51 protein-coding genes (2 of these 51 cut by a window edge) are annotated in these 57,671 nt (G+C 42.2%); 19 read left to right on the top strand and 32 right to left on the bottom strand.

What is annotated here, in order from left to right; all coding sequences use genetic code 11:
* Positions 1–428, bottom strand: the 5' portion of a protein-coding gene (exuR, locus tag PSF42_RS13880; RefSeq protein ID WP_004259169.1) for a transcriptional regulator ExuR. Its footprint begins 334 nt before the window's first position; the window shows 428 of its 762 coding nt (coding positions 1–428); it begins with the start codon at positions 426–428; its stop codon lies off the left edge, out of view.
* Between the two features lie 240 nt (positions 429–668).
* On the opposite strand from exuR, the gene PSF42_RS13875 reads away from it, so the two are divergent.
* Positions 669–2,162, top strand: a complete 1,494-nt coding sequence (locus PSF42_RS13875; RefSeq protein WP_125890564.1) for a UxaA family hydrolase — start codon at positions 669–671, stop codon at positions 2,160–2,162.
* Between the two features lie 164 nt (positions 2,163–2,326).
* Here PSF42_RS13875 and araD read toward each other — a convergent pair whose 3' ends face one another.
* Entirely contained in the window at positions 2,327–3,025 is a 699-nt protein-coding gene (gene araD / locus PSF42_RS13870; RefSeq protein ID WP_272680231.1) for an L-ribulose-5-phosphate 4-epimerase, read from the bottom strand.
* 455 nt (positions 3,026–3,480) lie between these two features.
* Here araD and PSF42_RS13865 point away from each other — a divergent pair, with 455 nt between their 5' ends.
* From PSF42_RS13865 to PSF42_RS13815, 11 genes are all read left to right on the top strand, one after another.
* Positions 3,481–4,293 (top strand): DeoR/GlpR family DNA-binding transcription regulator, encoded by an 813-nt coding sequence (locus PSF42_RS13865; RefSeq protein WP_125890566.1) that lies wholly within the window; start codon positions 3,481–3,483, stop codon positions 4,291–4,293.
* A gap of 211 nt (positions 4,294–4,504) precedes the next feature.
* Positions 4,505–5,497: a substrate-binding domain-containing protein gene (locus PSF42_RS13860; RefSeq protein WP_272680238.1), complete on the top strand. Its 993-nt coding sequence runs from the start codon at positions 4,505–4,507 to the stop codon at positions 5,495–5,497.
* Positions 5,498–5,654: 157 nt separating this feature from the next.
* The gene (locus PSF42_RS13855; protein ID WP_272680230.1) at positions 5,655–7,172 is read left to right on the top strand and encodes a sugar ABC transporter ATP-binding protein; all 1,518 of its coding nucleotides are present in this window, start codon (positions 5,655–5,657) and stop codon (positions 7,170–7,172) included.
* The gene (locus PSF42_RS13850; RefSeq protein WP_125890568.1) at positions 7,165–8,154 is read left to right on the top strand and encodes an ABC transporter permease; all 990 of its coding nucleotides are present in this window, start codon (positions 7,165–7,167) and stop codon (positions 8,152–8,154) included. The genes PSF42_RS13855 and PSF42_RS13850 overlap by 8 nt, the downstream gene beginning before the upstream one ends.
* Positions 8,155–8,167: 13 nt before the next feature.
* Positions 8,168–9,202, top strand: coding sequence for an ABC transporter permease (locus PSF42_RS13845; RefSeq protein WP_125890569.1), 1,035 nt, complete (start codon positions 8,168–8,170; stop codon positions 9,200–9,202).
* An 18-nt stretch (positions 9,203–9,220) separates the two neighbouring features.
* Positions 9,221–10,084: an L-ribulose-5-phosphate 3-epimerase gene (locus PSF42_RS13840; RefSeq protein ID WP_125890570.1), complete on the top strand. Its 864-nt coding sequence runs from the start codon at positions 9,221–9,223 to the stop codon at positions 10,082–10,084.
* 11 nt (positions 10,085–10,095) lie between these two features.
* Positions 10,096–11,568: an FGGY-family carbohydrate kinase gene (locus PSF42_RS13835; protein ID WP_125890571.1), complete on the top strand. Its 1,473-nt coding sequence runs from the start codon at positions 10,096–10,098 to the stop codon at positions 11,566–11,568.
* 391 nt (positions 11,569–11,959) lie between these two features.
* Positions 11,960–12,709 (top strand): sugar phosphate isomerase/epimerase family protein, encoded by a 750-nt coding sequence (locus tag PSF42_RS13830; protein WP_272680229.1) that lies wholly within the window; start codon positions 11,960–11,962, stop codon positions 12,707–12,709.
* A 4-nt stretch (positions 12,710–12,713) separates the two neighbouring features.
* On the top strand, positions 12,714–13,694 hold the full coding sequence (locus PSF42_RS13825) for a sugar kinase (RefSeq protein WP_272680228.1): 981 nt from the start codon (positions 12,714–12,716) through the stop codon (positions 13,692–13,694).
* Between the two features lie 13 nt (positions 13,695–13,707).
* Positions 13,708–14,988 (top strand): MFS transporter, encoded by a 1,281-nt coding sequence (locus PSF42_RS13820; RefSeq protein WP_272680227.1) that lies wholly within the window; start codon positions 13,708–13,710, stop codon positions 14,986–14,988.
* 10 nt (positions 14,989–14,998) lie between these two features.
* Positions 14,999–15,973, top strand: coding sequence for an NAD(P)-dependent oxidoreductase (locus PSF42_RS13815; protein WP_125890575.1), 975 nt, complete (start codon positions 14,999–15,001; stop codon positions 15,971–15,973).
* A gap of 43 nt (positions 15,974–16,016) precedes the next feature.
* Here PSF42_RS13815 and PSF42_RS13810 read toward each other — a convergent pair whose 3' ends face one another.
* From PSF42_RS13810 to dsdC, 3 genes are all read right to left on the bottom strand, one after another.
* The gene (locus tag PSF42_RS13810) at positions 16,017–16,484 is read right to left on the bottom strand and encodes a hypothetical protein (protein ID WP_125890576.1); all 468 of its coding nucleotides are present in this window, start codon (positions 16,482–16,484) and stop codon (positions 16,017–16,019) included.
* A 112-nt stretch (positions 16,485–16,596) separates the two neighbouring features.
* Positions 16,597–17,637, bottom strand: a complete 1,041-nt coding sequence (locus PSF42_RS13805; protein WP_125890577.1) for a LacI family DNA-binding transcriptional regulator — start codon at positions 17,635–17,637, stop codon at positions 16,597–16,599.
* Positions 17,638–17,680: 43 nt separating this feature from the next.
* On the bottom strand, positions 17,681–18,652 hold the full coding sequence (dsdC, locus tag PSF42_RS13800) for a DNA-binding transcriptional regulator DsdC (protein WP_102138076.1): 972 nt from the start codon (positions 18,650–18,652) through the stop codon (positions 17,681–17,683).
* A 216-nt stretch (positions 18,653–18,868) separates the two neighbouring features.
* Here dsdC and dsdX point away from each other — a divergent pair, with 216 nt between their 5' ends.
* Together dsdX and PSF42_RS13790 are read left to right on the top strand one after the other, a co-directional pair.
* Positions 18,869–20,206, top strand: coding sequence for a D-serine transporter DsdX (dsdX, locus tag PSF42_RS13795; protein ID WP_213913659.1), 1,338 nt, complete (start codon positions 18,869–18,871; stop codon positions 20,204–20,206).
* A 12-nt stretch (positions 20,207–20,218) separates the two neighbouring features.
* The gene (locus PSF42_RS13790; RefSeq protein ID WP_213913660.1) at positions 20,219–21,553 is read left to right on the top strand and encodes a D-serine ammonia-lyase; all 1,335 of its coding nucleotides are present in this window, start codon (positions 20,219–20,221) and stop codon (positions 21,551–21,553) included.
* A 75-nt stretch (positions 21,554–21,628) separates the two neighbouring features.
* Here the strand turns inward: PSF42_RS13790 and PSF42_RS13785 are convergent, their stop codons facing one another.
* The 8 genes from PSF42_RS13785 to PSF42_RS13750 form a co-directional block, all read right to left on the bottom strand.
* Positions 21,629–22,141 (bottom strand): GNAT family N-acetyltransferase, encoded by a 513-nt coding sequence (locus tag PSF42_RS13785; RefSeq protein WP_213913661.1) that lies wholly within the window; start codon positions 22,139–22,141, stop codon positions 21,629–21,631.
* The gene (locus PSF42_RS13780) at positions 22,138–22,425 is read right to left on the bottom strand and encodes a type II toxin-antitoxin system TacA family antitoxin (protein ID WP_102138080.1); all 288 of its coding nucleotides are present in this window, start codon (positions 22,423–22,425) and stop codon (positions 22,138–22,140) included. The genes PSF42_RS13785 and PSF42_RS13780 overlap by 4 nt, the downstream gene beginning before the upstream one ends.
* Positions 22,426–22,673: 248 nt before the next feature.
* Positions 22,674–23,729 (bottom strand): osmoprotectant NAGGN system M42 family peptidase, encoded by a 1,056-nt coding sequence (locus PSF42_RS13775; protein ID WP_213913662.1) that lies wholly within the window; start codon positions 23,727–23,729, stop codon positions 22,674–22,676.
* Between the two features lie 4 nt (positions 23,730–23,733).
* Positions 23,734–24,504: a FadR/GntR family transcriptional regulator gene (locus tag PSF42_RS13770; protein ID WP_125890582.1), complete on the bottom strand. Its 771-nt coding sequence runs from the start codon at positions 24,502–24,504 to the stop codon at positions 23,734–23,736.
* A gap of 30 nt (positions 24,505–24,534) precedes the next feature.
* On the bottom strand, positions 24,535–25,338 hold the full coding sequence (locus PSF42_RS13765; protein WP_272680226.1) for an ABC transporter ATP-binding protein: 804 nt from the start codon (positions 25,336–25,338) through the stop codon (positions 24,535–24,537).
* Entirely contained in the window at positions 25,338–27,152 is a 1,815-nt protein-coding gene (locus PSF42_RS13760) for a dipeptide/oligopeptide/nickel ABC transporter permease/ATP-binding protein (protein ID WP_272680225.1), read from the bottom strand. The genes PSF42_RS13765 and PSF42_RS13760 overlap by 1 nt, the downstream gene beginning before the upstream one ends.
* Positions 27,149–28,096: an ABC transporter permease gene (locus PSF42_RS13755; RefSeq protein WP_125890585.1), complete on the bottom strand. Its 948-nt coding sequence runs from the start codon at positions 28,094–28,096 to the stop codon at positions 27,149–27,151. Before PSF42_RS13755 ends, PSF42_RS13760 begins: the two co-directional genes overlap by 4 nt.
* A 51-nt stretch (positions 28,097–28,147) precedes the next feature.
* On the bottom strand, positions 28,148–29,707 hold the full coding sequence (locus tag PSF42_RS13750; RefSeq protein ID WP_272680224.1) for an ABC transporter substrate-binding protein: 1,560 nt from the start codon (positions 29,705–29,707) through the stop codon (positions 28,148–28,150).
* Between the two features lie 163 nt (positions 29,708–29,870).
* Between PSF42_RS13750 and PSF42_RS13745 the strand changes: the two genes are divergently transcribed.
* The 4 genes from PSF42_RS13745 (at position 29,871) to PSF42_RS13730 (ending at position 35,177) form a co-directional block, all read left to right on the top strand.
* Positions 29,871–30,533, top strand: coding sequence for a DUF1028 domain-containing protein (locus PSF42_RS13745; RefSeq protein WP_272680223.1), 663 nt, complete (start codon positions 29,871–29,873; stop codon positions 30,531–30,533).
* Positions 30,534–31,450: 917 nt separating this feature from the next.
* Positions 31,451–32,869: an NAD(P)/FAD-dependent oxidoreductase gene (locus PSF42_RS13740; RefSeq protein ID WP_125890588.1), complete on the top strand. Its 1,419-nt coding sequence runs from the start codon at positions 31,451–31,453 to the stop codon at positions 32,867–32,869.
* 124 nt (positions 32,870–32,993) lie between these two features.
* Entirely contained in the window at positions 32,994–33,497 is a 504-nt protein-coding gene (locus PSF42_RS13735; protein ID WP_102138089.1) for a RidA family protein, read from the top strand.
* Positions 33,498–33,710: 213 nt separating this feature from the next.
* The gene (locus tag PSF42_RS13730; RefSeq protein WP_272680222.1) at positions 33,711–35,177 is read left to right on the top strand and encodes a hypothetical protein; all 1,467 of its coding nucleotides are present in this window, start codon (positions 33,711–33,713) and stop codon (positions 35,175–35,177) included.
* A 163-nt stretch (positions 35,178–35,340) separates the two neighbouring features.
* Here the strand turns inward: PSF42_RS13730 and PSF42_RS13725 are convergent, their stop codons facing one another.
* From PSF42_RS13725 to PSF42_RS13635, 19 genes are all read right to left on the bottom strand, one after another.
* A complete protein-coding gene (locus PSF42_RS13725; RefSeq protein ID WP_102138091.1) occupies positions 35,341–36,099 on the bottom strand; it encodes an iron ABC transporter ATP-binding protein in 759 nt (252 codons plus the stop codon).
* 1 nt (position 36,100) lies between these two features.
* Complete coding sequence (locus PSF42_RS13720) at positions 36,101–37,084, bottom strand: iron chelate uptake ABC transporter family permease subunit (RefSeq protein ID WP_125890590.1); 984 nt, start codon at positions 37,082–37,084, stop codon at positions 36,101–36,103.
* Entirely contained in the window at positions 37,071–38,033 is a 963-nt protein-coding gene (locus tag PSF42_RS13715) for an ABC transporter permease (RefSeq protein WP_125890591.1), read from the bottom strand. The genes PSF42_RS13720 and PSF42_RS13715 overlap by 14 nt, the downstream gene beginning before the upstream one ends.
* Before the next feature lie 3 nt (positions 38,034–38,036).
* Positions 38,037–39,005, bottom strand: coding sequence for a siderophore ABC transporter substrate-binding protein (locus PSF42_RS13710; protein ID WP_125890592.1), 969 nt, complete (start codon positions 39,003–39,005; stop codon positions 38,037–38,039).
* 375 nt (positions 39,006–39,380) lie between these two features.
* Positions 39,381–39,653 (bottom strand): helix-turn-helix domain-containing protein, encoded by a 273-nt coding sequence (locus tag PSF42_RS13705; RefSeq protein ID WP_004259284.1) that lies wholly within the window; start codon positions 39,651–39,653, stop codon positions 39,381–39,383.
* 14 nt (positions 39,654–39,667) lie between these two features.
* Positions 39,668–40,510, bottom strand: a complete 843-nt coding sequence (locus PSF42_RS13700; RefSeq protein ID WP_272680221.1) for an MrpH family fimbial adhesin — start codon at positions 40,508–40,510, stop codon at positions 39,668–39,670.
* A 16-nt stretch (positions 40,511–40,526) separates the two neighbouring features.
* A complete protein-coding gene (locus PSF42_RS13695) occupies positions 40,527–41,057 on the bottom strand; it encodes a fimbrial protein (RefSeq protein ID WP_125890594.1) in 531 nt (176 codons plus the stop codon).
* Complete coding sequence (locus PSF42_RS13690) at positions 41,057–41,509, bottom strand: fimbrial protein (protein WP_254879850.1); 453 nt, start codon at positions 41,507–41,509, stop codon at positions 41,057–41,059. Before PSF42_RS13690 ends, PSF42_RS13695 begins: the two co-directional genes overlap by 1 nt.
* Before the next feature lie 43 nt (positions 41,510–41,552).
* A complete protein-coding gene (locus tag PSF42_RS13685) occupies positions 41,553–42,107 on the bottom strand; it encodes a fimbrial protein (RefSeq protein WP_125890595.1) in 555 nt (184 codons plus the stop codon).
* Entirely contained in the window at positions 42,100–42,681 is a 582-nt protein-coding gene (locus PSF42_RS13680; protein ID WP_272680220.1) for a fimbrial protein, read from the bottom strand. Before PSF42_RS13680 ends, PSF42_RS13685 begins: the two co-directional genes overlap by 8 nt.
* A 13-nt stretch (positions 42,682–42,694) precedes the next feature.
* Positions 42,695–43,447, bottom strand: coding sequence for a fimbria/pilus periplasmic chaperone (locus PSF42_RS13675; protein ID WP_125890597.1), 753 nt, complete (start codon positions 43,445–43,447; stop codon positions 42,695–42,697).
* 35 nt (positions 43,448–43,482) lie between these two features.
* Positions 43,483–46,173, bottom strand: a complete 2,691-nt coding sequence (locus tag PSF42_RS13670) for an outer membrane usher protein (RefSeq protein ID WP_125890598.1) — start codon at positions 46,171–46,173, stop codon at positions 43,483–43,485.
* 20 nt (positions 46,174–46,193) lie between these two features.
* The gene (locus PSF42_RS13665; protein ID WP_125890599.1) at positions 46,194–46,745 is read right to left on the bottom strand and encodes a fimbrial protein; all 552 of its coding nucleotides are present in this window, start codon (positions 46,743–46,745) and stop codon (positions 46,194–46,196) included.
* Between the two features lie 79 nt (positions 46,746–46,824).
* Positions 46,825–47,355 (bottom strand): fimbrial protein, encoded by a 531-nt coding sequence (locus tag PSF42_RS13660; protein WP_148099013.1) that lies wholly within the window; start codon positions 47,353–47,355, stop codon positions 46,825–46,827.
* Positions 47,356–48,586: 1,231 nt separating this feature from the next.
* A complete protein-coding gene (gene narI, locus PSF42_RS13655; RefSeq protein WP_004907792.1) occupies positions 48,587–49,264 on the bottom strand; it encodes a respiratory nitrate reductase subunit gamma in 678 nt (225 codons plus the stop codon).
* On the bottom strand, positions 49,261–49,983 hold the full coding sequence (gene narJ / locus PSF42_RS13650; protein WP_272680219.1) for a nitrate reductase molybdenum cofactor assembly chaperone: 723 nt from the start codon (positions 49,981–49,983) through the stop codon (positions 49,261–49,263). Before narJ ends, narI begins: the two co-directional genes overlap by 4 nt.
* Positions 49,980–51,521, bottom strand: a complete 1,542-nt coding sequence (gene narH / locus PSF42_RS13645; protein ID WP_125890602.1) for a nitrate reductase subunit beta — start codon at positions 51,519–51,521, stop codon at positions 49,980–49,982. The genes narJ and narH overlap by 4 nt, the downstream gene beginning before the upstream one ends.
* Entirely contained in the window at positions 51,521–55,282 is a 3,762-nt protein-coding gene (locus PSF42_RS13640) for a nitrate reductase subunit alpha (RefSeq protein WP_272680218.1), read from the bottom strand. The genes narH and PSF42_RS13640 overlap by 1 nt, the downstream gene beginning before the upstream one ends.
* Before the next feature lie 67 nt (positions 55,283–55,349).
* Entirely contained in the window at positions 55,350–56,750 is a 1,401-nt protein-coding gene (locus PSF42_RS13635) for a NarK family nitrate/nitrite MFS transporter (protein WP_272680217.1), read from the bottom strand.
* 331 nt (positions 56,751–57,081) lie between these two features.
* On the opposite strand from PSF42_RS13635, the gene narX reads away from it, so the two are divergent.
* A protein-coding gene (gene narX, locus PSF42_RS13630) for a nitrate/nitrite two-component system sensor histidine kinase NarX (protein ID WP_272680216.1) crosses the window boundary here: on the top strand, positions 57,082–57,671 show its 5' end (the start). Its footprint extends 1,153 nt past the window's final position; the window shows 590 of its 1,743 coding nt (coding positions 1–590); its start codon is at positions 57,082–57,084; its stop codon lies off the right edge, out of view.

Raw genomic sequence — 57,671 nt, 5'->3', positions numbered from 1 at the left:
CATGTTGAATCACGAAAACGATCCTCTTTGCGAGCATGCTTTTGAATATCAACCAGTTTTAGAATATCTTCTTTGGTGGCTTGGGTTGCTGCGAACTCAGCGATGTGACTTTCAATCAGTTGCCTTGCTTGTAATAGCTCAAATGGCCCACAACGGCTAAATTCTAATCCTGTTTCTGTATTGACTGAGTTATTGGACCGGTTACTAATAACATGTATACCAGATCCCTTGCGCACATCCACATAACCTTCGACTTCTAGCATAATGATGGCTTCACGGATCACCGTACGGCTCACCTTCATTTCGTCAGCAAGTAACCGTTCCGCAGGCAATTTGGTGCCAACTGGGTATTCGTCATTTTCGATACGTTCTTTGACCAGAGCTGCAACTTGTTGGTATAGGCGCGGTTCACTCTCTTGTGAGCTCATTATTTTCTCCTTTCACATAACCACCCGACTCGCTGACCATCAATGCCTACAGTATAACGAAATTTTTCGACGATGGGTGAAATAGAACTTCACGAATAAATAAATCACAATAAATTAGTATAACATCTTTTAAAGTTATAAACCAGACCGTATAATGAATGAAATTTAGACAACAAAAGATCATTCATACTTTTTATGGCTGATCACGCTTAATCCGATTTCCAATTCAGGGAACGCAATATGATAAAAGATATAATTAAAATACATCCCAATGACAATGTCGCCATTACTTTAGTTAACCGACAAGCAGGGGAAACCATTACTGTTGCAGAGCAATCAGTGACATTAAAACAAGATGTTGACCGAGGGCATAAAATTGCCCTAGCTCCGATTCAAACTGGCAAAAATATTGTTAAATATGGCGCTCCCATCGGCCATGCAACGACGACCATAACGGCTGGCGAGCATGTTCATACTCATAATATCGCCACCAATTTAAGTGCTTTAAACGAATATGAATACCGCCCTGAACACAACACAATTGCCGTTACACGACCAGATCCAGACGTGCAAATCTATCGCCGAGCAAACGGTGATGTGGCTATCCGTAATGAAATTTGGGTGATCCCAACAGTCGGCTGTGTTAATGCGCTGGCGAGAAAAATGATCGAACGCTTTAATAAACAACACAATGGTGCTTCTGATATTGATGGTGTATATCTTTATAACCATACTTTAGGCTGTTCCCAGCTCGGTGATGACCATTTAACAACCCGTACTATTTTACAAGATATGGTTAAGCACCCTAACGCAGGTGGCGTACTTGTCATCGGTTTAGGCTGTGAAAACAATCAAGTCGCCGCTTTTAAAGAAACACTAGGTGACTATGATGATGAACGCGTCAAATTTATGGTCTGCCAACAATTAGATGATGAAATTGAAGCCGGTGTAGAGCACCTTAATGCACTTTATCAATTCGTCCAACAGGACAAACGCGAGGCGGGTAAGCTGAGCGAAGTGAAATTTGGCCTTGAATGTGGTGGCTCTGATGGGCTTTCAGGGATCACAGCTAACCCATTGCTAGGCTGTTTTTCTGATTTTTTAGTCAGCCATAACGGAACCACGGTGTTAACCGAAGTCCCTGAAATGTTTGGCGCTGAACAAATTCTAATGAACCACTGCCATGATGAACAGACGTTTGAAAAAACGGTCAATATGATCAATGACTTTAAACAGTATTTTATTGCTCATGAGCAGCCAATTTATGAAAACCCATCTCCAGGCAATAAAGCTGGAGGAATTTCGACACTTGAAGAAAAATCCCTCGGCTGCACACAAAAAGCGGGTACTAGCCAAGTCATGGATGTTTTAAAATACGGAGAGCGCCTGACAACCCCAGGGTTCAATTTGTTAAGCGCACCGGGTAATGACGCCATTGCCACCAGTGCCTTAGGCGCAGCTGGCTGCCATATGGTGTTATTTACAACGGGTCGCGGCACACCATACGGTGGTTTTGTTCCCACCATGAAAATTGCGACCAATAATGAGTTAGCTGCTAAAAAACCCCATTGGATTGATTTTAATGCAGGCGCCTTATTAACAGGAAAATCCATGGATCAATTATTAGATGACTTCATTCAGCTTGTTGTCAAAACCGTTAATGGTGAACCTACAAAAAATGAAATCAATGATTTCCGTGAATTAGCAATTTTTAAAATGGGCGTCACACTTTAAAAACAAACTATTCCCTATTGCTTAGCTAATTATTAAGCAATAGGGATACAACTAACTATTTATATTCATTGTGGCTATTTTATAAACAAAGAAATCCGTTATTGATCATAGGATCAATAATTACTCTCGTTTGCCAATTCTATTTAATTAATTTTTTAACCGCTTTATTTTTGCCCGTAATACGCATTTTTACCATGCTTACGTAAATAGTGTTTATCTAATAATACTTGTTGCATTGAACCTATTTGTGAACTTAATTGACGGGTAAATAAATTCATATAGGCAATTTCTTCTAACACTACGGCGTTATGCACTGCATTATCGGGGCTTGTTCCCCAAGCAAATGGCCCATGGCTATTCACTAATACAGCAGGAATGTCTTTCGCTGAAATCCCTTTTTCTTTAAAAGTTTCAATGATCACATGGCCTGTTTCTCTTTCATAATCGCCTTCAATTTCATTTGCTGTCATTTTACGGGTACAAGGGATTTCACCATAGAAATAATCGGCATGGGTTGTCCCCAAGGCGCTCAGTGGTTGCCCTGCTTGAGCCCAAATAGTGGCGTGGCGAGAGTGAGTATGGACAATACCGCCAATTTCAGGGAATGCTTGGTACAGCGCCAAGTGCGTGTCGGTATCTGAAGAAGGTCGATATTTCCCTTCTACCACTTTTCCGCTTTCCAACGAGACCACCACCATGTCTTCTGTTTTCATGGTTTCATAGTCAACGCCAGAAGGTTTTATCACCATTAACCCAGCTTCGCGGTCAATACCACTCACATTCCCCCAAGTAAAGGTCACTAGGTTATGTTTGGGTAAGGCAAGGTTTGCTTCAAAGACTTGTTGTTTCAATTGTTCTAACATAACAACTCCCTAGCTTTTTAAAATATGCTTTAATATCAACAACAAAAATTTATTATGGTGATGTTTTTTGTGTGTTGATAACCTGTATCTACCTATTAAGGTAAACAGATTTAGGCCATTTAAAAAGCACCTCACTTTACAAATTCGCAACAAAACAGACCAACTCAGGCGTACTCGGGCACGTACGGTCATAAAAACACATAAATAGAATGTGGTTAACTGACCGAATTAGCCCAATGATTTTTGTTTAATACCATAAAAGTAAAAAGATCCCGCAAATATAGTGATGCAAGTCTAATTATCGTGTAACTGATTGGAATTAAATTCACAAAATACCGATCACAATCACTTTAATCGGCTTTGTTTTTTTCAAGAAGAGATAACTTGAATCCAATCACGACAAAAAAAAAGCAATACGGGCAGAATAAATATCGTGGAAAGAATAGGAGTTAAATATGTTACAAGCCGAACGCCATAAATTAATTTGTTCTCATGTTTCGCAGAATGGCTCGGCGCTAGTGCGTGATTTAGCTCAATTATGTCTCGTTTCTCAAGAAACTATCCGTCGTGATTTAACGGCTCTTGAACGTGAAAATAGGATCATCCGTAGCTTTGGGGGCGCGGTTGCCATCGACCAAGAAGAAATGCCGATGGTGAATGTGATGCCTTCTTCGGTCAAGCTCAGTCAAATGGTTGATGGTGCAGAGTCTTTTCGCAAAAGAACCGAAGAGCACCCTGATGCCAAGATGAAGATTTCGAAGGCTGCACTAAAATTAATTCAGCCTGGTGACTGTATTATGTTAGATAACAGCAGTACTTGCTGGTTTCTCGCACGGCAAATACCTGATATCGACATTACGGTAGTGACAAACTCGGTTAAAATTATTCAAGCGCTGGCCTGCCGTGACCGAGTACGTGTCATTGGTATAGGTGGGGAATATTCAGAACGTCATGATGATTTTCATGGCCCAATTGCAGAAAGCATTATTCGTAGCTTTCAGATAAAAACCTTATTTCTTTCATGCCAAGGGTTTAATATCGAAAATGGTATTCGTGATGGCAGTGAAATAAACTCAAAATTAAAAAATATTATGTTACAGGTTTCTGAAAATAAAGTTTTGCTCGCGGATAATAGTAAATTAGGAAAGTATGCATTTAGTCAGGTTTGTACATTTGATGATATTGACGTATTAATCACAAATAAACTCAATGATAATAATTTTCAAAAACAATTCTCTAATCTTAAAATTATCGAGTGCGACAAATAATTTATAAAAATAAAAATTATATAGCTGTAATGTAAGTAAAAATAATAAGTTCCATTTTATTTTCTGTATTAAATAAGTGCAGGGATATTATTTACCCATAATTCCTTGGCACTTAATTATAGGCATACCTAAATATGAGAAATTCATTATTTCTAAATAATGGAATTTCTTGATTTAGTATCCATCTACACTAAGGAATACAACTATGAACATGAAGAAGCTAGTTTTACCTTGTTTAATGAGCGTTGCACTATTTTCAAATGTCGCGATGGCTGAATCACAAAAAGCACAAAAGCCCTTTACTATGGGTGTCGTCGTTAAAGTCGGTGGTATTCCTTGGTTTAATGTCATGGAACAAGGTATTACTGAAGAAGGTAAAAAACTCGGGGTAAATGCCTTCCAAGTTGGCCCAACAACGGCTGATCCAGCAGAACAAGTTCGTGCTATCGAAGATTTAATCGCGAAGAAAGTGGATGTCATTGGCGTTGTTCCTAACGACGCTAAAGTGCTTGAGCCTGTATTAAAACGCGCCCAAGACGCTGGAATTAAAGTTATTACCCACGAATCACCAAATCAAAAAAATGCCGATTGGGACTTTGAATTACTTGATACCCAAAGCATGGGGGCTAACCATATGAAAGACATGGCGGCCTGTATGGGTGAAGAAGGCAAATACGCCATGTTTGTGGGAAGCCTGACAGTACCATTAGTGAACGAATGGGCCGACGCGGCAATTGCTTACCAAAAAGCGAACTACCCAAAAATGCAAATGGTCGATGACCGCTTTGGTGTTGCCGAATCCGTTGATGACTCAATGCGTACAGCTAATGACTTGTTATCTAAGCACAAAGACTTAAAAGGCATCATGTCATTTGGTTCACAAGGCCCTATCGGTGCAGGCCGAGCCATTGATAAACGCCGTAAAAATGACGAAACCTGTGTATTCGGGACATTCACACCTGGCCAAGGCATCAAATTACTGGAAAAAGGTGCAATTGATGGCGGCTATATCTCTAATCCAAAAGTCGCAGGACAAGTATTTGTACAGGTTGCAACTGCCATGATGAATGGCGAAGAAATCAAAGATGGCGTGTCTATTGGTGATATGGGTGAAATCAAAGTCAGTGGCAACACGATTTTGAGTGACAACCCTGTTAATTTGAATATTGAAAATACGAAAAAATTGGTCGAAGTCGGTCTGTAATTTTACCTTGTCAAAATAATGTTCAAAACAAAAATACAATATTTATCAATATATTAAATTTTATGTTCTTTGAGTTCGAGTCGCCTGCACTAACGCAGCGGCTCGAACGCATCACGAACAAGCCAACACCAATTTATTTGCAGTAGGAATTGTACTTATGACAAGCACCTCAAAAGCTGACAAATCCGATCCACTCATTACCTTGCGCGACCTTTCCAAAAGCTTCGGTGGTCACCGTGCATTACGCAATATCGATTTGACGCTCAACAAAGGTGAAGTGCACTGTTTAGCGGGCACCAATGGGTGTGGGAAAAGCACATTAATTAAAACCATCAGTGGTGTCTATGCCCCTGATGACGGTAGTAAAATTGAAATTGATGGGAAAAGTTATCACCGGTTGACGCCAGATAAAGCGCGTGAGCTAGGCGTGCAAGTTATCTACCAAGATTTGTCACTATTTCCAAACTTAACCGTTGCCGAAAATATCGCCTTTGAGCTGAACCTCAAAGGCTATTTTGGCTGGTTTCGCAAAAAACAACTGCGCGAAAAAGCCTTAGAAATCCTCAATGAACTGGCTTTCACCATTAACCCCGACACCCCTGTGCAATTTTTACCCATTGCTCAACGCCAACAGGTTGCTATCTGCCGAGCCCTAGTTGCCGATGCACGTCTGGTGATTATGGATGAACCAACGGCTTCATTGACCCGTACCGAAGTCAACCAACTACTCTCAACGGTTAATTACCTAAAAGATAAGGGTATTACTGTTGTTTTCGTAAGTCACCGACTAGAAGAAGTGAAAGAGATTTCTGACCGCATCACCGTGATCCGCGATGGTCAAAAAATTGGCACATGGCCTGCTGAAGGCTTAACTACCCGCAAAATTACAGAGTTAATGACTGGCTTAGATATTGTCCATGAACGTAAGCCCCCCAATAACGCGGAAGACCGACGCACGGTACTAGAGCTAAAAAACCTCAGTCGAGCTGGGCAATATCGCGATATCAACTTAAGTTTAAAACGCGGGGAAGTATTAGGCTTATGTGGTTTGCTAGGCTCAGGCCGCACCGAATTAGCGCTATCATTGTTTGGCATTACCCATCCCGATAGCGGCGAATTACTCATCGAAGGCAAACCGGTTAAGTTAAAAAACAACACCGACGCCATTAAGCGTGGCATTGGTTATGTCTCTGAAGACCGCCTGACTTTAGGTGCCATTTTACAGCAATCAATCGCAGACAATATGGTGATTTCGATTCTGGATCGCCTCAAAACGCCTTTGCATTTAATCGATGAAAAACAGTGCCAAGAAATCGTACAAGAGTGGATAGCCGACTTAGATATTAAAGTCACCGATCCCAATAATGCCCTCTCAACACTTTCAGGCGGTAACCAACAAAAAGTGGTACTTGCTAAATGGATTTTAACACGTCCTAAAGTACTGATTTTAGACTCACCGACCGTTGGTGTTGATATCGGCGCAAAAGACAGTATTTACAAACTGATTCACCGTTTGTCAGGTGTCGGTATCTCTATTCTATTAATTACCGATGAAGCCTCCGAAGCTTATTACAATTGCGACCGAATTTTACATATGAAACAAGGCTCTATCGTCAAAGAAATTGAGACAGATTCCATCAATGAACAACAATTGGAGGAAATCATCAATGGCTAATTGGCAAAAATTACGACCACAATCTGTCGAAGGCTGGCTGATTTGGGTCATTCTTATCATGGTGGTGTTCTTCACATTGATGAGCCCGCAATTTCTCACTATTCAAAATTTACTCGACCTCAGTGAAAGCTACGCCGTTACCGGTATTTTCGCCTTAGGCTTATTTGTGGTTCTCGTCACTGGGGGGATTGATATTTCGTTTGCCGCCGTGGCTTCCGTAGTGCAATACGTGATTGCCACTTGGTTATTGCAAGGTTTTATTGCAAGCCCTGCCGTCAGTATCACATTGGCGATTATCATTGGTATCGCTTTTGGCTTAATCAATGCCATTTTGATTTATTCGCTGAATGTTGTGTCAATTATCATCACCATCAGTATGCAATCACTGCTGTTCGGCATGCTGATGTGGCTAACCAACGGGCACAGTATTTATGACTTGCCTGATTGGTGGGTAGATCCTGTCACTATCCTGCCTTTTGAAGTGGATGGTGAATATTACCAAGTTGGCTTGCCGTTAATTGTGATGCTTGGCATTGCCTTCTTAACGTGGATTTTAATGAATAAAACCCACATCGGCCGTCAGTTATATGCCGTTGGTGGCAGCCAAGAATCTGCGTCTCGTATTGGTATCCGTGTTTCCGTGATTTACCTATTTGCTTATGGTTACCTTGGTGCGATGGCAGCGATTGGCGGCATGTTGCAAACCTACCGAATGAGTGAAGTGGTACCGAGTGCCCTTGTGGGTGGAGAGCTGGATGTGCTTGCCGCTGCTGTATTGGGTGGCGCCAGTTTATCCGGAGGGCGAGGTTCAGTGATAGGGACACTCATGGGGGTTTTCCTGATTGGTATCTTGAAAAACGGCCTTAACCTGATTGGTGTTTCAAACTACTTCGTCAATATCGTCATCGGGCTGGTTATTCTCATTGCGATTTGTATTACCCACTACAAAAAACGTAAAGAGACGGATGTCGGTTTTGTTTAACAGGAATATCACCATGAAAAAAAATACTTTTTTTAACATTGATGGCTCTGTTATCGGACTGCTTTCAATCTTTGTTTTGGCTATCGCTGCGTTTAGTATTGCCATGCCAGGGCACTTTTTTACTCAAAATACCTTTTTGAGTATCACTTTTCAGTTACCTGAATTGGGCTTACTCACCTTTGCCATGTTTGTTCCTATGTTAAGTGGTGGGTTGAACCTTGCCATTATTAGCACTGCTAACTTAACGGGGCTCTTTATGGCTTGGGTATTTATCAATTACCTCCCAGTGGATGCCAGTACTGGCACACAGCTAATGTGGTTGGTCTTCGCATTAATCGGCGCAACCGTGATTGCAGTCATTATCGGTAGCTTAACAGGGCTGATGATTTCCCATATCGGAGCCCACCCGATCCTAGTAACCCTCGGTACAATGACGATTATCAGCGGCATTGGTGTTTACCTCACCAAAGGTGCGGCATTAAGTGGGATGCCCCCCATTGTTCGTGCCATTGGTTCCGATACTGTGCTTGGGGTGCCAATTGCGATGATTATCTTCATTGTTACCGCAATTCTCTTAGCGCTGTTTCTAGGCTGTACGCGCTTAGGTAAAAATATCTATATGAGTGGCAGTAATATCAATGCAACGTGGTTCAGCGGTATTCGTACCGACCGAGTCATGATTGCGATATACACCATTTCTAGCCTGTTATGTGTATTAGCTGGGCTCATCATGATGGCTCGCTTTAACTCTGCACGTATGGGCTACGGGGATTCCTATTTACTGCTCACCATTCTTGCCATCGTATTAGGTGGAACTAACCCATTTGGGGGAGTTGGTAAGGTTAGCCGAGTGTTCTGTGCCTTATTGGTTTTACAGGTCATTGCGACAGGTTTAAGCCTGCTTGGTGTAAGCCTGCACTTTAACCTCGCAGTTTGGGGGATCACGCTCATCTTGGCATTAGCATTCAAATTCTTCAAAGAAAAATGGAGTGCTAAACGTGCGATGAACCGCAACCAACGCCTTAATAAAGCATCGACACAAAGTTAATTTTTCAAGGGGAAAACCATGCGCAAGCATCCAATTGGTATTTATGAAAAAGCATTACCAAAAAACAGCAGTTGGTTAGAAAAATTAGTCATCGCAAAATCTGCGGGTTATGATTTTGTGGAAATGTCAGTGGATGAAACTGACGAACGCCTAGCTCGGTTAGACTGGAGCCCCGCTGAACGTCTGGAAGTGGTTAGAGCCATTCAAGAAACAGGTATTCGCATTCCAAGTATGTGTTTATCGGGCCATCGCCGTTTTCCTTTTGGTAGCCATGATGAGGCCACTCGCATGATGGCCTATTCCTTAATGGAAAAAGCCATTAAGCTCGCTCAAGACTTAGGCATTCGCACTATTCAGCTCGCGGGTTATGACGTTTACTATGAAGAGCAAGATGCCGAAACGATTGCCAATTTCGAAAAAGGCATGCAGTGGGTCAGTGAAATTGCGGCTGCTTCTCAAGTCATGTGTGCGGTGGAAATCATGGATACGCCATTTATGAATTCCATTAGCAAATGGCAAACGCTTTCCGATAAAATTCGCTCGCCTTGGTTCAAGGTGTATCCTGATGTCGGTAACTTAACGGCATGGGGTAATGATGTCGAAAAAGAATTCACCCAAGGAATTGAACACGTTGCAGCCATTCACTTAAAAGATACATATGCGGTGACTGAAACCTGCAAAGGCCAATTTCGTGATGTGCCTTTCGGCGAAGGCTGCGTAGATTTTGTTAATTTATTCAAATTATTAAAACGTTTAAATTACCGCGGTTCCTTTCTGATTGAAATGTGGACAGAAAAAGCCGATGAACCACTGATTGAAATTATCAAAGCCCGTCATTGGATGGAAGACAAAATGCAACAAGCTGGCTGGTATAACGCCTAAAGGAGCCGATAATGAATGCATTTTTTATGGGTGTTGACCTGGGTGGTACCGTCATTAAAGCGGGGATCTACACCGCTGAAGGCCAAGAAATTACGGTTGCTGAGCACTCTTTTCCCACTGAAAGCCCACAGGCGGGTTTTAGTGAACGCAATATGGAAATGTTATGGGAAGCGGCTTGCAGCGTGATCCGCAAAGCCATTCAAAATAGCCAGCTCAGTGCCGCCCAAATTTCCGGTGTCAGTTTTTCATCCCACGGTAAAGGGCTTTATTTGCTCAACAGCCAAGGAAAACCAGTTAGAAATGGGATCGTATCATCTGATTCACGTGCTCAATCCATTGTTGATAAATGGCACCAAGACGGTACTGCGGATAAAGCTTATCCATTGAGTTTGCAGCAATTATGGGCTTCTCATCCCGTTGCACTACTGCATTGGCTAAAACAACACGAGCCTGATAACTATCGCGATACTCAGCATGTTTTGATGGTTCATGACTATATTCGCTATCGCTTAACCGACCAAATTGCCTGCGAAGAAACCAATATTTCGGGTAGCCAATTATTTAACCAAATCCAGTCGAGTTATGACCCTAAATTATGCCAACTGTTTGGTATTGATGAAGCAAATGACAAACTCGCACCTGTAATTAACTCAGCCCAATTAGCGGGTACCGTAACCCACAAAGCTGCCGCAGAATCTGGACTGGTAGAAGGAACCCCTGTATTTGGTGGTTTCTTTGATGTCGTGGGAGCCGCGTTGGCGTCAGGGGTGAGCCAAAAAGATAAACTCAGTGCAGTAGCAGGCACTTGGACCATTTCAACGCGTGTCTTTGATGAGATTGTACCTTCAGATTACCCATACGTATGGAGTAAATACTGCATTCCAGGAACCTATTTTGTCCACGAAGGCAGCCCGACTTCCGCCAGTAACCTCGCGTGGTTCACTCGTCACTTCTTCAATCAACGTTTGCAAGATTATGATGTACTGAATCACTGTGTGGCTGAAGGGGCAACGCGGCCAAACGATATTCTATTTTTCCCTTGGCTGTACGGTTCTAATTACCACAGTAATTTGCACGGTGGTCTACTCGGTTTAAGCTCACACCATACGGATGCTGATATTGTTTATGCTATCTATCAAGGGATTGTATTTTCACATTTGTTGCATCAAGACCGTATTGTTGGCCTTGATAATACAACCGAATCTATTCGTTTCACGGGTGGCCCAACACAGTCACCGTTGTGGATGCAAATGTTCTGTGATGCCAGTAACTTGCCGTTAGATGTCGTCAACGTGCAGCAATCAGGCTGCCAAGCCGCTGCACTTTGTGCTGCCGTTGGGACAGGTTATTATTCAGGTTTTGATGTCGCCATTGCGGCAAGTACCCCCAAAATCACTACTTACCAACCCAATGCGATTGGCCATCAACAGCTGCGTGACAAATTCGCTCGTTTTAAAACAGTTGCCGATGCATTAAGCCAATAACCTATTGAATAATAAGGCAGAACTTATAACCCAGTTCTGCCTTTGTTTTTCTAGACTAATAATTTATCGTTATTGATTGCAGTAAGAAATGAATTAGCGCCCTTTCTTTTAGCCCGTTAAAGCCAAAAACGCCCCCCTAAGCAAAACTATCAAAAATGATACTTTGACAAAATCACATACGCTATGAAAACCCTATCTGAACTTTTTATTGCACCCATTACATCAAAAGTTGTGATGGTGATCGGTAATTAAACATTTATCGCCGTTTGGTTAGTGATATAGCTCTGATTTTGATCTTTCGTCACTAGAAAGTGAAATGGAACCGGTTCCATAATGCATTATTCGCAATGACAAATGGGCTAAATCCCCTTTAATCAGACAGAGGAAAGTCATGAGCAAAGACATTATCGTTGTTACTGCCGCCTACGGTGCACAAACCGTAAAACAACTAGGGGGTCAACAAGCACTATTCGATATTATTCAAAACAGCCATGCGGATGGTGCTGAAATCCGCCAAGAACTGTTGTTACCCAGCGATAATTTTTCGGATATAGCCAAAGGACTGCAATCAAGACAGCTCACCGCGGTTTATTCCGTGCCAGACACGCTATTTCAGCAACAAGCTCCTATCGAAATTCATCAATTACGCCTCTATTTGGAACAAGCTCAGTCATTCAATGCGCAGATATTGAAGCTGTCATTGGGGGACTTACCTGAACAATATGATTTATCAGAAGTCATTAACCTTCTCAATCAATACACCACACAGTTAGTGATCGAGAATGACCAAACCGAGGTAGGCGGTCACATTGCACCTCTTGAACGTTTTTTTGCTGATGTTAAAGCCCAAAATCTGCCAATAAAAATGGCATTTGATATGGCGAATTGGCATTGGCAGCAAGAAGACCCGCTAAAAGCCGCCCATATTTTCGCTCCCCAAGTCGCTTATATTCACGTTAAAGCCTGCCAATTGCGTGGCAATAAACGCATTGCAGTCGCACTGGATGACAGTGATGGCACATGGAAAGAAGTGCTAAACGCGCTACCGAATAACGTCCCTCGTGGTATCGAGTTTCCACTCGAAGGCCATGATTTACGTGCAGTTACTGAATACTACGTTTCTCTGTTAAAGGAGATTTAACATCATGAAAAATCAATTAGATGTCATCACTCTTGGTGAAGCCATGATGATGTTTGTGGCAACACAAACAGGGGAATTACATGACGTCGAAAGTTTCGTCCGTCGCGCAGCCGGAGCTGAGCTGAATGTTGCTATCGGTCTGTCTCGCTTAGGGTTAAAAAGTGGCTGGATAAGCCGACTTGGCGATGACTCCTTCGGGCGTTTCATTAAAGCCACTTTGGATAAAGAACAACTGGATAGTCAATGCGTTACAGTGGACTCTCGTTACCCAACGGGCTTCCAACTTAAATCTAAAGCTGAAAATGGAACCGATCCCAACGTAGAGTATTTCCGTAAAGGATCAGCAGCCAGCCATTTAGATCTCACTGACTTTAATGAAGCGTATTTTCTGTCTGCCCGTCATTTACATTTAAGTGGCGTGGCAGCCGCACTTTCGCCCACCAGCTATCAACTTTCACTGTATGCAGCAAAATGGATGCGAAATGCAGGGAAAACACTGTCATTTGATCCTAATTTGCGTCCATCCCTATGGAAAAGTGAACAGGAAATGGTCGAACAGCTCAACCAACTCGCGTTCCAAGCTAATTGGGTCTTACCCGGTTTAAAAGAAGGCAAAATACTGACGGGCTTCGACCAACCCGAGTCTATTGCTGATTTTTATCTCGCTCAAGGTGTCGAAGTGGTTGTGATTAAAACCGGGGAACACGGAGCATATTATAAAACAGCCGGTAACCAACAGGGTATGGTTCCCGCTGTCCATGTGAAACACGTCATTGATACCGTCGGAGCTGGTGATGGCTTTGCTGTTGGCGTCATTAGCGCATTACTTGAAGGCTTAACATTACCGCAAGCTGTTGCAAGAGGTAATTTTGTTGGAGCAAGAGCCATTCAAGTTATTGGCGACAGTGAAGGTTTACCAACTCAGGCACAACTGCAGCATGAAATGGCATTACTGTCCGCGACCACCACTAAAGCTGTATGTTAAAAGGAAATCGATTATGACAATGAATACTCCTGCAGCGTCACGTTGGTGGCGCATCATGCCAATCGTGTTTATCACCTATAGCCTTGCCTACTTAGACAGAGCAAACTACAGTTTTGCCGCGGCTGCAGGGATCAACGCTGACTTAGGCATTACCAAAGGGATGTCATCCCTGCTCGGCTCATTATTTTTCCTTGGTTATTTCTTTTTCCAAATACCGGGGGCTATTTATGCAGAAAAGCGCAGTGTCCGTAAACTCATTTTTGCTTGTATCTTCCTATGGGGCTTATTCGCTAGTTTAACTGGCATGGTGAGCAATATCCCTATGTTAGTGATTATTCGTTTTAGCCTAGGGGTCGTCGAAGCCGCGGTCATGCCTGCGATGCTTATCTATATCAGTAACTGGTTTACGCAATCAGAGCGCTCTCGCGCCAATACTTTTCTAATTCTAGGTAACCCCGTTACGGTACTGTGGATGTCCGTGCTATCCGGTTATCTCATTCAAGCCTTCGGGTGGCGTGAAATGTTTATCATTGAAGGGGTTCCTGCGATTTTATGGGCCTTTTTCTGGTGGAGAACAGCACGAGACAAACCTAGCCAAGTCAATTGGTTAAGCCAATCAGAAAAAGAGACATTGGATAAGATCCTGAGTGACGAACAAAAAAATATCAAGCCCGTTCGTAATTACCGTGAAGCCTTTAAGTCTCGCAATGTGATTTTACTCTGCGCTCAATATTTCTGCTGGAGCATTGGGGTGTATGGCTTTGTGCTGTGGCTGCCATCTATTATTCGTGGTGCCTCCAACCTTGGGATGGTAGAAACAGGCTGGCTTTCCGCAGTCCCTTACCTTGCTGCGACTCTGGCCATGATCTTAGTTTCATGGGCATCTGACCGAATGCATAACCGCAAATTATTTGTCTGGCCAATGCTTTTACTCGGCGCGATATGTTTCCTCGGTTCCTACTTACTCGGTAGCAGCAATTTTTGGTTCTCTTATACCTTATTAGTGATTGCGGGTGCAGCTATGTACGCCCCGTATGGGCCCTTCTTCGCTATTATTCCTGAAATGTTGCCAAAGAACGTTGCCGGTGGTGCAATGGCATTAATCAATAGTATGGGCGCATTAGGTTCATTCTTCGGTTCATGGTTTGTAGGGTATTTAAATGGAGCAACAGGTAGCCCAAGTGCCTCATATATGTTTATGGGACTCGCATTGTTAGCTTCGGTTTTCTTTACCCTGATTGTTAAACCAAACCAAGAGCAAAAACGTGATGCCATCATCACAGAACATGCTTAAAAGGGATATCATGAAAAAGAATATTATTTTATATAAATCCATTCCCGCGGATCAACTTACGCGGCTACAGCAACACTTTAATGTCACTGAATTTGATAGCATTACCCCTGAAAATCTCGCCAGCTTTAAACAAGCCTTGACGAGAGCTGATGGCATTATTGGGGCTAGTTACCCTATCACTGCAGATGACATTGCCAATGCACCAAATTTGAAAGTCGCGTCAACCATTTCCGTTGGTGTCGACCAATTTGATATTGACGCAATGAATGCCAGAAAGATTGCATTGATGCATACCCCCAATGTATTAACCGAAACCACCGCGGATACCATTTTTACGTTGGTGCTGTGCAGTGCACGCCGCATTATCGAAATGGCTGAAATGGTCAAAAATGGCCAGTGGACTCAAAGTATTGGTGAAAATGCATACGGCAGCAATGTGCACGGTAAAACGATTGGTATACTTGGAATGGGGCGTATTGGCTATGCTGTCGCTAAACGTGCTCACTTAGGCTTCGGAATGCCAGTTCTCTATTACAATAACCATACCCATCCCGATGCAGAAACCCAGCTTAGTGCACGTCGTTGTGACCTCGATACATTGCTCACGGAATCGGATTTTGTCTGTGTCGTGCTGCCATTATCCGCTTCAACCGAAAAATTAATCGGCAAAAATGAGTTGGAAAAAATGAAACCCAGTGCATTTTTGATCAACGGTTCAAGGGGGCGAATTATTGATGAGGCCGCGTTAGTCGACGCATTAGAAAATGGCACAATTCGCGGAGCGGGTTTAGATGTGTTTGAGGTGGAGCCGCTTCCAAGCAACTCTAAGCTACTCACGTTACCAAATGTGGTGGCCTTGCCTCATATTGGCTCAGCCACCCATGAAACCCGTTATGCCATGGTCGAGTGTGCTGTTGACAACCTAATAGCGGCTTTAAAGGGTGACCTGAGCCAAAATTGTGTTAACCCTGAAATAGCCAAATAGATAAGTACCTAGAACGCCCTAATTTATTAGGGCTCTTTAAACATTAATGCTCATGGGCGTGTCCCTCACGAGCAACATGGCTTCGTTCACACTCCGTCAGAAACTGGATAGAATTCAGTTTACTGGTTGATGGTGCTAAATAATATAACCCCACTGTTTTTTGAGTTGGTGAGTAAATCTCTAACATGCCATTGACATCAGAATAAAAATCACCTTTATTGATCACGACATTAAAATCTTTGATTTTTTCAACACGTCGTTGCTCTGTGCTTTTCACTAGCGGATAACTCATATACTCATAGCCAACAAAATCAACAACATTAATTTGATCATTATTGAAAAAGATTTGAACTTTACTGGCACCGGTAGGGAAAAAAAACTTACCATTACGCTCTATTGTGATGTGATTATAGCTTTGGTCAACTTGGCAGGTATATTCTTTGATCTGACTTCTGGTGCTACATCCCGCTAAAACAAGGCTAGCTAGCAATAATATCCCTATTTTTTTCATATGTTCCCTATACTCTCAAAATGGTTATAATTTAGTCTACACACCAGTATACATGTAATAACCCTTAAGCTAAATTGGTAAATGGTAACCAAATTTTAAGAGCCGCTAAAGACTACAATGTCGTTGATTTGCGGATCAGTAATTCCCCATTAAATAAATATTGCATTGGGGGTTTATCTGGGTTTTCCAGTTTTTCTAACAAGCACTCCACCGCCTTATGCCCCATTTCCGCTGTCGGTTGAGACACCGAGGTTACCCCTTGCCCTGCTAATGCCGCCCATTCGAGGTTATCAAAACTGAGAAAACCAATATCCGTTCCCCACCGCAGCCCTTGTTTATTCATGACATACGCCAACTGCAAGGTCAGTACGCCATTGGCCGCGACAATCACTTTGCGCATACCCCGATGAGCCGTACAAAAATCAGCAACAATGGCTTCTAATTTCGCAGGATCAGGCAAGGCCACTTCATGAAATTCGCTTTGAATATGTTGATGGCTCTGTGATAACGCTTGGAATGTCTGTAAGCGCTCTTGCCGTGCGCTGTTATACACAATGGGTTCAGTAACAAAACAAATCGCTTCGAACCCTTGTTCCAATAGGTGATGAAACGCCATTTGTGCAGAAGCGGGGTTATCTAGACCAACCATATCGCTGGGGAAATTGTCGATTTTTCTATCTAATAAGACAAAAGGCAGCGTGGTTTCTTTCAGCACATCAATGAATTGTTCGTTAACACCTGCTGAATTGATAATAAGCCCATCAACGCGGTAACCTTTTAATAGCTGAATAAATTGGCATTCACGCTCAATGCTATTATCAGCATTGCATACGACGGTCATAAAACCTTGCTTAATGGACTCCGCTTCCACCCCTTTTAAGACTTCAACAGAAAATGGGTTACCGATATCGGCAATAATCAAGCCAATCAGGCCTGTCCGCCCATGTTTCAAGCTCCGTGCCATTTGGTTTGGGCGATAGTTTAATTCACGAATGGCGCTTTCAATACGTTGGCGCAAATTATCTGAAAGTAAATGGAATTCACCATTCAAATATCGCGAGATACTGGTTTTCCCAGCTTGGGCTTTGGCAGCAACATCTTTGATCGTGGCAACTTTTTGCGTTTTCGGGGCCATAGCGTCAGTTTTATCCATTCTATAAAAACATCACCAGCCTGTTATCTTACTCGAATAAGCGTCATTTTACTTGTGATATTGCGTTAACTTGCTGTTTTAACCATTGAATAAAAATATCTGCCTTCGGGTTACGTTTATCATTAAGCATCGCAAAATAGTGGCGTTGTTCGCACTTCAGCGAAATATCACCAAATGGCATTACCAGTTCTTGGCGCTTTAAACGTTTTTCAACCAATTGTTTACGCCCCATGGCTACACCAGCATGGTTCATGGCGGCAACAATCGCTAAATCAGAACGATCAAAACATAAGTTTCGGCGATGAGGAAACAACGTTAATTGGTAATACTCACTCCATGCCTTCCATTCATCATAGTCAGAGTTACTGCTCCATGCTTGCCTATCATGCAATAAAGTACAATTTTTCAATTGGTGCATATTATTAAGTAAATCATGCTGTTCTGCATATTGTGGGCTACAAACCGGGACAATTGATTCTGACATTAAATCTTCACAATATAAGTTTGGCCGAGTGATATCATCATAATAAATGGCAACATCAATACCATAACCACGAAAATTAACGTCATCGTTCCCTGTTAATAAATTCAATTGAATCGAGGGGTATTGATGAGCAAAATCCGCAATTTTGGGAATTAACCAGCACTGGGCGATGGATGGTCGCGAATATACCGTAAGTTCGCCCGAGATTTCTTGGTTCTTGATATCAATGATTTCTTGGTTAATATCATCCAAATTTTTGCGTAAAGCCCAGTAAATCCGCTCACCATCAACCGTCAATTCAATGCGCCGATGAAAACGTTCAAATAATTTAAACCCCAATTCCCCTTCTAACGTGTTAATTCGGTGGCTAACCGCACTAGGCGTTAACGCCAGTTCCTGAGCCGCCAATGCAAAAGAGCAGTGCCGTGCCGCAGCTTCAAAGGTATGTAGACGCGATAGCTGATAACTTGATAACCGTTTATTCCACTGAATAAATCCAGATTGCTCAAATTGATTGAAATGTGCTGACACAACGCCTCCGATAAAAACAATGACCCCCAATAATCTCTACAATACCCATTTTAAGATGAATTAGAGTGACTCAAATACACTAATATCCATTTTATATGACTAATATCACACCTTTGGGTTAATTTAGCTCACCTAAACCATATGTTTCATCGTTTGTCACCTTTGAATATTTATTATCCAATAGAAGAACAACAACAAGATGATCAGGGGTAGGATATGGACTCTACAATGTGGATGATTGGTACTTTAGTTATCAGTATTTTACTAATCATCGTTTCAATAATTAAATTTAAGTTTCATCCCTTTTTAGCACTTTTACTCGCCAGCTTCTTTGTCGGTATCTCCATGCAAATGAACCCATTAGAGATGGTCAGCGCCATCGAAAATGGCATTGGCGGTACGCTTGGTTTTTTAGCCGCCATTATTGGATTGGGTACCATACTCGGCAAAATGATGGAAATTTCAGGTGCCGCTGAACGCATCGGGGTCACTTTACAAAAAAGCCGCTGGTTGACGCCTGACGTTACCATGGTGCTAATTGGGTTAATCTGCGGTATTACGCTGTTTGTTGAGGTTGGTGTGGTGTTACTGATCCCACTCGCATTTTCCATTGCCAAAAGAACCAATACCTCGTTATTAAAACTCGCTATCCCATTATGTACCGCTCTGATGGCCGTCCATTGCATCGTACCGCCACACCCTGCTGCCCTATTTGTCACAAATGAATTGGGGGCTGACATTGGTACGGTGATTGTCGCAGGGTTAGCGGTAGGCTTAGTCGCCTCGTTAGTTGGTGGGCCACTGTTCCTCAAATTCTTAGGTGACCGCTTACCATTTAAAACTGTGCCAGAGGCCTTCTCTGACCTTGAAGTACGTGAAGAAAAAGACTTACCTTCTTTAGGTGCCACACTGTTCACGGTGTTACTGCCAATTGCTCTCATGTTAATCAAGACAGCCGCTGACTTGAACATGAGCAAAGATAACCAGTTATTTACCTTATTACAGTTTATTGGTAACCCAATAACCGCTATGTTTATTGCTGCTTTTGTCGCTTATTACATGTTAGGTATTCGACGTAATATGGGTATGAGCGTATTACTCAGCAAAACCGAAGAGAGTTTTAGCTCAATTGCTAATATCTTATTGATTATCGGGGCAGGTGGGGCATTTAACGGCATCTTAAAAGGCAGTGGACTGAGCGATTCCTTAGCGATGGTGTTATCGGGCATTGATATGCACCCCATCTTGCTGGCCTGGCTAGTCGCCATTATTCTTCATGCCGCTGTCGGTTCTGCCACCGTTGCGATGATGGGCGCAACCGCGATTGTGGCTCCATTAATGCCAATGTACCCACACATTAGCCCAGAAATCATGACATTAGCCATTGGCTCCGGCGCAATTGGCTGCACTATCGTCACTGATTCGTTGTTCTGGTTAGTTAAACAGTACTGTAATGCCACTTTAGCCGAAACTTTCCGTTTTTATAGTGTCGCCACGTTGATTGCGTCTTTCGTCGCGCTGGCAGGGACTTTTGCACTTTCATTTGTGATTTAAAAGAGAGTAATTATGACTCAGATAAATGTTGATAAGTTAATTGCTGACTACCCTTTAGTTCAGGACTTAATCGATTTAAAGCAAATTGCGTGGTTCAACCCAAATGTCACGACAACACAAGCGGGTTTGCCTTATGTCGGGCTAACCATTGAAGATGTGCAAGACGCAGAGGCGCGATTACACCGCTTTGCGCCTTATTTGATGAAAGCCTTTCCTGAAACCCAAGCCACACAAGGGATCATAGAATCCGAAGTGGTCACGATCCCACAGATGCAAGCCGCTCTTGCAGCTCGCTACCAAACGCCAATTACCGGGAAAATATTACTTAAAAAAGATAGCCACCTGCCCATTTCAGGGTCAATCAAAGCTCGGGGCGGCATCTATGAAGTCCTCACCCATGCGGAAAAACTCGCTTTAGCTGCCGGTATTTTATCGACAGACGATAATTACGAAATTTTATTTTCCGAACAGTTTCGCCAATTCTTTAGCCAATATCGTATTGCCGTGGGTTCAACCGGCAACCTGGGCATGTCTATCGGCATTATGAGCGCTAAACTCGGTTTTAGCGTCAGTGTGCATATGTCCGCAGATGCCAGACAGTGGAAAAAAGACAAATTGCGTTCACATGGTGTAAATGTGGTGGAATATGAGCAAGATTACAGCATTGCCGTCGAGCAAGGCCGTAAAGAAGCCGAAAAAGACCCAAACTGCTTTTTTATTGATGATGAAAACTCTACCACCTTATTTTTAGGTTACGCCGTGGCAGGCTTGCGTTTGAAAAAGCAATTTGCAGACCAAGGTGTTACTGTGGATAACGACCACCCGCTATTTGTCTATTTACCCTGCGGTGTCGGTGGTGGCCCCGGTGGTGTCGCTTTCGGGTTAAAACTCGCCTTTGGGGATGCCGTCCACTGCTTATTCGCTGAACCAACCCACTCACCTTGTATGCTATTAGGCGTACATACTGGCCTGCATGATGGAGTCTCTGTTCAAGAAATTGGTATCGATAATATCACCGCCGCAGACGGCCTTGCGGTTGGCCGTGCATCAGGCTTTGTAGGACGCGCAATGGAGCGGTTAATTGATGGTTATTACACTATCGAAGATAGCGAAATGTATAACCTGTTAGGCCTACTGAACCAGACCGAGTCTATTAAATTAGAACCGTCGGCCTTGGCGGGTATGACTGGCTGCGTGCATGTCACGCAAAACACCGATTATTTGCAATCAAAATCACTCACACCAACCAAACTAGCTAACGCAACACATCTGGTATGGGCAACGGGTGGTGGTATGGTTCCTGCAGATGAAATGCAAAAATATTTATCACAAGCCAATCTAAACTAATAATTAACATGTTCAAAGCCCTCTTACATTCAATGATATGAGGGCTTTGATAAAAACTCGGGATCCCAAGCTTGGTCAGTTCGAGTGAATACCCAATGCGAATTGTAGATCGGCAAGCGTTATCATCAACATCATAGAGTCAAGTGGTGAAGGGACGAAACCAATGTGCTCATAGAACCGTTTAGCATTGTCCGTTAATGCGTGAACCACAACCCCTCGAATGCCCACCAGCCCAGAAGCCTGAATAACACGATGACAGGCATCTTTAACTAACCCCCTACCAACTCCAAGACCTTTCGCCCTTGTATCTACTGCTAGCCTGCCGAGTAAGATGACGGGAATGTCAGAAGGCATGTTGCGGCGAAATCGCCCAACGGCTTGATTGGTGTTCACAACCCCGGTGGACAAAGCATAGTAACCCATTACTTGGTTATCCGAAGTGGTCACAAAAGTGCGCGAGGCCCCTGAGTTTTGATTACTCATTGCCCGGGTTTTTAGCCAGAGATCTAATGCCTCTTCACCAGAGGAAAACCCTTCCAGTAAATGGCCTGTTTTTAGTGGTTCTGGCGCTGTTAGCTTCAATGTCATTCCTCCCAAGGGGATTTAGACATCATCGTTTTCCTCAATGCCTCATTACTACTCGGCGCGGCATCAAGCTGGCTGATAAATTCTTGGTAAACCTCGGCGCTGACATTAATCACCCGCAGATCGGCCAGCGTTTCTTCAGCTGCACGCCGCGCCGCTTCCAGAACAAATTCGGTACGGTTTTTCCCCACAGCATTAGCAGCACGGTCGATCAGGATTTTGTCTTCCGGTTTTATTCTCAGGTTAAGAGATGAGCGAGTCACGGCAACATCATTTTGAGTCGACATATCGACCTCCCAATTGATTGCTTACTCAGCTAAGCATACAGAAGTGTAATGTCGTTGTCATTACATTGTAACTACAAGATTGTCGTACCATGTATTTATGACGTAAATATCACATTGATTTAACAGTGAAATTAATAAAAAAATCAAAACGCTGACATGAGTGAAATCCCCCAATAGCTGGGCAACCAATTATTAGGGGTCACTTAATGAGAAGAGGGCTTTTTACCATCAACCGCACATTATTCGCTTTATAATGATTGCCCCGGTAGTGGCACTAAATCACTTTCAATATAGCGTCTTACTAACGTCGCAAGCGCGACTAATGAGTCAAGATGCGTTCTTTCCCAGCCGTGGGAACTGTCTAGCGCGAAACAGGCTAAAGCCGCACGAATATCCCACCCGGCATCAATCGCGGCGGCACTATCCGAACGATAATGTTTAAACGTATCGCGGACGTGAGGAATGTCATACTGCTGACATAGCTGCAATAAATGCCGTGTAATGGCTAAATCAAACGGCCCGGTTCTGTCACGAAAAGCTAAAGTGAGTGCGTCATCCCGTGTAGTTTGGTCTGGGGCAGAAACAGAGTTATCAATCGCTAATAATTCTTGAACTTGCGGACCAAAACCGTGTGTTCCGCCAATACCGACCTCTTCTGAAATCGTGAACATCATCTGGCAAGGCACAGCAGGCACAACGCCATCATCCACCAATGATTTTAATGCCGCTAACATCACCGCGCAGCCAGCTTTGTCATCTAAATGACGAGAAACAATAAAACCGTTATCAATAAATTCGGGTTGTGCATCAACCGCAACAATATCCCCGACATTTAAGCCATGGGATTGCAAGTCAGCGAAGTTATAGCAGGGGGCATCAAGGCGAATTTCTAAATTATCCCAATCGGCTATTTGCGTATCCACTTCAGTATTAAAGCGATGCCCAGAGGCTTTTAATGGCAAAATCGTGCCGCGATATTGGTGATTGTCACTAAATACCGTCACCCTTGCACCTTCTGCAAAACGCGCTGCCCATGTGCCTGTATTACGCAGCGCCAAACGCCCATTCGGTTTGAGTTGTGTCACCATCGCCCCTAACGTATCAAGGTGAGCGGCTAACGCACGTTTAGGCTCTTCAGTGCCAAGCGTGATATATAACACCCCTCGGCGTGTGTATTTCGGCGTGAAACCCAACTCAGTCAACCATTGGTGAGTTTGCGCCACGGCTTGTTCAGTCATCCCTACCGGGCTAGGTGTACATAACAATGTTTTTAATACAGAGGTCAGATATACTTTATCTATCATTATATTACCTATCTTCACTTAAAAAACGTTCTTGCAATGTGGCTTGCAGCGCTAACATGGCTTGTTCTGCATAAGCCATATGTGCTTCCATCACCGATTGGACTTTTGCGGCATCTTTACGGCGTAATGCTTCGATTAATTGATATTGGTATTCAATGCCTTGGCGTCTATCGACAGGCTCAGGTTTTAAATAAATATCCTTACAAACCGCTAAATCTTTGAGTAAACGCTGTAAAAAATGGCAAATAAACACTAATAAAACGTTGTCGGAATAGCTGGCAACCACGGCATGAAAATCCAGTTCTGCCATCCGCTGCTGCCAACGTTCGTTTTCATCTGCGGGTTCATGGTCATAAATGGCGATGGTATCGTACAGTTTTTGAATACCGTCATTATCGATGTTGTCAATCGCACTAACGGCAACTACCGGTTCGAGTAATTTACGTAACGTATAAATATCTTTGATTGATATATCCCGCGTAAACAAATAGTTGGATAACAAACTCATTGCTCGGGATTCAGTCATCGAATCAATAAATGCGCCGCCACCCGGCCCAGTTTTTGTTTTAATTAATCCTTGAACTTCTAATGATTTCAGTGCTTCTCGCACCGTACTTTTGCTGGCGTTATAATGTTCAATCAGTTCTTTTTCTTGTGGCAAACGGTCACCGGGTATGAGGTTATCGGCCATGATAGTTTCTTTTATTGCATTGACGATTTCATCAGTCCGCTTAATACGTACTGGCTCTATTGTCGTCGGCTTATTGGTGCTCATATTAGGTTCTCAACTGGTTTAAATTATTTTCTAAACGACTGAATCAACACGAATACGTGGGGCACTCGCCAATAAATTTCGCGTATATTCATGCTCCGGCGCGGCAAATAAGCTGCGGGTATCTCGACATTCTAACAAATCTCCTAAATAGAGTACGGCAACCCTATCTGCTATCGATTCCACTACCGCTAAATCGTGGCTAATAAATAAATAGGATAACGAAAACTGTTGTTTAAGTTGTTCTAATAACAATAAAACTTGCGCTTGCACCGAAACATCCAACGCGCTAACTGGCTCATCAAGGACTAATATCCGCGCATCTGCGGCTAAGGCTCTCGCAATCGCTAGCCGCTGTGCCTGTCCTCCCGAAAACTCATGGGGATAGCAAGCTAAAGCATCCATTGGCATATTGACGGCCTCAAGTAATTCCGCCAGCCGAGTTGCTCTTTGCGATGAATTCATGTGTTTTAAATATTTCAAGGGAACCGTTAATGTCTCACCTATCGTTTTACGAGGGTTCAAAGATGCGACAGGGTCTTGAAAAACATACTGAATAGCTTGACCAAACGCACGAGCACCTTGTTGCAGCCATTCAGTACGAGTTTGCCCTAATACGGTAATTTCCCCCGAGGTCTCACGTTCCAACCCAACTAAAATGCGCGCGAGAGTACTTTTTCCTGAGCCACTCTCTCCAACAATCGCTAGAGTTTCACCTTCATAAAGCGACAGTGAAATATTTTTCAGTGCATGAACTTGCCGTCCACGGGGGTGAAATAGGCTTTTCGGCTGCCCGAAGGTTTTCACCAACTGATTAACCTCAATCACTTTTTTCATTAAGCCTCCTGCGTCGATGTCAAATCATTACCATTGGGCTGATAACCATAAAGTTGTTGGACTTGCTTTAAAAATTCGCGCCCTTCTCCTAACTTAGGTACACTGGCGATCAGACGTTGTGTATAAGGGTGTTGCGGATGCCGTAATACCGTTTGCGTATCCCCTGTTTCGACTATCTCACCTTGCTGCATCACCGCAACACGGTCGCAAATTTGATTAATGACCGCAAAATCATGGGTAATAAATAAGAGCGCAACACCACGTTCACGACGTAGTTGGTCCAGCAATTCTAGAATTCGCGCCTGTACGGTGACATCTAATGCGGTGGTCGGCTCGTCAGCAATAATCAATACGGGGTCATTGGCCAATTCCATTGCGATCCCTACCCGCTGGCGCTGCCCGCCCGAGAGCTCATGGGGATAGGCATCAAAACGTTCTTGCGCATCAGGGATCCCCACACTATCCAATAGTTCGATAGCTTTATTTTTCGCCTCATAGAGTGACAAAGACTGGTGAGCGGTGATGGCTTCACGCAATTGCACACCAATGGTAAATTGCGGATGGAGTGTCGTCAGTGGGTCTTGGAAGATATATGACACCTTCGCACCGCGACGGCGTTGCATAACGGATAGCGGCAATGACAGCATTTCTTCGTGTTCCACATAGATCCCTCCCGCGGTAATCAATGCAGGAGGCGATGCGAGCAGCCCCATCACAGACAAAGCAGTAACACTTTTACCTGAGCCGCTCTCCCCAATTAACCCTAAACACTCCCCCGCCCCAACGGTAAAACTGATCCCTTTTACAGTCGGACGTAATTGATTTCCTTGGCGAAAAGCGACAGATAAATTTTTGACTTCTAATACCGCTTGTTTATCCCCTGTTTTCGCAGGAATATTAACTCTATCAGTCTGTGTCATCGGTTGTGAGCGCTGTAAAGCCCCTGATTTTAAGCGGGGATCAAGAATGTCACGCACGCCATCCCCTAACAGGTTAAAGCTAATCACAATAAGAAAGATCATAATACCGGGTACCAATGCCACATGAGGTGCAACAAACATCTGTGCACGCCCTTGCCCTAACATTGAGCCTAAATCTGCATTCGGTGGCTGAGTCCCTAGCCCTAAAAATGACAAGCCCGCTGTCTCTAAGATCATCCAACCGATGGTTGCTGACATGGTCACCACAATGATTGGCAAGACATTCGGTAACACTTCCGTTAATAGCACTTGTAGGTGGTTTTTACCTGACAGCCTTGCTGCTTGAATAAAGTCCCTATCACGCAAACCCACCGTTAACCCACGAATATTTCTCGCAAAAAAGGGAATATTCACTAATGCGATAGCATATAACGCATTGAGTAACCCTGGCCCAAGGACGGCGACAATCGCTAATGCCAATAGTATGTATGGAAATGCCATTAGCATATCAATACAACGCATCAATACTGTATCAGTACGATGGCCTACATAGCCGGCCACCAAGCCAATCAAGGTACCGAATATGGCTGCAATGAGCGTTGCTGAAATACCGACCAATAGGGAGACTCGGGTTCCCCACAACAATCGAGACAAAATATCTCGCCCTAAATGGTCTGTCCCTAATAAATGATCAGGAGAAAAAGCGGGAAGTAGCCGATTCACTAAATCGGTTTTATCTGGATCAGCAAGGGGGAGCCAAGGGGCTAAAAATGCCAAGAGCATAATGATAACTAAAATAAATAGCCCCAACGTTGCTAGACGGTTCGCCAGTAATAACGAGCCGATCGATTGGCGATGACGATGCTGAATAACAGGGGTCACAGACTGGCTCATGATTTCAACCTCGGGTCTAACATGGCTTGCACAACATCCGCAAGCAAATTGATAAAGACATAGGACGCTGCTGCAATCAATACGCCCCCTTGGACTAAAAACAAGTCACGGGTTGCCACAGCCTTGACTAACATGGCACCTAGTCCCGGCCACTGAAAAACGGTTTCAATGTACACCGCGCCACCAAAAACAAAGCCCGCTTGGATACCAATCACTGGGATGACTGAAACCAGCGCCATACGAAATGCATGACGGAAAATCACTTTGCGTTCGCTCAGGCCTTTAGCTCTGGCGGTACGAATGAAATCAAGCCTTAATACTTCTAACATTGCGGTACGAGTCAAACGCGCTATCACCCCTGTCGCGACCAATGAAAGCGTTACCGCGGGTAAAACAAGGTGATGCAATAAATCGCTCAGGCCACCGCCTTGCCAAATATCGTACATTCCAGATGCCGGAAACCATTGTAATTGAACAGAAAAAAGCATAATCATCAGTAAGCCTATCCAAAAAGATGGCATTGAGATACCCAATAAAACGGCGAGTGTAATAAACCGGTCACTCCAACTGAATTGACGAATGGCGGAAAGGACTCCGGCCAGTAACCCTAGAATTGAGCTGAGTAACAACGCGCTTCCGCCTAAAATTAGCGTGGCAGAAAATCGCTCTAAAACCTCATCAACAACCGGTCGGTTAAGGACAAATGAGCGGCCAAAATCACCCGAAATTAAATTATGCATCCAAATAAAATATTGCTGATATAACGGCTTATCGAGCCCAAGCTCAACTTTTACTCTAGCTACATTTTCAGGAGTCGCCCAAGGGCCCAGCAATGCTTGAGCTGGGTCTCCAGGGATCATTGCCATGATAAAAAAGACAATTAACGTCAAACCAATCAGTATGGGTATGGTCGCTAAAATGCGTTTCAAACAGTATAACCACATAGTTTTTCCCCATAAAATCAAATAATTAATTGAATAACCAATTCACATTAATCAATCTTTACGAACGTCTTTAAGTAATAAGTTAAAATTAGGCTGCAATTTGAAATGCTTAACATGCTCATTCGCGACCGCATTTTGCTTCCAATTCGCGACAAACAGCCAAGGTGCATCTTGGTGAACAATTTTTTGGACTTGTTGATATAACTGGGCTCGCTCCTCGAGATTATTGGAAACTCGGGCTTTATCTAATAACCTATCCAGCTGCTTGTTACTGTAATAACCAGAATTAAACCCGCCTTTGTCTGGCCAAGAAGCACTATGCAAGGTTAAAAAAGGCAAGGTATCAGGGTCATTCGTCATCCATGCCATTTCGGCCATATGAGCTTGTTTGAGGCCTGCATTGACCTTAGATAGGTAGGTATTCCATTCAAAGGTTTGAATTTCGACAGATAAGCCAACCGCTTTCAGGTCAGCTTGAATGGCGGTCGCCATGGGGATCGGGTCTAGCATTCCAGAGCCGCCTTCCGTGACATAAAAAATAATTTTTTGCCCTTGAGCCCCCGCTTCTGCTATCAATTGGCGGGCTTTTTCAGGATCATAAGGATAGGCTTTTGTTTCTTCATCAAATGCCCAATCGAAAGCCGATGGAATTGGCCCTTGCGCTACCCCTGCAGAGTCCTGAAGAATGTATTTCACAATATTGTCTTTATTTACCGCATAGTTAACGGCTTGCCTCACACGTACATCATCAAACGGAGGCTGAGACGCATTGAGCATGGTATACCAAACATGGGGCCCTACCGCTTCATAAACCTCAAAGCGGTCGTCATTAGCAAATAACGGAACATTATCTGCGGGGACTTCAACCATCGCATCAATCCCCCCCGACAACATTTCTGCGACCCGAGTATTAGCGTCAGTAATCGGCCGAAAAACCACATGCTCTAAACTGGGTTTTCCATCCCAATAGTTTTCATTCGCGGATACGACCACCCTTTGGTTTGCGGTCCACTCATCAAATTTAAAAGGCCCTGTTCCGCTGGGATGGCGGCTAAAGTCTTTGTCGTATTGTTTTACTGCTGTCGGTGAAACAATCAGCCCTGCCGGTGTCGCTAAGTTCGATAAAAACGGGGCAAATGGCTCTTTTAAGGTAAAAACCACCGTTTTATCATCTGGAGTTTCTATCTTGTCTATTGCAGAAAAGAAAAATGATAATGGGAATGGCCCTGTATGGTAGTACGGGTGCTGTTTATCCAACATTCGTTCAAACGTGAATTGGACGGCATCCGCATTGAATGAGCTACCATCGTGAAATTTCACATCTTCGCGCAAATGAAAAGTGTATGTGAGGCCATCATCACTAATAGTCCATGACTGGGCTAAAGCAGGTTCAAGCGTTAATGTACCATCCGCATTGCGAACTAACCCTTCGTATAAGTTAACTAAAATGCGGGAATCATTCGCCGCGGTTGCAACTTGTGGGTCTAATGACTGCGGCTCAGCAACTTGCCCTAATAACAAGACATTAGGATGATTCACCGCCAATGTCGGTAGCGAAATAAAGCCTAAAAGCCAAAGAGTGGCTATCCATCTACATAAACGCATTTTCATTCGCGCCTCCCCGAGTGCTGACATTGCTATATGATTGTGAAGTGTGATTTGTGTCAATTTTGTTAATAATTTTATCTTTTTCTTTATTTATGATGATAAATTATATTTCAAGCAAGAATTTATAATGATAAATTTGATCAAGGTCTAATTTATGAGGTGTAAAATGACATTTTCAATTGTAGCGCGCTGCCCATTGACAGGAAAAATAGGTGCAGTGACGGCAACAGGTGGGCCTGCGGTTGGTGCATTGGTCTTACATGGTAAAAGCCAAACGGGGGCAATCGCCACCCAAGCAATGACGAACCCAATTGCAGGCCTAACGGGTATCGAATATTTGCAACAAGGCCATAATGCGAACAAAAGCTTAGACTATCTAGTGACACAAGATATTGGCTGTAAACAACGGCAATTGATTATTCTTGATAACCACGGTGGTACAGCCGACTGGACAGGCCAAGATTGTTTACCTTGGTGCGGAAGTTTATCGGAACCCAACTTAGCCATTGCTGGAAATATGTTAGTAGGTGAACAGGTTCTAAGCGCTATTTATCAAAGCTATTATAAAAATGTTGACCAAGATCTGGCTGATCGATTACTCATTGCCATGCAAGCCGGTGCAGATGAAGGGGGTGACTATCGGGGGATCCGTTCTGCTGCATTAAAAGTATGGAATAACCGACAATATGCTGACATCGATATTCGCTGTGACTGGTCTGAAACACCGTTATCCGCACTTATCACCATTCTTCAACAAGTCCGATCCGTGGATTATGCTAATTTTTTCGCACAAATTCCCACAGGAAATGAACATATCACTAATAATTGAACCTATCATGGTGCATATCGACTAATAAAGTAAAATAACTGAATGATATGTACCTAAAATAAAAAGAGTCATCTGTTAAATGACTATTAACCACATGAATCGCTCTGTATTTTTTATTATTAATAACAAATTTCGATTTTATTTAATTTTTAATTCATTATTTAATCTTAATTATCTATTCTTGTTATATTTTCTCTTAATGTTTAGTACTGAAAGTCATCAAGAAATAAATGGTTATTTTTACAACATTAAAGATAATGGAAATTACCTATTTCCTTGAGTCTGTCTAATTCTATCTCATAGATGATGACATTAATTAACCTTAGTAAATGCTAGGTTATTTTCCTCTGCTTATGTACTACGCAACAAAAATAAAATAAACAACATTATCAATACGTTAAAAACAATCCTTACTATTAATATCATGGATAATATTTAGACAGGCCAACTAACCAATATTAAACGAGCTTGAATTCGCTAGGATTTACCAAATGGATAATTAATAATCAAACGAGCAAAAATAACTCAATATGGTCATTAAAATTCCATTTATATATTATATTTTTCATTTTATCACTTAAGGGATATTCAGAGTTTTTATCTATGGCGAAATATTAATCTCCTTCTTTGTTCCCCTCATCAATTATTAACCTTAAGTCAAATTATCATATTTACACCTGTACACTTTTAATGACATTAACATTAAAAAAATATTAATTCTTACATCTCTAAAATAAAGTAATCACCGACAAAGCCTTTACAGCACTGAGCACATCAATTTACGTCACATTTCATTTCAATGACCTTTATTAACAAATGCTACCGGCACTTAACAATTACAAAATATATGATAAGATCATTATCTCAATTTGAAATTATTTACTATATAAAAAACAAGATTGTTATTGAGGTTATAGATGAAAATCTCGAGAAGAAAGCTATTATTAGGGGTTGGTGCTGCTGGAGTTCTAGCAGGGGGTGCTGCAGTTGTTCCTATGATCAATCGTGAAGGTCGTTTTGAATCGACTAAGTCACGTGTACCTGCCGTTGCTGGTACTGAAGGCAAATTACCTGAGTCTGCAGATGCAGTCATCATCGGTGCTGGCCTTCAAGGGATCATGACCGCAATTAACCTTGCAGAAAAAGGTCTTAATGTTGTTATCTGTGAAAAAGGTGTTGTCGGCGGTGAGCAATCAGGCCGTGCATACAGCCAAATCATCAGTTACAAGACCTCCCCAGCGATTTTCCCTTTACACCACTACGGGAAAATTCAATGGCTTGGCATGAACGAAAAAATCGGTGCTGACACCAGCTACCGTGTTCAAGGCCGCGTTGAAGTACCTTCAAGCGAAGAAGATTTAGAAGTTTCAAGAGCGTGGATAAAAGCGGCATCTGAAAACCCTGGTTTCGATACCCCATTACGTACCCGCATGATTGAAGGTACTGAACTGGCTAATCGTCTGGTTGATGCACAAACTCCATGGAAAATCGGTGGATTTGAAGAAGACTCAGGTAGCCTTGATCCTGAAGTTGTCACACCAACCATGGCAAACTACGCAAAATCAATCGGTATCCGTATCTACACCAACTGCGCAGTACGTGGTATTGAAACTGCAGGCGGCAAAATTTCTGATGTTGTCACAGAAAAAGGTGCAATCAAAACGTCTCGTGTTGTTCTGACGGGGGGGATTTGGTCGCGTCTGTTCATGGGTAACTTAGGCATTGACGTTCCAACACTGAACGTTTACCTGTCACAACAACGTATTACTGGCGTACCAGGCGCACCAAAAGGTAACGTACACTTACCTAACGGTATCCACTTCCGTGAACAAGCTGATGGTACCTACGCGGTTGCTCCACGTATCTTTACCAGCTCTATCGTTAAAGACAGCTTCCTGTTAGGACCTAGATTCCTACACGTATTAGGCGGTGGAGAATTACCATTAGAGTTCTCTATTGGTAAAGACTTATTCAACTCCTTCATGATGGCAACGTCTTGGAACTTAGACGAGAAGACACCATTTGAAGAGTTCCGTACAGCGACGAATACACCAAACAACGAACACTTAGATGGCGTTCTGGAAAGACTGAGAAAAGAATTCCCAGTATTTAAAGAGTCCAAAGTGGTTGAACGCTGGGGTGGTACCGTTGCACCAACGGATGATGAAATTCCAATTATTTCAACCGTCGAGCAGTATCCAGGCTTGGTCATCAACACCGCTACAGGCTGGGGTATGACAGAAAGCCCTGCATCTGGTCGATTAACGGCAGAATTGTTAATGGGTGAAACACCATTTATCGACCCTACGCCGTATAAACTTTCTCGTTTTAACTAAAAAACAGGGAAAATAACGATTTTTACTGTGGATCTATTAGTGAATAGTTTAAAGTTAAATGAAAGTTTAATTTTTGATAATATTAATAGATCCTATTTTACTTTGATAATGTTAAGGAGTTTACATGCGCTATAAAACTTTATTGCTTTCTCTGCCTTTGATTTTAGGTGTAGCAAGTGCAAATGCAGCCGATGATGTTAAACGCGTTCCAGTGAAAGGATTCCCTATCTCTGAATCAGTAGAAATCGGTGCAGGCAACAGCCTTATTTTCCTGAGCGGAAAAGTTCCTTCTAAAATCTCTGCAGACGCTAAAGAAGGCGTTTTAGAGTCTTATGGTAATACCGAAGCACAAACGATCAACGTGTTAAAACAAATCCAAGCTAACCTTGAAGGTATGGGTTTGACCATGAACGACGTTGTTAAAATGCAAGTATTCTTAGTTGGTGGTGAAGAAACTCAAGGCACGATGGACTTTGCTGGCTTTATGGCTGGTTACAACAAGTTCTATGAGTCTGAGAAAGTGACTAATCTGCCAGCTCGTTCTACCTTCCAAGTCGCTAAACTGGCTAACCCAGCTTGGAGAGTAGAAATCGAAGTGACAGCGGTACGCCCAGCTGCAAAAAAATAAGTTATTCGCTAACGAATAGCCAACGATAATGGGGCATAGCAATGTGCCTCGTTATATTAACCCCCATTTCTTTATTGCCATATCTTTCAACATCCTCTCACAGATTGTTACGCTCGTTTCCTGTATGCTATTACCTAAGTTCTCCAACAATTAAACATGCGATGCTGCGATTACCAACGTAAACGTTAGTAATGACATAAGACAAGGTAATGTATGATTAAAGAATCTCTCAAGATCCATGGAAAAAAACAGTTTGAAATCAAACAAAAGGTATTATTTCCACGTAAGTCTAAAGAGATCCGCTACCAAGTAGAGACTTTTTTCTTTTTACCTTCATCATTACAGATTAATCCTGACCTCTATACTGCATCAAACCTCCAGCGTAGCCTAAAAAACTATATTCGGCTACGCCCACCTACAGTGAAATTAGCATCACTTACAGATGAAAACGGGGCATTGGATGAGCTAAAACAGTGGCTACAGCAATATAACCCACAAAACTTACCTTCATTGGACGAATACGAAAATAGGCTAAAGCGCTATGCCTTAACGTTCAAAAGAACGATCCGCTTGAACATTAAAATGGTAAGCCAAACTCCCCAACGGCAGACTTCTGAATATTTGACTGAGTTTATGGCAAATATCGCCAAATGCCTCTGTGCTTATCGGGAGTTAGCAACACCATCAGCCAACATTGAAAAAGCTATCCATTCCAATGCTTTTTCTTATTGTGACGAGTTTATGACGTATTACACCATGAATTATTTGCGTGATTTATTAGCAGATAAACAAATACCGTTACGCGAAGAAATACGTCATTTTTGGTACCAAGAGATGCGTTATTTGAAAAAGCAGTATCCTGATTGTTTTCCCAGTGATGAAACGGATGCTGAATTAGTCACATACCGCCGCAATTTATTGAAAAAGTATATCAATCGTTATCTCTATTTAGAAATTCGCCATAAACGAGGACTTCCCCTGCTATTGCACTCTATTTATGGTATTGCTGCTGCAATTTCAATGATTTTCGCTACTGTTATCGCCTTTTTCTGGCAAGGAAAATATGGCGCTTTAAGTGCCAACTTATTTTTGGCGATGATCATCGGTTATATCTTCAAAGATAGGCTAAAAGAAGTTGGCCGGGAGCAGCTGTATCGGTTATTCCAAAAGTGGATCCCTGACCGCCAATTGCGTATTTATCGCGAAGGGGTGAAAGCACCTGTGGGTACTTGTAAAGAGTCTTTTCGCTTTATTAGCGAAAATATGCTTTCCCCAGATATCCGTGAAATGCGGCAAAAATCTCATTGGGTCAATTTAATTAATGTCCAGCGAATGGAAGACATTCTGTATTATCGTAAAGATGTATTACTCCATAATCGCCATTCCGTGTTTGAAAAAAACCAATCATCAATCGCTGATATTACGCGCTTTAATATTTCTGACTTCCTAAAATATATTGATATTAGCTACGAAGAATTAACGGTCAATGATGATGAGCCTGCGATCATTGGTGAGAAGGTTTACCATATTTACCTTTGCCGTCGCGTCACGATAAATAAAAAAACCTACAATGAGCTGGCGCGTTTAGTGGTGAATGCCGATGGGATAAAGCGTTTAGAAGTACTGCAACCGCTAGATTTACTGACAACCGATGAAGACATTGAGATTTCACCGCAGTGAAGATTACCCCTTTTTATAAAAAATATTCTAACATTTAATTTTCTAAATCATTCGAACTGTAGCAAGGCGGCAAGAGAAGCTAATCCCTAGGAGCATACAAAAGTATGTGACTAGGGTTAGCGAGCGTAGCCAACACCGCTACAGCTCGAAGGACGACGAAAATTTAGTAGTAGAGAGCAATATACTGATCATCCACCCTCTTAATATCAACCGGGGTATCAAAAATATCCTCAATAATTTCAGATTTCATGATCTCCTCTGGCTTACCGTGGTAAGACAAACGACCGTTTCTCAGTGCAACAATATAGTCAGAATAAACTGACGCAAAGTTAATATCATGGATAACTAAAATAATCGTTTTGCCCAGCTCGTCTGCTGCTTTACGCAGCAGTTTCATCATAATCACGGCATGTTTCATATCGAGATTATTCAATGGCTCATCGAGTAAAACATATTCTGTATCTTGGCATAAAACCATTGCCACATAAGCCCGTTGGCGCTGGCCGCCCGATAATTCATCTAAATAACGGTGACGTAAATCTGACAAATTTAGAAAAGAGAGTGACTCATCAATTTTCTTTTTGTCATCAATGGTTAAACGGCCTTTGGTATACGGATAGCGCCCAAAACCAACTAACTCTTCAACGGTTAGCCGACTCGCAAATTGGTTCTCTTGGCGCAGAACAGATAAACATTTGGCGAGTTTATCACTAGGTGTTGTTGATACATCAAGTTCATTCACTTTGACATAACCACCGTCATCGGGCTGTAACAAACGCCCAATAATCGACAATAGTGTTGATTTACCAGCACCATTAGGCCCGATGATTGAGGTAATACCGCTATTTTTAATTGTTGTTGTGACGTTATCTAAGACTTTAGTATCCTGATAACTTTTCGATATCTGACTAATTTCAATCATACTAAAACCTTCTTAACACCATATAAATAAAGAATATTCCACCGACAAACTCGATAACAACCGATAATGTCCCCGCCATATTTAGGCCATATTCAAGGATCAATTGACCACCAACCAGTGCAATGACACCAAGTAGAAAGGAAACGGGGAGCAAATAGCGGTGTTGGCTACTGCCAGCCACTAAGTAAGCTAAGTTCGCAACCATCAAGCCTAAGAATGTTAAAGGGCCAACCAGTGCCGTAGAAACCGCCACCAATATTGAAATAAGCAACAAGATAACCGTGACTTGCTGGCGATAATTAATCCCTAAGTTCACTGCATTGGCTTGCCCTAACGCGATAACATCGAAGCAATAGCGCATACGCCACAATAAAACGCCCACAACCGCAGTGATAAGCAGCGTGAATAGAATGAGCTCAGGCGTTCCTTTGGTAAAGGTAGCAAACATCCGGCTTTGTAAAATAGAAAACTCATTGGGGTCCATTAAGCGCTGTAGTAATGTCGCTACACTGCGAAATAATGTGCCAAGAATAATACCCACCATCAATACTAGGTTGATATTCATTTTAACTGACACAAATAACCAGCGATAAAGTAGTACAGAGAACAGCACGAGTAGTGTGGACTCTAATAAAAACTTACCAATATTCAATAACCAAGAGGATGGAAAGCTATCGGTATAGAAGACAAAAATGGTTTGTAATAATATAAATAATGCTTCTAATCCCATGATAGATGGGGTCAATATCTTATTATTAGCAATCGTTTGAAAGAGAACTGTTGAAACCCCTGAGGCGAAAGCCACCACAATCATGGTGAGAACAATATAGCCTCGGTGCGGCAAAATGTAAGCAAGGTTATTGCCCAAATTGACCGTCATATAAAGAACAATGGATAACAATGATAATGCCAGTAGTATCCCTATTCTTTGCAACGGCGTTACCCCTTTTTTCGGTAACGCTATTGATGAATTAACTTTTTGCATAACGTTGTTGCTTCAACAATAAATATAAGAAAATCACCGCGCCAACAACACCTAAAATCACACTTGCAGGGATTTCAAATGGATAGCGAATTAAGCGCCCAATAATGTCACAGAGTAAAACTAAGCCACCACCAGCAAGACAAATCCATGGAATGGTTTTACGTATGTTATCGCCCATCACTAAGCTCACCAAATTTGGAATAATTAAGCCTAGGAAAGGTAAAGCCCCAACCACCACGACCACCACGCCACTGATTAAGGCGATGATTGATAAACCGATAGTCATTACTTTGCGATAATTTAGGCCAACATTAATTGAAAACTCACGTCCCATACCGGCAACCGTAAAGCTATCAGCAATCCAGCAAGCAATTAATGTTAATATTCCAACTAACCACAACAGTTCATATCGACCTTGAATGATGCTAGAAAAGTCACCACTCATCCATGCACCAAGAGATTGCAACAAGTCGAAATAATAAGCGGTAAAGATGGTCAATGCGCTAATCACTGCACCTAACATAATCCCAACCAAAGGGACGATCAGTGCCGATTTTAAAATTACGCGACGCAATAGCATCATAAACAGCATGGTGCCAAGAAGTGCAAAACCACTGGCAACCACCATTTTGGTCATAATGCTTGCCGCAGGGAATAATATCATTACCACAAGTAAGCCTAAGCTAGCTGACTGGGTTGTTCCTGCAAGAGAAGGCTCCACAAAACGGTTTTGCGTTAATAATTGCATGATTAGGCCTGCAACGCTCATCGCGCTACCAGCTAAAATCAAGGAGACGGTTCGGGGAATTCGGCTAATAAAAAAGATGTCTTGCATCTCTGGGTCGGTGAAAAGCGAAACGGGTGACACGTCACCCGCTCCAATAAACAAGCTTAATACCGCTAAAACCAATAACGCGATAATTCCACAAAAAAGATAAAGCGTTTTCATCGGTTATTTTGCTTGGCTCTTCTCTAATGCTGTATTGATATCGTCCATTAACTGGGAATAAGTCTGGATCCCACCCGCAATATACACGGCAGTTGGGTCAAGGTAAGTAATTTGGCCTTTTTCCCATGCTGCTGTTTTTCTCACTAATGCGTTATCTAATACCTCAGCAGCTGGCTGAGCATCCGTTTTGCCAATTGCGCTGTCACGGTCGATAACAAATAACCAGTCTGGGTTTAATTTCACCAGTAATTCTGCATTAACGATATTACCGTGGCGACCAGTGTTTTCTTCAAACACATAAGCTGGTTCGAAACCTAACACATCAAAAATAAAGCCAAAACGTGAGCCTGGGCCATATGCGGAGATTTTACCGCCGCTGACTAAGATCACCATTGCTTTGCCCGCAGTCGGCGCTTTAGCTTTGATACCTTCAATTTTTGCATTGAAGTCAGTAATGAGTTTTTTGGCTTGCTCTTCTTTACCAAACAATGCGCCAAGCTCATTAGTACGCTCAGTTAAACTACCAATGAAGTTTTTGTTATCTATGTCTAATGAAATAGTTGGAGCAACACCACTGAGTTTGTCATAGGCATCACGAGCACGGCTACCGCCTAAAATCAGGTCAGGTTTAGCATTACTTAATGTTTCATAAGCAGGTTCAAATAATGTCCCGCCATTGACGTATTCAGAGCCGCTATATTTTGTTAAGAATTCAGGGAAGTGAACATTGGTTTGAGGAACACCGGCAACTGGGGCTCCGAGTGCATCCATGATGTCTAGTGTTTCCATGTTCATCACAATGACTTTTTGAGGGTGACGAGGAATTTCAGTTTTGCCTTGGGCATGTTCTATTGTGATAGTTTGTTTTTCTGCGACTTGAGCTGTTTCTGTAGAGTCTTTCGCGTTATCACAACCCGCTAATACTAATGCTGATAACAAAGCAATACCCGAAACTAATGATTTTGCAAACATCTAATTTCCTCCGTCCATCGATAAAAGTACTGATGATAAAATTTGGTGATCCACAATGTAGCGTATATTACACGCAAATAAGCGCAAATGATATTAGTTTGCATTTGCATTCGCTGAAAAGTTGTTACAACGCACAAAAACATCAATTTAATTTTTTGAATCTATGAGTTTTAAAGTGTCAAAAGGCAAGAGAGAGATACAAAACGAGGAGAACTCTATAAAAGAAAGGGTTGGCAGTTTGTTACGGCACTTAATTCAAAAATAAATAGGTTGAGTTTCCTACTGTACGTGCTTGCTTAGCGACTTTTATTACAGTTAGGCGACATAAAATCGTCATCTCAACCTATTTATCATTAACAACCATTTAAAGACTTATTATTGCGTATCATCCAGTCGCCCATTTTCACTGAGCTGAGAGCTGATATCTTCAAGGAACCAATCAATTGGTGTTCCCATCAAAAATGCAAGTTTAAACAAGTGAAATAAATCAATCTTGATTTTGCCTCTTTCATAGCGTGAGATCTGTTGTTGGCTAACACCGAGTAATTGAGCTAACTGAAAACCGGTATATCCCAGTTCTCTACGCTTTTCTAAGATCCTCTGACCTACCATATAATGGATTTTTTCACTGCCATTTTCTGAATACATATTTTCACCATCTATTAAGGCACAGTTAAAATAAGGGCTGCGGCACCTTCAAATTGGCCAGCTTGAACTCGGCCACTGGTACCTAATACGGCTTTCAACGTTACCGAATTTGTTCCACCTGCAGGTACGTGAATTCTATAACCATTTTCCCCTGGTGTATTATTCCCGCCTAAATACAAATTCGCGTATAAACTGTTATCAGGCCGTAAATTTACACGCCCATTTGTTACGTTAACACCAGTGGCAATCACTAAAACATCCATCGCTAAGTTACATGTCACACTAATGTTTACTTGTTTTGATTGGCCAGCGAGGTCTGCTTCGCTAATTGGGCCAAAGTTGATATCTGGGATGGTATTGTTGATCTTACAAGCTCCAATGGGTGGAGGCGCAATGCCACATAATGAGCCGGGAATTAACCCACCGTTATTTGTAACCCCTGTGTGATCTTGGTAAAACAGCCCCACACATTCCTGATTATTCTGTAGCCTAACCCCGGAATGAACAGCCCACTGTGTTGCTGGAGCTGTCGCCTTTGCCAAAACACCGGGTATATTCTGAATGTCACGCATGTATTGATACTTAGAAATTTCGGCCAACTCGACGGTTGCCGATCCTGGTGTTCCAGCAGCTGTATGCTTATGGCTTATGGTGAGATAACATCTCGACCACCCAAAGCAAGGATTACGCGTAGTTGGCAATTCAGGGTCCCAACGGGCAATCACATACTTATAATCTGCATCTCCGTTATTTGGGTTATAACCGGGTCTTGATTCCGTGATATAAGAAAAAATAGAGGCGGATGCAGTAGATGAAAACATGACTGCACCAATTAATAGCGATAAAAATACTTTCATATTAGTCACAGCCTTATTATTCATAATCTAATTTAAATGTTGCTACAGCACTGTAAGGCCCTACTTTTATTGTTTTATTCGCAATAGCATCAGGTTCACCTTTTAAATACGCATAAAACCGTAATTGGTTAGCACCATCTTGTAACGTTAACTTCGAGCCTTTCTGGTCAATAGCCAGTGGTGTTTTATCTGAGTTTTGTAACCCCACTGCGAAACCAGATGCAACACTATTTGTTGATAATGCAATAAAACCAGGAAGTGCAAGATTAGGTGTTCCTGAAAACGTCACTTCCACAAATTTGCCTATCGTTGTGTCACAGTCGGCCAGTTTAATCGCAAACTCTTTAGGCGGAGTTTCACCATAGGTGTAAAAGTTTTTTTCTGGTGTATCAAAAAATTCCATCAGGATGTTTTCATCACCAGGCAAAATAGTGCAGGGTTCCTCTACTAAATTACCGATAATTCTTAAATTATCAGGTACAGCAAAAGCCGTACTGAAGTTGATAACTAATGCTCCGGCTACTGCACATTGAATTAATTTGTTCATTATTGGTACTCCGCTAGCAATGTCCCTGTTGCGGTAAAGCCTCCTTCAGGCAACGTAACTCCCAATCTCTTAACTGGAACAACTTCTAAAACAGGCGGTTGCCCATATGTAATCTTTAATGGTTTATTGATTTCAAAACCTAAACCATTTTGGGTAATACGCATGCCAAGATCTCGAACATTGGTTTCCAAAGCTGACGCATCAAAATCGGTTGCGGTGCCTTTGATTGTCAGCATCAAGTCCCAACCTTTTAAATTGTCTTCACACTTCAATGCGTAATTAATAGGTTTCGTGAATCTGACCCCATCTATTTTATGTAAACCAATATCTTTGTATTCAATGACGTTGACTTTATCTTCAAAAACAGTACAAGGCGGTGGAATTAACAAGGTTCCTGTAAATTCCACATCGTTTGCCATCACAGCGCTAGTAGGTATTACTAACAAACTCATTATCAGCGGAAATCTTTTGATTATTCTTTGCATTATTTTTCCCTCACTGATAATCAAGTTTGATAGTGACGCCCGCATGAAAAACCCCACCCTTTGTTAGTGTTGTGGATAGGTCACGAACAGGTATCGCTTCAAATTGAGGTGCATTTGGATATACAAACTTAATTTCTTGATTTAATCGAAGCTTGCTTCCGTTATAACGAAATGCTATTCCTAACCCCGGAAGATCTGTCTCAATTGCACCGCTATCAAAAGATGCAGGAATACCAATCAACGTCATCTTCATTTGCGATGTTGGTCTTTTTTCACAGTCAATGTTGTAATTTATAGGTCTCGAGTAAGCGTTACCGTCAATTCGCGTACTCATGATTTCATCAAAATTGACTTTGATTATATTTCCACCATTAATTTTGCAAGGCGGTGGAGCTAACACAACACCTTTAATCGGTACGGTTATCATACCGGGCGTGATTGTCGCCCGTGTATTTCCCGATGGGCTGATACGTGATTCGGGTAACCCTGCATAGGAAGCCGATGTAAAAAGTAGTCCAGCGAGACATGATGCCAGCAGGTACCGCTGCTTATTTAAATCATTCATAATCCACCTTAAAGTCCATTACGGCGCTGAAACTTCCTTCCGTTAATTTTTCGGGAGTTCTCACTGGCGTGACGAAATACTGAAGAGTCCCCTGCGGTGCATCAAGGAATTGTGGACGACCTCGGCTTCCTAATCTGATGTCTTCCCGTTGTGCATCAGTCACTTCTAACGCTAAGCCGGAGACACCTTTTACACTTAACATTTCTGGAAAATGTTTATCTGATACAGCAACAAAGGAAACCGTTATCACGGGCTGCATTGCATCCCAAATCGCTCTGCCCGTTCTAGTGTCTTTCATTCGGCTTTCCGTGCGAATGCAATGTCTAAATTCTAATTCGAATGAAACTGGCTCAGCTCTGTCACCAGGTTTACGGAGTGAATAAGAAGGGATCTCCCCTAGAGACACTTCTTGGCGCATTGAATTAGTCACATCCATCGTACAAGGTGCTTCGGTCATCATGCCATTGACTGTCAATGTCCCGTGTAAACCATCAATATCCCAACTGCTTATTCCAAAGGTAAACGTAGGAACTAAACCGAATAAGAAAGTGCTGAACAGGAGAGTCCTTTTCATACGTTATTCCCCGTTATCTGTCTGTCGAAGATTCAACTTTGCAAGTTGTACCAGCGCAACCAAACGTCAACTTAGGCCTTCCACCATAATCGTTGATATAAGTCAGAACTGGTTTTGCCCCCATGGCACTTGCACTACCTTTAAGCATTCCATTACTTTTTGGTGAGATCATGACCGGTTCAAATTGTTTGACAGTGTCTCCACCCACTTTTGCGCTTGCATCTACAATCGTGACGAAATAAGCCGTTGGATTCGTAATTTCATAGGCATCACCTTTGCGTGTGAGTGTAATTTTCTCTTGCCATGGGTTTTCTAAGTCCGTACGAGTGGCATATAACGCTTTTGGTCTATAAAACAATTTAATACGCGTCTGTAACGCAATTTGTAATACGTTAGCTTCTTTACTACGCGGTGGAATTTCACGTAAGTTAAAGTAATAAACACTTTCTCTATCCTGTGGCAATGTAGCGATATCAGGAAGAGATTGAATTTTAACTTGGCTACCTTCACCGGGCTCTACACGTTGAACTGGCGGTAAAACCGTGAGTGGGCTTTCAATTTTGTTACCATTAATATCTTCAATCCAGCCCTGTGCAAGATAGGGTAACTCTGTGTTTTCATTCTTAATATTTAAGCTAATGGTCTTTTCAGCCCCATTATAAATGACCCGTGTTCTATCAAGTGCAATTGCAGCTAAAGCCTGTCCACATAGCACCGCGGATAACGTAATTGTCGTAGTAAAAAATGCAATTTTCTTAATATTCATATGTACCAACTATTTATAAAATCAAGCAACTTGGGTTACTCGGTATAATCTGCGCTGTAAGCAATATCCGGTGGTTTCAATAACCAACGCTGACTTGGTGCTACGCCCTGTTTAATCGGTGCAGGTTTGTAAACTGGTGCAGGCTGCCCAACAGGCACGGCTTTTGCTGGCATATATCCAGGTTCAACACTTGGGCTGCTTGTACACGGTAATAACAGTGAGTTAAATTCCGCTGTTGTAATATTTTCAGGGACTTGAATTTTGCATTGCGCACTTCCATCCCAGTAGACATCTAAAACTTCATTTGGATTAACACCCGAGATATACACGGAGCCATTATCTGTCACGATACCGAGCTCTCTATTTTTCTCATTTCTCACGGTAGCCCCAAATGGCGGATAACTTCCGTCTGCCAATGCCAATCTCACCATCGTTTTAACACCCGATAACACCTCAAACTCACGGTAAGCCACGGCTCCTTCAGTCAGTGTTATAGGCTGCGATGTTCGAATCGCTTCCACGTCGTCAGGTAATTGAGTCACATCAATATGCGTACTGGTACGATAGTAATCACTGATGTCAGCGACCACTGCTTTACCAAAAATATTGGTTTCCGTGTTTGGTCCAAAACCTTGAATAGGAACATTTTTCACACCTTCAGTACCTACCATCACTCGACTTCCACCTGGCGTATTAATGCGGTGTAGTGCGGCACCATGCCCCGTGACAGTTGCGCCACCCTGTAAAGAAAATGCCGCTGAAGAGGTATCCCCATTGATATAGCTGGTACTTGCCGTTACTGTTGCTAAATCCGCGTAACGCGTATAGAAACCATCAATAGTTCCGCGACCACGGCTACTCACCCCAGTACCAACACGATAATTTGTTTTATCATCAATGGAGTCGAAATAGCTGACAGTGTGAGAATTACCATCCCTAGTAACCATATTGTTATAGCTAATTGACGCTCTATCAGCCCAAGGCAAAGAGAGGTTCATATATAGCCCATCGTCATTATTTCTATTATCAAATTTGTTACGAAATGCCGTTAAACTTAAATTGATGTTTTTAAAACGGCCAATATCAAAATATTTAGCAATAGAAAGGTTATAGCGTTTTGCCGCAGGCTTATTCCAATAAGTTTCGTGGTTATAGTTCAGATACGCAGTCAGATCCGCACTAGTGAAATACTTATTAAATGTGATCGTATACAGCTCTTTACTATTATCGAATTCCACCCCTCTGTAACGACGGTCTAGATATTGGTTCATACTCATAAAGTCACGTTCAGAGAATCGGTATCCTGCGAAGGTAACTTGGCTATCATATTCTTCAAAACGTTTTGAATAACTTAAGCGATAAGACGCACCCGTATAGATTTTGTTTTCTGTTTTCAGTTTTGCTCGTGACTCAGTGATATCGAATGAAATTGCACCGAAAGCGAGTAAATCTCGACCAACACCGAGTGATAATGCGTTATAGTCGCCTGCCGCAACGCCACCGCCGAATAATGACCAACCGTTAGAGACCCCCCAGCTAAACTCCCCCGTAACAAATCCTTGCCCTTCTGTTTCGTGTTCCATATTATTCGGTCGGCCACCTGCAATCTTAAACAGTACTGAGCCAGGACGAGTTAAATATGGTATGGAGGCAGTATTCATTTGGAATTCTTGTACAGAACCATCTTGCTCTTCGATGCGTACATCTAATTTACCGCTAACAGCATCACTTAAATCTTGAATACGAAAAGGCCCAGGAGCAACTTGCGTTTCATAAATAACGCGCCCTTGCTGAGTCACAACCACTTTAGCATTAGTTCTTGCAACACCAGTGACTTCAGGCGCATAGCCACGTAAGTTAGGTGGTAACATTCTCTCATCAGAGATAAGACTTACCCCCATATAACGGAATGAATCAAATAATCCTGAGCGTAGGAATTGCTCCCCCATCGTTAGCTTTGCATTTAGTTCTTTAACTGCTCGATAAGCATAATATTGGCTCCAATCCCATTTACGATCTGTGGATTGACCATTAGTTCGATTATAACTTGCTTGCCAGTCAGCTCTAAAGCGCCAAGCTCCGAGGTTAAAACCTGTTGTACCATTACCAGTTACCGACTGGCTATTGGCTGAATCAGCAGGCCTTATCAGGTTAGCATTCAAGTTATAGTCAAAAATGAGAGCGGGTACCCCTTCATCCCAGCGAGATGGTGGATCCCAGTTATCAGAGGTAAATTCGATATACGCCTGAGGTACAGTAATGGTGACTGTTTCTTTGGCTAAAGAACCATTTATTGTCATTCCTGGAATGGTTTCTGGAATTAAACATTGGCCATTTTTAGCAAACTCAACCTTTTGTTTCCATTCATCGCGCAAAGCGATATGGTCAACAATATCTGGCGTTAAACAAGGTTCAGTCATACTCGGATCATTGGGATCCGCGATATACTCAATATCAAAAATGTCAGCTAAATCGCGACTATTTAAATTAATTTTAAATGGGTATTTCCCAGGCATAACATAGCCCGCACGAGAGAACTCATTTAAAGAAATATTTTTTTTATCCTGAAGATCTAAAACGTCCGTATTAAACTCAATACTATCATTATTTGCATTAGCTAAATTTATATGAGCAATGGCTATAAACACCATGGTAGCAACAGGCGTTAAAAAATAACTTACTGAGTTATTAAATACTTTATTTTTACTTTTTAATCGCAGAGCCATAATAGTCCCTTAGTAATAACTCAGTAATAATCCATTTTAAAACGGATAGTTGTCTGATAATTCCCTGGTTTTAAGCGCTTATTATTAGGCACAACCTGCACCTTATAGTGCAGAGTTGTCTCTCCCGCGCTAATAGGTAAATCTGGCATTGCCTTACCAGGTATTGCAACATTTCCAGCCAAATCAGAAATTTTTACTGATAATCCATTCGCATGCCCAAACACATCGAAGTTACGGCCATCAGTTGGACCATCGAATGTAATATTGAAAGTTTGCCAATTAGGAGCTCCAGGAGTTACCGGTGTTAAAACACAATTGATAAGGCGTATAGAGAAATCACTTGTTGGACTTTCTCTGTCGTGAATTATCTGGCTAACCGGTACAGTCGTTATGCTAACTGATTGATCTCGGTTATCAGCATCAATTGCACAAGGGCTCTCAATGATTGAACCGCCCATAGTAACAGTTCCTTTGAACTGACTTTGTGCCCGAGAATTTTGATTTTGCGCACTCACTATCGGGGCAAATATCATTCCTGAAAGCACCATGACAATAATGCCAAAGTGATTCATAGCGACTCCATTTCAACTTAATAACCAATTTCAATGCATTCAAATTAGTGCCCATACATCCTTGTACGGGCGATACCAATTACTGGTAGCTCAGAGCAAATGTTGCGATTGCATCAAATTCACCAGGTACAGCTGGTTTATTTACTGCATCATCATCACCTTGCAAATATGCTTGGAAACGCAGTGTATTTGCACCTGTGAACAGAGCTTGTGATGGAGATTTCGCGCCTAAAGCAATTTTAGTGCCGTTGAAATCAGTGATCACAATACCTGCGTTTTTCGCGGTACCTGCGATAGCTAAACCATCAGTTACAGAAGCACTTGGTGTACCAGTAAATGTAGTTTGAACTGTTTTCAGAGTCGAAATGTCGCACTGCTCTAATTGAATATTGAAGTCACGAGCAATACTTTTACCGCCGCCGTTTAATGCGGATGTTGCGATAGCACCCATTGGTACTTCAAATGCTTGAGAACCTGGTGGAATTGAACAAGGAGCATCAATGATTGAACCTTTAAAAGTGACTTGGCCACCACCTTGGTTTGCAGAAGCAGAACCAGCAACTACCGCTAAACCTAAACCTAATACTAAAGCAAGTTTATTTAATTTCATTTTATACATTTCCATTAGATAAAAAGACAACACAAATTAAAATAACGATTTATTATTAATCTGATTATTTTAATTTTTTCTTAAAATATATTCGATCAGCAAATATTAAGGATTGATACTAATAACTATTTCTATTTATCACACTTAGCTAATTAAATAAGTGAAATAATTAAACAGTGCATCAATGCGCTGCCATTATTATACCTCATTTTAGTTATGTCAAATCCGTGAGTTAACTACCCCTTTCTATTATAAGTTAGTGATATATATATAATCCATTACACGCACCATCTTAAATACACCATTACAGGATAAGTTAGTGATACTCATCTAATTAAATTAAGGTTTTTTTAATAAAAAACCATAAAATAAACCCAATCATTACTAATAAAGTTTTTTATACTCACAAAACGGGTTCTTATTAGTGAAAAAAAATGAAGAAAGAGGAAATGCAATCAGAAAATTAATCCAAAGATATTAAATCGAGATTTACCCGACAAATAATTAATCAGAAACATCCCAAAAAAAACAAATAAATATTTTCATAATATTTCATAATTCACCAATTGTTACATTTTAGATAAAACAAAAAACAAAAATAAATCGATAATTATCAAACAGATAAACAAATTAAACCATAAAGTAAATATAAATAACACCTAGAAATCATTCATATAAAAAAACATTTATTTAAATTAAAGTGGAAATAGAAACAATTAAGAAAAAATCAAACCAAAAATAATCATTAGATAATTTTTTATATTTCAAATCATTTCAGATGGTAATGAAAGGTAACCAGAGATAACTTTATAAATATACACCCCCATATTAAGGCCAAAATCGGAACCAAATACCTTCGATTAAAACCAATCAACCCCTCTTTAATGTGATTAATTAAATTGAAATACGTTAAATAGCGAAATAGATAAATCCCAAAGTTGAGTAAAGCGAAAGACCAAATGACTTTCAATAAACACATCACCGTCAAAATAATAATACCTAGAATATATAAACTAATGTTTAATTGAAGCGTCATCGAAAATCATCATAGTTCATCATTATATTTAACATTATCTATACTCAAGGTGATGGTGATAAAAAGTAAATCAGCCTTTAAAACAAAACCCCATCTTATATAAGATGGGGTAGCAAAATAACCATGTTTGTTGTTTATACAAGAACCAGTTGTATTAAAAAAATATACTGGTCAATATTCCTATATACCCAAAACTTAATGGCGATTTCTCACCAATTGATACCGACGAGTCAGGTATTCGATAGGTGCACTCCAAATGTGCACTAAACGGCAGAATGGGAAGAGTAAAAATATCGTCATACCCAACACAATATGCAGTTTAAAAACAATCCCAACCCCTTCAAGGTAATTGGATGCCCCCCAATGGAATGTCACAATAGACTGTGCCCACCCCACTAATTTTAACATTTCGCTACCATCCATATGTTGTGCTGAGAAAGGAATGGTAAGTAATCCTAAGCAAACTTGCACCACCAACAAAGTTAAGATCATGATGTCACCGAAGGATGACGTTGCTCTCACGCGAGGATTTGTTAGGCGGCGCTTCAATAGCATCGCACCACCAATTAGCATCATCACACCAGCAGCGCCCCCACCAATCATCGCCATTAACTGCTTAATATGCATTGGCAGAAAAGATTCATACATCCAATGAGGCGTTAGCATGCCTAAAAAGTGCCCGACAAAAATCCCAATAATCCCCAAATGGAATAAGTTTGATGCCAAACGCATGTTCTTTTTATCCAACATTTGGCTGGAACCCGCTCGCCACGTGTATTGCCCGTAATCGTAACGTAACCAACTACCAACAATAAATACCGTCCCTGCGATATAGGGGTAAATATCGAAGAAAAATTGATTGATAAAATTCATTTTTGAACTCCTACATGGCTGCCCACACTGAGATCCAAGTATTGTGGTACCACCGCATTGGCGAAGCGATGTTGATGTTCCGCCACTTCGCTACCACATGTTTTTTCATCGGCAAAAAATTTCACTTGCTCCTCTTCCCAAACCGCATCTAGCGCCTCTGGAGTGTCATCCCGTACTTCGGTTGCCACTTGTTTGCTTAATTGCTCCGTCGCAATATCGCTATGAGAAAGCTCAAGTAAAAAATTAAATAAAACAGAAAAACGGCTTTCTCGCTGTTTCAGTCTTTCCCCTAACAACGCTAAAATTGGCGCAATATCCTGTAACCCCTCGAGAGTTTCATTGCTCGGCAATACCGTTAAATATTCCAAATAAATGGGTAAATGGTCGGGTAATTCACGGCAATCAATTTGCAAACCGTGTTGCTGATATTGCGCCATTAAATCCACCATCGCTTGTCCTCGGTCTCGGGACTCACCGTGTACATGCTCAAATAGCAATAAAGATGTTGCGCGACCTCTATCAAACAACTCACAATATTGCGCCTGCATATCAAGTAAGTCTTCGTTGAGATACTCGCGCACAAACACCATCAATTGAACAGCCCGTGTGACTGGCAGCTCATCAGCCTGTTCTAGCGCTTCAATGAGCTCATCGCGATGTAACCAAAGCGCTTCCGAAGGGTATTCCAATAACCGAGAAATCACTTTTAGTGTCATCATAGTGCTTTCTCCTGATTACTTTTTGGTGTGATATCAATGGCATCAATGCGCCTGCTATTAAATAAATTCGCTTTGCTATCGCTGCCATGGCAACCATCACCAAAACTAAAGCCACAAGCTTTCGCTTCAGGGAATGCTTCACGCGCCAATTCTCGATGACTGGATGGAATGACAAAACGGTCTTCATAGTTAGCAATGGCTAAATAGCGGTACATTTCTTGTGCCTGAGCTTGTGTTAAGCCAACTTGCTCTAATGCACTGGTATCACATTGGTTTTCCACAGTTTCTGCTCGTTTGAAATGGCGCATCGCTAACATACGTTTTAACGCCAATAACACTGGTTCGGTATCCCCTGCGGTTAACAAATTCGCAAGGTATTGCACTGGAATACGTAAACTTTCCACATCTGGCAATACACCGTTATTAGCTAAGAGCCCTGAATCCGCTACTGACTGAATTGGTGACAAAGGAGGTACATACCACACCATGGGTAACGTGCGGTATTCAGGGTGCAGTGGCAGGGCTAAGCGCCATTCCATCGCCATTTTGTACACTGGAGATTTCTGTGCCGCATCGATCACACTCAATGGGATCCCTTGTTTTTGCGCTTCTTCAATCACTTTTGGATCATGAGGATCAAGGAAAACATCAAGTTGGCTCTGGTAAAGGTCGGTTTCCTTTTCGACACTGGCCGCCGACTCAATTTTGTCCGCGTCATACAGCAATACCCCTAAATAGCGGATACGACCAACACAGGTTTCAGAACAAACCGTTGGCATGCCTGACTCAATACGTGGGTAACAGAAAATGCATTTTTCTGATTTACCACTTTTCCAATTGAAATAGATTTTTTTATACGGGCAACCAGTTAAGCACATACGCCAGCCACGGCATTTGTCTTGGTCAATCAAAACAATACCGTCTTCTGAGCGCTTATAAATTGCCCCACTTGGGCAGGTCGCGACGCAAGCTGGGTTTAAACAATGTTCACACAGGCGTGGCAAATACATCATGAACGTATTTTCAAACTGCCCATACATCTCTTTTTGAATATGTTCAAAGTTTTTATCTTGGGCTCGTTTGGCGAATTCACCGCCTAAATCATCTTCCCAGTTTGGTCCCATTTTCACGTTACTCATTCGCTCACCAGTAATTAATGAACGAGGACGTGCTGTCGGTACGTGCTTACCTTCTTTGGCATTTTTTAAATGGCCGTAGTCATAATTAAATGGCTCATAATAATCATCCAAAGCAGGTACATCTGGATTAGCGAAGATTTTTGATAAAACGCCCACTTTGTTCCCCATACGTGGAACCAATTTACCCTTAATGGTGCGGATCCAGCCCCCTTTCCATTTCTCTTGGTCTTCCCAATTATGGGGGTAACCAATACCCGGTTTGGTTTCGACGTTATTAAACCATGCGTATTCCACCCCTTCGCGGCTAGTCCACACATTTTTACAGGTCACTGAGCAAGTGTGACAACCAATACATTTATCAAGGTTTAGCACCATGCCGACTTGAGAACGAATTTTCATTATGCTTTCTCCTTTCCGCTCAAGGTCTGCTGGTAGGCATCACCTTCACCATCCAGCCAGTCAACCTGTTTCATTTTGCGAACAACCACAAATTCATCACGATTAGAACCTACTGTTCCGTAATAATTGAAACTATAGGCAAGGTGCGCATAACCACCGATCATATGCGTAGGTTTCGGGCAAACACGCGTGACCGAATTATGAATTCCGCCACGTTGAGCCGTAATTTCAGAGCCGGGTAAGTTGATCAGCCGTTCTTGGGCGTGGTACATCATGATCATGCCATCAGGAATACGTTGGCTAACGATCGCTTTAGCGGTTAATGCACCATTACTGTTAAAAGCTTCAACCCAATCGTTATCTTCAACACCCAGTTCGCGGGCATCTTCTTCGCTAAGCCAAACCACTGGGCCACCGCGGCCTAACGTCAACATTAATAAGTTGTCACTGTAAGTGGAGTGGATCCCCCACTTTTGGTGCGGCGTTAAAAAGTTCAGTGCTTTTTCTGGGAACCCATTGGATTTTTTCCCCATAAGTGGCTGAGCCGCTCGAGTGTCAATTGGTGGGCGATACACCACAAGGCTTTCCCCAAAGGCGCGCATCCATTCGTGATCTTGATACAATTGCTGACGACCACTGAGCGTCCGCCATGGGATCATTTCATGCACGTTGGTGTAACAGGCATTGTAAGAAACATGTTCATCTTCCAACCCTGACCATGTAGGGCTTGAGATAATTTTACGCGGCTGCGCAACAATATCGCGAAAACGGATTTTTTCGTCTTCTTTATAACGAGCAAGATGAGTATGGTCGCGGCCCGTTACTTTGCTTAACGCATCCCATGCTTTTACTGCCACTTGTCCATTGGTTTCAGGTGCAAGTGTTAAAATGACTTCCGCGGCATCAATTGCCGTTTCAATTTTTGGCCGCCCAGCATTGGTACCGTCAGGCTGGGTTTTATTGAGTTTTTTCAAGAAATCAATTTCATCTTGTGTATTCCAATTGATCCCTTTACCACCATTACCCAATTTATCCATCAATGGGCCAAGAGAGGTAAAACGTGCATAAGTATTTGGGTAGTCACGCTCAACACAGATAATATGCGGCGCTGTTTTCCCTGGAATAAGCTCGCATTGCCCTTTTTTCCAATCTCTAACATCAAAAGGCTGTGCCATCTCAGCTGCACTATCATGTTGAATCGGCAGCGTCACCACATCCGTTTCTTTGCCTAAGTGCCCAACGCTGACCTCAGAAAATGCTTTGGCAATCCCCTTATAAATTTCCCAATCGCTTTTAGATCCCCAAGCAGGGTCGACCGCAGCTGATAATGGATGAATAAATGGATGCATATCCGAGGTATTCATATCGTCTTTTTCATACCAAGTAGCGGTCGGTAAAATAACGTCTGAGAATAAGCAGGTGCTCGACATTCTAAAGTCGAGAGTCACCACTAAGTCAACTTTCCCTTCTGCCGCTTTGTCTTGCCATTCCACTTCTTCAGGTTTGACGCCGCCTTGTTGACCTAAGTCTTTGCCTTGAACACCATTTTCAGTTCCTAATAAGTATTTCAGTAAGTATTCATGGCCTTTCCCTGCGGAGCCCAATAAATTTGAACGCCAAATAAACAGATTTCGTGGGAAATTTTGAGGGTCATCAGGTTGCTCTGAAGCAAAGCGAATATTGCCTTCTTTCAACTGTTTAACCGTATAATCAGTGGGTGACATCCCTTCACTTTGTGCCTTCTTCGCAATATTTAATGGGTTGACATTTAATTGTGGTGCTGACGGCAGCCACCCCATGCGTTCGGCACGTACATTCATATCAACCAAACTACCGCTAAAGGCGTGTTTATCGGCTAGAGGCGATAGCAACTCTTCTGTTGAGACAGTTTCGTAACGCCATTGGCTTGAATGGTTATAAAAGAAAGAGGTGCTATTCATATGACGAGGTGGACGCTGCCAGTCCAAACCGAATGCTAATGGCAACCACCCCGTTTGTGGACGTAATTTTTCTTGCCCAACATAATGAGACCAGCCACCGCCGCTTTGCCCAACGCAACCACAGAAAATCAACATATTGATAATCGCACGGTAGGTCATATCCATGTGATACCAGTGGTTAATCCCTGCGCCAACAATCACCATAGAACGGCCATGGGTTTTCTCTGCGGTATCGGCAAACTCACGCGCTATGCGAATAATATTTTGGCGGCTAACCCCAGTGACTTTTTCTGCCCACGCAGGTGAATACGCTTTCATATCATCGTAATCAACTGCACAGTTTTCATCGCCAAAACCACGGTCAATGCCGTAGTTCGCTAGCATTAAATCATAAACACTAGTAACCAATGATTCACTACCATCAGCTAACTGAATACGTTTAGCGGGCAGTTTATGTAATAAAACATCTTTAAGTTCAACATGCTGGAAGTGCTCACTTTCTAATCCACCAAAGTAAGGAAAACCAACATCGACAAATTCATCATGACTATCTGCCAAGCTGAGTTTCATTTTTATGTCATGAGCATCTTGCCCAGCGCGCGGCTCTAAATTCCATTTTTGACCGCCATCCCAACGGAACCCCATTGAACCTTGTGGAGCACATAATTCGCCTGTCTCTTCATCAATCGCGATGGTTTTCCATTCGGCATTTTTCTCTTCGCCTAATGAATTGTGTAAATCGGATGCCCGTAGCATACGGCCTGCGGCATAAGAGCCATCTTCACGCTTATCTAGCATGACAAGCATCGGCATATCGGTATAAGTGCGCACATATTCACGGAAATATTCCGCTTCACGTTTTACATGGAATTCATTGAGGATCACATGCCCCATCGCCATTGCCATGGCGCTATCTGTTCCTTGTTTCGGGTTCAACCAATGGTCACATAATTTGGCAATTTCCGCGTAGTCTGGCGTCACTGCGACCGTTTTCGTTCCTTTATAACGCACTTCTGCGAAAAAATGGGCGTCTGGCGTACGCGTTTGCGGTACGTTAGAACCCCAAGCAATAATATAAGATGAATTGTACCAATCCGCTGATTCCGGTACGTCAGTTTGTTCGCCCCACGTCATGGGTGACGCAGGTGGCAAGTCACAATACCAGTCATAAAAACTTAAGCATGAGCCACCAATTAACGATAAATAACGCGCGCCCGAGGCATAGGAAACCATTGACATCGCGGGAATTGGAGAAAAACCAACAATACGGTCAGGACCAAATTCTTTAATTGTCGCAACGTTTGCCGCTGCAATCAGTTCATTCACTTCTTGCCAACTTGAACGAACAAAACCACCACGACCACGAGCTTGTTTATAGCTTTTTGCCTTTTGCGGGTCATTGATAATAGAAAGCCACGCTGCAACAGGGTCTTGTTGCTCCGCTTTTGCTTCACGCCACAATTTAAGTAAGCGCTTACGCATCATTGGGTATTTAACACGGTTTGCGCTGTATAAATACCAAGAGTAGCTCGCCCCTCGAGGGCATCCTCTCGGCTCATGGTCAGGTAAATCAGGACGAGTTCGTGGGTAATCCGTCTGTTGCGTTTCCCAAGTGACTAACCCATTTTTGACATAAATTTTCCAGCTACAAGAGCCAGTACAGTTAACACCATGTGTGGAACGCACGACTTTGTCATGCTGCCAGCGGCTACGATAACCATCTTCCCAATCACGGTTTACATTTAACTCTTGCCCGTGATCACCTGAAAAGGTTTCGCCCAACTGCTTAAAATACCGAAATCTGTCTAAAAATTTGCTCATCGGATTGCCTCCAAAGAGACGGCGACCGGCGCCGTACATTGCTAAAATTGATTTTTATGACTTGTTATTATTTGTGTTTACGGCCGTATACCAGCCATGTGATAAACACACAGGAAATATAAAATACAAAAAATACTTTCATCGCATCTGCTGGCGAACCCGTCAGTGTTAATGATGTTCCGAACGCTTTTGGAATAAAGAAGCCACCTATTGCCCCAATAGCAGAGATAAACCCTAGAGCCGCTGCACTTTCTGTTACCGCCTCTTTTTGAGCCTCTTGCTCTGAAGCCCCTCTTAAAATGGCTTTATCCATGGTTAATTTACGAAAAACGACTGCGATCATTTGGAAGGTTGAGCCACTGCCTAACCCTGCCGTTAAAAACAGCACCATAAATACGCCATAAAACGCCCCAAAAGAGCCTCCTTGACCGTTTTCTGGTAACGTAAAAAACAGCAAGCCGGAGAAAACAGCCATGACCACAAAGTTCAGTAATGTGACTTTCACACCGCCAAAACGGTCAGACAGCATGCCGCCAACTGGGCGCGCTAACGCCCCGAGGAAAGGACCAAAAAAAGCAAATTTCAAAATAATGACGTCTGGGAACTGCGTTTTCGATAACATAGCAAAACCGGCAGAAAAACCGATAAATGAGCCGAATGTCGCCAGATATAACAGGCTTAATACCCATAGATGGCCCCGTTTCAAAACAGGTAATTGTGCTTTAAGAGATGCCTTATTTGCCGCTAAGTCATTCATGCCAAACCAAGCCATCACCGTAAAAAGCAGTAGAAATGGCACCCAAATCCAAGCGGCGTTTTCTAGCCACAACGTTGAACCATCAGGCTGAGCCGCTCCAGTCCCACCAACGAAAGTAAATACACCAACACCAACGATAAAAGGGGCCACTAATTGCATGACACTGACCCCTAAATTTCCTAGCCCACCATTCAGGCCAAGTGCACCGCCTTGGCGAGCTTTAGGGAAAAAGAAGCTGATATTGGCCATGCTGGATGCAAAGTTAGCGCCGGCAAAACCACAAAGTAGGGAAATAATGACAAAGACTTGATAAGGTGTGGCGGGGTTTTGAATCGCATAACCTAGCCAAATGCATGGGATCACCAAAAATAGCGTACTAATCGCAGTCCAACGGCGCCCACCAAAAATAGGAATAACGAATGAATAAGGGACTCTTAATAAAGCACCTGAAACGGAAGGTAATGCAGTTAATAAAAATAATTGGTCTGTCGTAAAATTAAAACCCACTTTATTTAAATTAACCGCAACTGCACTAAATAACATCCATACGCAAAATGCGAGCAATAAGCATGGAATAGAAATCCATAAATTACGATTGGCAATACGCTGCCCTGTTTTTTGCCAAAATTGAATATCTTCAGGCCGCCAATCCTGTATAACACCGTTATTTGGCTGTACAGCTACGCTATTAACATTATCTCGTTGAGACATAAATCACCCCGATAAATACAATTTCTGCTCGCAGTGTGTGGCGAATAGACCACCGTGAAGCTGATCTAAATCAAGAGAGATTTAAATGAAATATGCGTGATTTTTTTCGTTAACCACTAGAGGGGTATTAGGAGTACAAAACAATAACAAATTGAATTAAAACAAAAAAACTCATTACTGCGTAATTTTATGTGTTGAAATTTAAAGCGAATAATTCAATGGGATATTAAGGAGTAATACCGAAGTGGCATATTCAATTTTATATAATAGAGAAACAATATCTACGTTATCAAAAATAATAAATAAACGTATAGAGTAGAAAGGATCATTTATGTCTATTGCTTATCACCGATTTTCAATCATTAACCAAGTTATTGGTCTAATGCTATTGATTGCCGTACTCGGTATTATTGGCATGACAATTTCAAATAGTATGATTATTAGTGTGCAAGGAAATGCACATGCAATTAATAAGTCAGGCTCATTGCGGATGCAAAGCTATCATTTACTTTCATTAGTGCCGCTCAACCAATATTCTGACGTATATGTTCGTGAGCTTGAAAAAAATTTATTAAGCAATGAACTAACACAAGTTGTCGATATAGAAGATTTAAATCCGCAATTTTCTGAGCTTTATCAATATTGGGTTACAGAATTAAAACCTGCTCTTAACCATGCAGTTTCTCCTAATGATGCACGTCTCGCGGTCGTTACCTTTGTTAATAAACTCGATGCATTAGTTCGTAATATTGATGAAAAAACAGAACGAAAAATAACCTATGTAGCCATCACTCAAATGGTATTTATTAGCCTCGTTTCATTGCTACTTATTTTTGCTATCTGCCATTTTAGAAAGAAAATTTATACACCTTGGCTTAAGTTACTTCATATGGTGAATGCAATTAGCCATCAAGATTTTAG

It is taken from the genome of Providencia sp. PROV032 (assembly GCF_028484875.1).
GTDB classification, from domain to species: domain Bacteria; phylum Pseudomonadota; class Gammaproteobacteria; order Enterobacterales; family Enterobacteriaceae; genus Providencia; species Providencia rettgeri_E.
The sequence above is the reverse complement of the archived record's forward strand: the minus strand, read 5'-3'. Positions and strand labels throughout refer to the sequence as shown.

What these genes read in the sequence shown, in the direction of transcription:
- PSF42_RS13865 (WP_125890566.1), top strand. Translation starts at nt 3,481, where the DNA reads ATGTTACAAGCCGAACGCCATAAATTAATTTGTTCTCATGTTTCGCAG.
- PSF42_RS13780 (WP_102138080.1), bottom strand. Translation starts at nt 22,425, where the DNA reads ATGTCGACTCAAAATGATGTTGCCGTGACTCGCTCATCTCTTAACCTG.
- narI (WP_004907792.1), bottom strand. Translation starts at nt 49,264, where the DNA reads ATGAATTTTATCAATCAATTTTTCTTCGATATTTACCCCTATATCGCA.
- PSF42_RS13700 (WP_272680221.1), bottom strand. Translation starts at nt 40,510, where the DNA reads ATGAAAGTATTTTTATCGCTATTAATTGGTGCAGTCATGTTTTCATCT.
- PSF42_RS13755 (WP_125890585.1), bottom strand. Translation starts at nt 28,096, where the DNA reads ATGTGGTTATACTGTTTGAAACGCATTTTAGCGACCATACCCATACTG.
- PSF42_RS13690 (WP_254879850.1), bottom strand. Translation starts at nt 41,509, where the DNA reads ATGAGTTTGTTAGTAATACCTACTAGCGCTGTGATGGCAAACGATGTG.
- PSF42_RS13830 (WP_272680229.1), top strand. Translation starts at nt 11,960, where the DNA reads ATGAGCAAAGACATTATCGTTGTTACTGCCGCCTACGGTGCACAAACC.
- narJ (WP_272680219.1), bottom strand. Translation starts at nt 49,983, where the DNA reads ATGATGACACTAAAAGTGATTTCTCGGTTATTGGAATACCCTTCGGAA.
- PSF42_RS13775 (WP_213913662.1), bottom strand. Translation starts at nt 23,729, where the DNA reads ATGATAGATAAAGTATATCTGACCTCTGTATTAAAAACATTGTTATGT.
- PSF42_RS13675 (WP_125890597.1), bottom strand. Translation starts at nt 43,447, where the DNA reads ATGAATATTAAGAAAATTGCATTTTTTACTACGACAATTACGTTATCC.
- PSF42_RS13760 (WP_272680225.1), bottom strand. Translation starts at nt 27,152, where the DNA reads ATGAGCCAGTCTGTGACCCCTGTTATTCAGCATCGTCATCGCCAATCG.
- PSF42_RS13635 (WP_272680217.1), bottom strand. Translation starts at nt 56,750, where the DNA reads ATGTCTCAACGAGATAATGTTAATAGCGTAGCTGTACAGCCAAATAAC.
- PSF42_RS13805 (WP_125890577.1), bottom strand. Translation starts at nt 17,637, where the DNA reads ATGGATAAAACTGACGCTATGGCCCCGAAAACGCAAAAAGTTGCCACG.
- PSF42_RS13720 (WP_125890590.1), bottom strand. Translation starts at nt 37,084, where the DNA reads ATGCAAAAAGTTAATTCATCAATAGCGTTACCGAAAAAAGGGGTAACG.
- PSF42_RS13725 (WP_102138091.1), bottom strand. Translation starts at nt 36,099, where the DNA reads ATGATTGAAATTAGTCAGATATCGAAAAGTTATCAGGATACTAAAGTC.
- PSF42_RS13765 (WP_272680226.1), bottom strand. Translation starts at nt 25,338, where the DNA reads ATGAAAAAAGTGATTGAGGTTAATCAGTTGGTGAAAACCTTCGGGCAG.
- PSF42_RS13835 (WP_125890571.1), top strand. Translation starts at nt 10,096, where the DNA reads ATGAATGCATTTTTTATGGGTGTTGACCTGGGTGGTACCGTCATTAAA.
- PSF42_RS13845 (WP_125890569.1), top strand. Translation starts at nt 8,168, where the DNA reads ATGAAAAAAAATACTTTTTTTAACATTGATGGCTCTGTTATCGGACTG.
- PSF42_RS13850 (WP_125890568.1), top strand. Translation starts at nt 7,165, where the DNA reads ATGGCTAATTGGCAAAAATTACGACCACAATCTGTCGAAGGCTGGCTG.
- PSF42_RS13770 (WP_125890582.1), bottom strand. Translation starts at nt 24,504, where the DNA reads ATGAGCACCAATAAGCCGACGACAATAGAGCCAGTACGTATTAAGCGG.
- PSF42_RS13790 (WP_213913660.1), top strand. Translation starts at nt 20,219, where the DNA reads ATGACTCAGATAAATGTTGATAAGTTAATTGCTGACTACCCTTTAGTT.
- PSF42_RS13670 (WP_125890598.1), bottom strand. Translation starts at nt 46,173, where the DNA reads ATGGCTCTGCGATTAAAAAGTAAAAATAAAGTATTTAATAACTCAGTA.
- PSF42_RS13705 (WP_004259284.1), bottom strand. Translation starts at nt 39,653, where the DNA reads ATGTATTCAGAAAATGGCAGTGAAAAAATCCATTATATGGTAGGTCAG.
- PSF42_RS13660 (WP_148099013.1), bottom strand. Translation starts at nt 47,355, where the DNA reads ATGAAATTAAATAAACTTGCTTTAGTATTAGGTTTAGGTTTAGCGGTA.
- narH (WP_125890602.1), bottom strand. Translation starts at nt 51,521, where the DNA reads ATGAAAATTCGTTCTCAAGTCGGCATGGTGCTAAACCTTGATAAATGT.
- PSF42_RS13710 (WP_125890592.1), bottom strand. Translation starts at nt 39,005, where the DNA reads ATGTTTGCAAAATCATTAGTTTCGGGTATTGCTTTGTTATCAGCATTA.
- PSF42_RS13860 (WP_272680238.1), top strand. Translation starts at nt 4,505, where the DNA reads ATGAAGAAGCTAGTTTTACCTTGTTTAATGAGCGTTGCACTATTTTCA.
- PSF42_RS13730 (WP_272680222.1), top strand. Translation starts at nt 33,711, where the DNA reads ATGATTAAAGAATCTCTCAAGATCCATGGAAAAAAACAGTTTGAAATC.
- PSF42_RS13665 (WP_125890599.1), bottom strand. Translation starts at nt 46,745, where the DNA reads ATGAATCACTTTGGCATTATTGTCATGGTGCTTTCAGGAATGATATTT.
- PSF42_RS13750 (WP_272680224.1), bottom strand. Translation starts at nt 29,707, where the DNA reads ATGAAAATGCGTTTATGTAGATGGATAGCCACTCTTTGGCTTTTAGGC.
- araD (WP_272680231.1), bottom strand. Translation starts at nt 3,025, where the DNA reads ATGTTAGAACAATTGAAACAACAAGTCTTTGAAGCAAACCTTGCCTTA.
- PSF42_RS13745 (WP_272680223.1), top strand. Translation starts at nt 29,871, where the DNA reads ATGACATTTTCAATTGTAGCGCGCTGCCCATTGACAGGAAAAATAGGT.
- PSF42_RS13825 (WP_272680228.1), top strand. Translation starts at nt 12,714, where the DNA reads ATGAAAAATCAATTAGATGTCATCACTCTTGGTGAAGCCATGATGATG.
- PSF42_RS13740 (WP_125890588.1), top strand. Translation starts at nt 31,451, where the DNA reads ATGAAAATCTCGAGAAGAAAGCTATTATTAGGGGTTGGTGCTGCTGGA.
- PSF42_RS13715 (WP_125890591.1), bottom strand. Translation starts at nt 38,033, where the DNA reads ATGAAAACGCTTTATCTTTTTTGTGGAATTATCGCGTTATTGGTTTTA.
- PSF42_RS13820 (WP_272680227.1), top strand. Translation starts at nt 13,708, where the DNA reads ATGACAATGAATACTCCTGCAGCGTCACGTTGGTGGCGCATCATGCCA.
- PSF42_RS13875 (WP_125890564.1), top strand. Translation starts at nt 669, where the DNA reads ATGATAAAAGATATAATTAAAATACATCCCAATGACAATGTCGCCATT.
- PSF42_RS13785 (WP_213913661.1), bottom strand. Translation starts at nt 22,141, where the DNA reads ATGACATTGAAGCTAACAGCGCCAGAACCACTAAAAACAGGCCATTTA.
- PSF42_RS13815 (WP_125890575.1), top strand. Translation starts at nt 14,999, where the DNA reads ATGAAAAAGAATATTATTTTATATAAATCCATTCCCGCGGATCAACTT.
- PSF42_RS13810 (WP_125890576.1), bottom strand. Translation starts at nt 16,484, where the DNA reads ATGAAAAAAATAGGGATATTATTGCTAGCTAGCCTTGTTTTAGCGGGA.
- PSF42_RS13680 (WP_272680220.1), bottom strand. Translation starts at nt 42,681, where the DNA reads ATGAAAAGGACTCTCCTGTTCAGCACTTTCTTATTCGGTTTAGTTCCT.
- PSF42_RS13855 (WP_272680230.1), top strand. Translation starts at nt 5,655, where the DNA reads ATGACAAGCACCTCAAAAGCTGACAAATCCGATCCACTCATTACCTTG.
- PSF42_RS13640 (WP_272680218.1), bottom strand. Translation starts at nt 55,282, where the DNA reads ATGAGCAAATTTTTAGACAGATTTCGGTATTTTAAGCAGTTGGGCGAA.
- PSF42_RS13840 (WP_125890570.1), top strand. Translation starts at nt 9,221, where the DNA reads ATGCGCAAGCATCCAATTGGTATTTATGAAAAAGCATTACCAAAAAAC.
- PSF42_RS13695 (WP_125890594.1), bottom strand. Translation starts at nt 41,057, where the DNA reads ATGAACAAATTAATTCAATGTGCAGTAGCCGGAGCATTAGTTATCAAC.
- dsdX (WP_213913659.1), top strand. Translation starts at nt 18,869, where the DNA reads ATGGACTCTACAATGTGGATGATTGGTACTTTAGTTATCAGTATTTTA.
- PSF42_RS13685 (WP_125890595.1), bottom strand. Translation starts at nt 42,107, where the DNA reads ATGAATGATTTAAATAAGCAGCGGTACCTGCTGGCATCATGTCTCGCT.
- PSF42_RS13735 (WP_102138089.1), top strand. Translation starts at nt 32,994, where the DNA reads ATGCGCTATAAAACTTTATTGCTTTCTCTGCCTTTGATTTTAGGTGTA.